Annotated in this window: 34 protein-coding genes, 2 tRNA genes, 1 other RNA gene and 1 pseudogene; 25 read left to right on the top strand and 13 right to left on the bottom strand. The window is 42.9% G+C overall.

What is annotated here, in order from left to right:
- Positions 1 to 473 precede the first annotated feature (473 nt).
- From L990_RS12950 to L990_RS12940, 4 genes are all read right to left on the bottom strand, one after another.
- The gene (locus L990_RS12950) at positions 474 to 746 is read right to left on the bottom strand and encodes an Arm DNA-binding domain-containing protein (protein WP_047450060.1); all 273 of its coding nucleotides are present in this window, start codon (positions 744 to 746) and stop codon (positions 474 to 476) included.
- Between the two features lie 275 nt (positions 747 to 1,021).
- Positions 1,022 to 1,427, bottom strand: a transfer-messenger RNA (tmRNA) gene (ssrA, locus tag L990_RS19725).
- Positions 1,428 to 1,473: 46 nt separating this feature from the next.
- On the bottom strand, positions 1,474 to 2,124 hold the full coding sequence (rpe, locus tag L990_RS12945; RefSeq protein ID WP_047450057.1) for a ribulose-phosphate 3-epimerase: 651 nt from the start codon (positions 2,122 to 2,124) through the stop codon (positions 1,474 to 1,476).
- A 52-nt stretch (positions 2,125 to 2,176) separates the two neighbouring features.
- Entirely contained in the window at positions 2,177 to 3,037 is an 861-nt protein-coding gene (locus L990_RS12940; protein WP_047450055.1) for an RNA polymerase sigma factor RpoD/SigA, read from the bottom strand.
- Positions 3,038 to 3,299: 262 nt separating this feature from the next.
- Here L990_RS12940 and rho point away from each other — a divergent pair, with 262 nt between their 5' ends.
- From rho to trkA, 8 genes and pseudogenes are all read left to right on the top strand, one after another.
- Entirely contained in the window at positions 3,300 to 5,159 is a 1,860-nt protein-coding gene (rho, locus tag L990_RS12935; protein WP_047450052.1) for a transcription termination factor Rho, read from the top strand.
- A gap of 239 nt (positions 5,160 to 5,398) precedes the next feature.
- The gene (gene nifJ, locus L990_RS12930) at positions 5,399 to 8,929 is read left to right on the top strand and encodes a pyruvate:ferredoxin (flavodoxin) oxidoreductase (protein WP_047450050.1); all 3,531 of its coding nucleotides are present in this window, start codon (positions 5,399 to 5,401) and stop codon (positions 8,927 to 8,929) included.
- Between the two features lie 83 nt (positions 8,930 to 9,012).
- Positions 9,013 to 9,177, top strand: a pseudogene (locus tag L990_RS20635) (hypothetical protein); the annotation flags it as partial.
- A gap of 111 nt (positions 9,178 to 9,288) precedes the next feature.
- Positions 9,289 to 11,994, top strand: coding sequence for a histidine kinase (locus L990_RS19340; protein WP_231562279.1), 2,706 nt, complete (start codon positions 9,289 to 9,291; stop codon positions 11,992 to 11,994).
- A gap of 1 nt (position 11,995) precedes the next feature.
- Positions 11,996 to 12,745, top strand: coding sequence for a LytR/AlgR family response regulator transcription factor (locus L990_RS12920; protein WP_047450047.1), 750 nt, complete (start codon positions 11,996 to 11,998; stop codon positions 12,743 to 12,745).
- Between the two features lie 41 nt (positions 12,746 to 12,786).
- Positions 12,787 to 13,212, top strand: a complete 426-nt coding sequence (gene ruvX / locus L990_RS12915) for a Holliday junction resolvase RuvX (protein ID WP_047450044.1) — start codon at positions 12,787 to 12,789, stop codon at positions 13,210 to 13,212.
- A 3-nt stretch (positions 13,213 to 13,215) separates the two neighbouring features.
- A complete protein-coding gene (gene def, locus L990_RS12910; protein WP_047450041.1) occupies positions 13,216 to 13,767 on the top strand; it encodes a peptide deformylase in 552 nt (183 codons plus the stop codon).
- Positions 13,768 to 13,781: 14 nt separating this feature from the next.
- Entirely contained in the window at positions 13,782 to 15,122 is a 1,341-nt protein-coding gene (trkA, locus tag L990_RS12905; protein WP_047450038.1) for a Trk system potassium transporter TrkA, read from the top strand.
- A 24-nt stretch (positions 15,123 to 15,146) separates the two neighbouring features.
- On the opposite strand, the gene L990_RS12900 is transcribed toward trkA, so the two are convergent.
- The gene (locus L990_RS12900; RefSeq protein WP_156121558.1) at positions 15,147 to 16,136 is read right to left on the bottom strand and encodes a hypothetical protein; all 990 of its coding nucleotides are present in this window, start codon (positions 16,134 to 16,136) and stop codon (positions 15,147 to 15,149) included.
- Between the two features lie 276 nt (positions 16,137 to 16,412).
- On the opposite strand from L990_RS12900, the gene L990_RS20040 reads away from it, so the two are divergent.
- The 3 genes from L990_RS20040 to L990_RS20035 all read left to right on the top strand — a co-directional run bounded on the left by L990_RS20040 (position 16,413) and on the right by L990_RS20035 (position 17,722).
- A complete protein-coding gene (locus L990_RS20040) occupies positions 16,413 to 16,679 on the top strand; it encodes a hypothetical protein (RefSeq protein ID WP_156121556.1) in 267 nt (88 codons plus the stop codon).
- A 69-nt stretch (positions 16,680 to 16,748) separates the two neighbouring features.
- Complete coding sequence (queC, locus tag L990_RS12890; RefSeq protein ID WP_047450030.1) at positions 16,749 to 17,444, top strand: 7-cyano-7-deazaguanine synthase QueC; 696 nt, start codon at positions 16,749 to 16,751, stop codon at positions 17,442 to 17,444.
- A gap of 119 nt (positions 17,445 to 17,563) precedes the next feature.
- Entirely contained in the window at positions 17,564 to 17,722 is a 159-nt protein-coding gene (locus tag L990_RS20035) for a hypothetical protein (protein ID WP_156121554.1), read from the top strand.
- 24 nt (positions 17,723 to 17,746) lie between these two features.
- On the opposite strand, the gene L990_RS12885 is transcribed toward L990_RS20035, so the two are convergent.
- Positions 17,747 to 18,616, bottom strand: coding sequence for a TraB/GumN family protein (locus L990_RS12885; RefSeq protein WP_197057288.1), 870 nt, complete (start codon positions 18,614 to 18,616; stop codon positions 17,747 to 17,749).
- 188 nt (positions 18,617 to 18,804) lie between these two features.
- On the opposite strand from L990_RS12885, the gene L990_RS12880 reads away from it, so the two are divergent.
- On the top strand, positions 18,805 to 19,446 hold the full coding sequence (locus L990_RS12880) for a hemopexin repeat-containing protein (RefSeq protein WP_047450025.1): 642 nt from the start codon (positions 18,805 to 18,807) through the stop codon (positions 19,444 to 19,446).
- A gap of 27 nt (positions 19,447 to 19,473) precedes the next feature.
- Here L990_RS12880 and L990_RS12875 read toward each other — a convergent pair whose 3' ends face one another.
- From L990_RS12875 to L990_RS12855, 5 genes are all read right to left on the bottom strand, one after another.
- A complete protein-coding gene (locus L990_RS12875) occupies positions 19,474 to 20,094 on the bottom strand; it encodes an HAD family hydrolase (protein WP_047450022.1) in 621 nt (206 codons plus the stop codon).
- 54 nt (positions 20,095 to 20,148) lie between these two features.
- The gene (locus L990_RS12870; RefSeq protein ID WP_047450019.1) at positions 20,149 to 21,459 is read right to left on the bottom strand and encodes a TolC family protein; all 1,311 of its coding nucleotides are present in this window, start codon (positions 21,457 to 21,459) and stop codon (positions 20,149 to 20,151) included.
- 47 nt (positions 21,460 to 21,506) lie between these two features.
- On the bottom strand, positions 21,507 to 24,575 hold the full coding sequence (locus L990_RS12865) for an efflux RND transporter permease subunit (RefSeq protein WP_047450015.1): 3,069 nt from the start codon (positions 24,573 to 24,575) through the stop codon (positions 21,507 to 21,509).
- A gap of 40 nt (positions 24,576 to 24,615) precedes the next feature.
- The gene (locus tag L990_RS12860; protein WP_052180996.1) at positions 24,616 to 25,668 is read right to left on the bottom strand and encodes an efflux RND transporter periplasmic adaptor subunit; all 1,053 of its coding nucleotides are present in this window, start codon (positions 25,666 to 25,668) and stop codon (positions 24,616 to 24,618) included.
- Positions 25,669 to 25,814: 146 nt separating this feature from the next.
- Positions 25,815 to 26,444 carry a pseudouridine synthase gene (locus tag L990_RS12855; RefSeq protein ID WP_197057287.1) on the bottom strand — a complete coding sequence of 210 codons (630 nt, stop codon included), beginning with the start codon at positions 26,442 to 26,444 and terminating at the stop codon, positions 25,815 to 25,817.
- 893 nt (positions 26,445 to 27,337) lie between these two features.
- Here L990_RS12855 and L990_RS12850 point away from each other — a divergent pair.
- From L990_RS12850 to L990_RS12835, 3 genes are all read left to right on the top strand, one after another.
- Positions 27,338 to 28,924 carry a kelch repeat-containing protein gene (locus L990_RS12850; RefSeq protein ID WP_047450012.1) on the top strand — a complete coding sequence of 529 codons (1,587 nt, stop codon included), beginning with the start codon at positions 27,338 to 27,340 and terminating at the stop codon, positions 28,922 to 28,924.
- 442 nt (positions 28,925 to 29,366) lie between these two features.
- On the top strand, positions 29,367 to 30,092 hold the full coding sequence (locus L990_RS12840) for a DUF6261 family protein (RefSeq protein ID WP_047450006.1): 726 nt from the start codon (positions 29,367 to 29,369) through the stop codon (positions 30,090 to 30,092).
- Between the two features lie 253 nt (positions 30,093 to 30,345).
- Complete coding sequence (locus L990_RS12835) at positions 30,346 to 31,356, top strand: potassium channel family protein (RefSeq protein ID WP_047450002.1); 1,011 nt, start codon at positions 30,346 to 30,348, stop codon at positions 31,354 to 31,356.
- A gap of 120 nt (positions 31,357 to 31,476) precedes the next feature.
- Here the strand turns inward: L990_RS12835 and L990_RS12830 are convergent, their stop codons facing one another.
- On the bottom strand, positions 31,477 to 32,238 hold the full coding sequence (locus tag L990_RS12830; protein ID WP_047449999.1) for an SDR family oxidoreductase: 762 nt from the start codon (positions 32,236 to 32,238) through the stop codon (positions 31,477 to 31,479).
- A gap of 207 nt (positions 32,239 to 32,445) precedes the next feature.
- Between L990_RS12830 and ubiE the strand changes: the two genes are divergently transcribed.
- Genes ubiE through L990_RS12815 form a run of 3 tightly spaced genes read left to right on the top strand, consistent with a single transcriptional unit; the run spans position 32,446 to position 37,377 of the window.
- Positions 32,446 to 35,025: a bifunctional demethylmenaquinone methyltransferase/2-methoxy-6-polyprenyl-1,4-benzoquinol methylase UbiE gene (ubiE, locus tag L990_RS20565; RefSeq protein WP_156121552.1), complete on the top strand. Its 2,580-nt coding sequence runs from the start codon at positions 32,446 to 32,448 to the stop codon at positions 35,023 to 35,025.
- Between the two features lie 12 nt (positions 35,026 to 35,037).
- Complete coding sequence (locus tag L990_RS12820) at positions 35,038 to 35,790, top strand: porin family protein (protein WP_052180995.1); 753 nt, start codon at positions 35,038 to 35,040, stop codon at positions 35,788 to 35,790.
- A 30-nt stretch (positions 35,791 to 35,820) separates the two neighbouring features.
- Positions 35,821 to 37,377 carry an NAD(P)/FAD-dependent oxidoreductase gene (locus tag L990_RS12815; protein WP_047449996.1) on the top strand — a complete coding sequence of 519 codons (1,557 nt, stop codon included), beginning with the start codon at positions 35,821 to 35,823 and terminating at the stop codon, positions 37,375 to 37,377.
- Here L990_RS12815 and L990_RS12810 read toward each other — a convergent pair.
- Positions 37,370 to 38,125, bottom strand: coding sequence for a TrmH family RNA methyltransferase (locus L990_RS12810; RefSeq protein WP_047449993.1), 756 nt, complete (start codon positions 38,123 to 38,125; stop codon positions 37,370 to 37,372). The genes L990_RS12815 and L990_RS12810 overlap by 8 nt on opposite strands.
- A 394-nt stretch (positions 38,126 to 38,519) precedes the next feature.
- On the opposite strand from L990_RS12810, the gene L990_RS12805 reads away from it, so the two are divergent.
- The 7 genes from L990_RS12805 to L990_RS12775 all read left to right on the top strand — a co-directional run bounded on the left by L990_RS12805 (position 38,520) and on the right by L990_RS12775 (position 43,738).
- Entirely contained in the window at positions 38,520 to 40,880 is a 2,361-nt protein-coding gene (locus tag L990_RS12805; protein ID WP_047449989.1) for a BamA/TamA family outer membrane protein, read from the top strand.
- Positions 40,881 to 40,890: 10 nt separating this feature from the next.
- Positions 40,891 to 41,790 carry a helix-hairpin-helix domain-containing protein gene (locus L990_RS19335; protein ID WP_052180994.1) on the top strand — a complete coding sequence of 300 codons (900 nt, stop codon included), beginning with the start codon at positions 40,891 to 40,893 and terminating at the stop codon, positions 41,788 to 41,790.
- Positions 41,791 to 41,864: 74 nt separating this feature from the next.
- Positions 41,865 to 42,056 (top strand): 30S ribosomal protein S21, encoded by a 192-nt coding sequence (gene rpsU / locus L990_RS12795; RefSeq protein WP_047449985.1) that lies wholly within the window; start codon positions 41,865 to 41,867, stop codon positions 42,054 to 42,056.
- A gap of 56 nt (positions 42,057 to 42,112) precedes the next feature.
- The gene (locus tag L990_RS12790; protein ID WP_047449982.1) at positions 42,113 to 43,000 is read left to right on the top strand and encodes a tyrosine-type recombinase/integrase; all 888 of its coding nucleotides are present in this window, start codon (positions 42,113 to 42,115) and stop codon (positions 42,998 to 43,000) included.
- A 14-nt stretch (positions 43,001 to 43,014) separates the two neighbouring features.
- Positions 43,015 to 43,314, top strand: a complete 300-nt coding sequence (gene hpf, locus L990_RS12785; RefSeq protein WP_047449979.1) for a ribosome hibernation-promoting factor, HPF/YfiA family — start codon at positions 43,015 to 43,017, stop codon at positions 43,312 to 43,314.
- Positions 43,315 to 43,573: 259 nt separating this feature from the next.
- Positions 43,574 to 43,659: transfer RNA gene (locus L990_RS12780), tRNA-Tyr, on the top strand.
- 6 nt (positions 43,660 to 43,665) lie between these two features.
- Positions 43,666 to 43,738 (top strand) — tRNA-Gly (locus tag L990_RS12775).
- The last annotated feature ends 2 nt before the right edge of the window (positions 43,739 to 43,740 follow it).

Here is a 43,740-nt window from a genome sequence, read left to right as displayed (position 1 = left end):
ACGCCCAGCCCTACTACGTGCTGATGGACGCCACCGAAAAGGTGCTGGTAACGCCCAAAGCCTACGACCTGAATCCGGACAACTTCGTAGAGTTTCTGAAAAAAGGCTTGGAAGCTTACGGAAAGAGCTAAAAATAGATGAATGAGGGGCTACCAAAGATTGCTGGTGGCTGTTTACTACTCTTTAGTAAAAGCGGCTACCTATCTCTTCGACTTTTCTCCAATACTACTAAATACAACGGTAGCCCCTCAATCTACCCATAACAAAATAGGTCAGCTCTGTTTTTTATGCCCATTTTGGTGCTTGTAATTTGTAAATGGGAGGCAGCAGTACCCGCTTGAAGCCGCATTGATACCATCAGCGCAGCAACAGGTAGGTCTGCTGCCTTTTTTGATAATGAAAAGAAGAAGTTACATAAAAGTTGAATATGCTAATTAGGTTAAGAGTACCGATTACTATTAAAAACGGATAGTTTACACACTGAAGGGATACTCCCGTTTTTGTGCTTCATAGACTTTATTGCGCCACATGTTGATATATTCGTTTGTGGCGCGCGCAAAAGCAGAGGTGCCAATAACCGTATTGGCTGCCGTATTCCATTTTGATATTTCAACTTCACATTTGATGGAAAATTCATATCGCTTGCCAACTACAGTAATTCGCATGTAGATGGTGCCAGTTTTTGAATCTTTATCACTAGATCTACGGATAAAGAAGTTGGTGGTTAAGGGCACATTTTGTTTCATTTTGTAAGAATTTGTATTGGTTTGTATTTTAAAAGTATAAACAGCACAACAAAATCCAATTTTTTGAAATAAAAATAATGCTGTAAGTGTTAATGCTGTAGTTTATTACAGCGGTATAGGTGTAGGATTGGTGTAAAGTGGTTTTAGAATGGCTCAACTCCCGTATTTTACACCAGTAGTAAGCGAAAGGATAGGAAATAATGGTAGCTGATATAAGCATAAAAGCCTGCAAATCTTAAGATTTGCAGGCTTTTACGCTTATTTGCCTTGTAGGCTAGTGGAGCTGGAGGGGGTCGAACCCTCGTCCAAACAAGGAACCCAAACGGTCGCTACATGCTTAGTCTTCACCTAGATTTTCGGGATTTTACCTGACAGTAGACCTTCTAGCAAAATCCTTATCTCCTAAATCTTATAGATGCTTAGGAGCGTCGCATCTACCAGCTCTATGTTTTTTGAAACCCCATATGCCGTTGTCCAAAGAGCAGGAACTCTGGCGGGATTCTCGTCTCTAGACCAACCTAGGGTCCGGAGATTAAGCCAATTCACTGAGTGATATTAAGCAGCGAGAGCGTAGCTATTTTCGCCATTTGTAATTTGTGACCTGATATTTACGAGCTAGAACCACAACGCTCGGCATGCTACCATTCCGACTCTGCTTGCTGTCAAAACCAGTACAGCCCCAGATAGAATGATTGTAAAACGAAAATAGGCCTCAAAGATACGAATCTTATGAGTTTTTCAAAGTTTCTATTGCTTTAAAAGGATCGTCCGATTTAAATACGTAGCTTCCTGCTACGAGGCAGTCTGCTCCAGCTTCGAAAAGGGCTTTGGCGTTAGTTTGGTCAACGCCTCCATCAACTTGAATAAGAGCACTTGAATTGGTTGCTTTTATCAGATCTTTCAGTTGCTTAACCTTTGTGGTTGTTTGAGGGATGAATTTTTGGCCGCCAAAACCGGGGTTGACTGACATTAGGAGTACCATGTCTAATTCAGTAATAATATTTTCAAGAAGGTTTATGGTGGTATGGGGGTTTAAAGATACTGCCGCCTTCATACCGTAACTTTTAATGTACTGGATGGTTCTATGCAGGTGGTTGCAAGCTTCGTAATGAACGGTAAGGATGTCAGCACCTGCCTTTTTAAACGCTTCTACATACCTGTCTGGATCTACAATCATAAGGTGAACATCAAGCGGCTTTTTTGCTTTTTTGCTGATGCTTTCAACGATGGGAAGGCCAAATGATATGTTGGGAACAAAAACTCCATCCATAATGTCGAGATGTAGCCAGTCGGCTTGGCTTTGGTTGAGCATTTCTACATCTCTTTCTAGGTTTAAGAAATCGGCAGATAGTAATGATGGGGAGACTAAACGTGGCATTGCATTTATTTTTTTGCAAAGATAAGAAAAGGCGGGGTTTCCGCCTTTTTATCTATAAATATCCACGTAAGATCTTTTCTTTGGCTAACCCTTTTAGCTTTTTTAGCGCTTTTTCTTTTATTTGGCGTACTCGTTCGCGGGTTAAATCTACTTTTAGACCAATTTCGTCTAACGTATGAGGGTGGTATCCGTTTAGGCCAAAGTATAGCTCAAGTATTATGGATTCCCGGTCTAAAAGGGATGACAGAATTCGTTGTACCTCTGTCTTTAAGGAATCGTATGCAAGTTCTCCATCAGGAGTTTGCTCGTCGGCATTTAACAGGATGTCGTGAAGCGCCATATCCTCATCTGTACCTATTGGGGCATCCATAGAAACTGGACGAGAGGAGCTTTTTAGAACTTCCCGGATTTCTTTAGGTCCAATATCGACGATGTCAGATATTTCTTCGATGGAAGGTTCCCTCTCGAACTGTTGCTCTAAGTCAGCGAATGCTTTGTTTATTTTATTGAGGGTTCCTATTTTATTTAGAGGAAGTCTAACTATTCGAGCTTGTTCTGCCAATGCCTGAAGAATGGATTGCCGAATCCACCATACGGCGTACGAAATAAACTTAAAACCTCTGGTATCGTCAAAGCGTTGAGTTGCCTTGATAAGTCCTAGGTTTCCTTCGTTTATAAGGTCTGATAGGGTTAAGCCTTGGTTCTGATACTGCTTGGCGACGGAAACGACAAAACGTAGATTTGCTCGAATTAGCTTTTCTATGGCTTTGGGATCACCTTGTTTTATGCGTCTTGCTAGTAAAATTTCCTCTTCCGCACTTATCAAATCTTCCTTTCCGATTTCGTGGAGATACTTGTCTAGCGATGGAGTCTCCCTGTTGGTTACCTGCTTTGTTATCTTAAGCTGCCTCATGCCCTAAGTTTAATTAATGCAATTCGGTTAAATATAGTACAAATAATCCCTATAAAGTTAAACTGTGTAATCTTATTTATCTATGTCTCTTTTTTTACTCTATTTCAACAAAAAAGTTCCAGAAAAGTTGCATTTTTTCTGGAGTTGTTCTAATATTGCACCGACTTATACTGCGTGACTACGCATTCCTTTCATTTTTAGTGATTTTCTCACAAGATTCTCCATGAGTAAGTTTTAGAACGAGTAATTCATAGAACATTATATGTATGATATTTTAGAGTTGAACAATAAGCTGTTGTCTGATCTAAAGGACATTGCTAAGCAGCTTAATATTAAGCGCATAGATGCACTTAAAAAGCAAGATTTAATTTACAAGATTTTGGATGAGCAGGCTTTACAGGCTGCAACTCAGAGTCCTCAGAAAAGTACAAGTCTACCAAAGAAGGTAGAAAGTAAGAAAAAGGAAGAGGCTCCGGCCCCTCCAAAAGAAGAAAAGGTGGAGGTTGACTTAACTCCCCAAGCAGCTACCGAAGAACCTCTATCGAAACCCGTCGAAGAGCTAAAGATTAAAAGGGAAAGGCTAAAAAAGGGGACTGTAAGATTCGAGAGAATTGTTTCCGCAAATAATGACTCTTCGAATTCCTCTTCGGAAGATGCTCCCGCAAAGCATGATGCCAATCAACCAAAGCCTGACCGTGGAGGAAATAGACCTGCCGATAGGCAAAAGCAAGATAGAAATCAGAGATTGCATCAGGAGGATTCTCGCAATTTCCGAAGAAATCAGCCCAACGTTGAAAAGGTGATGCTTGATGAAATAGTTGAAGATACTTACACCGAGGCTGCCGTTTCGTCGGATGACGATGCAGAGTCTTTTATCCCTTCAATAAATGAGCCGGTTGATGGAGCGATTGCAGCGTCTGTAATGAACGAAGAGCTATTTGATACCCGAAATCAAGCGTCTCAGCCGATTGTCTCAAATAAAAAGGGAGATAGATATGAGTTTGATGGTCGAATTACAGCAACAGGTGTGCTTGAAATCATGCCAGACGGCTATGGCTTTATGCGCTCTTCGGACTATAACTACCTAAACTCGCCAGATGATATTTATGTGTCGATGTCTCAAATTAAGCTTTTTGGCTTAAAGACAGGTGATACTATTACAGGAGACATTCGCCCTCCTAAAGAAGGTGAAAAGTATTTTCCTTTGATAAAGGTGCAGGCTATTAACGGAAGGGATCCCGACTATATAAGAGATCGTGTGCCTTTCGATTACCTAACACCGCTATTCCCTACTGAAAAATTCCATATAACAGGGAACGGTCATAATAATCTGTCTGCAAGAACGGTTGATCTTTTCTCTCCAATAGGAAAGGGGCAGCGTGGCTTGATTGTTGCTCAACCAAAGACAGGAAAAACCATGCTGTTAAAGGAGATTGCAAATGCAATTGCCGACAACCATCCAGAGGTGTACATGATTGTGCTTCTTATTGATGAGCGTCCAGAGGAAGTTACGGATATGGCTCGCAGCGTAAAAGCAGAGGTGGTTGCCTCCACTTTTGATGAGCCTGCAGAGCGACATGTAAAAGTAGCCAACATTGTACTCGAAAAAGCCAAAAGATTGGTGGAGTGCGGACACGATGTTGTCATTCTTCTTGATTCAATTACTCGCTTAGCACGCGCATTTAACACGGTTCAGCCTGCTTCAGGGAAGGTGCTCTCTGGGGGTGTCGATGCTAATGCGCTGCATAAACCAAAACGTTTCTTCGGAGCGGCCCGAAACATTGAAAATGGAGGTTCTCTTACCATTCTCGCTACTGCTCTTACGGAAACAGGTTCGAAAATGGACGAGGTTATTTTCGAAGAGTTTAAGGGTACCGGTAATATGGAGTTGCAGCTTGATCGTAAGCTTTCTAACCGACGAGTATTCCCTGCGGTGGATGTTACATCATCTAGCACTCGACGAGATGATCTGCTCCTTGATAAGGAAACCTTACAGCGTATATGGATATTACGCAACTACTTATCGGATATGAACCCAGTCGAAGCCATGACATTCCTTCGAGATCGATTGTCAAAGACAATGTCCAACGAGGAATTTTTGATTTCGATGAACAGCGATTAAAAGATACTAAAGACGACCTTAAGGTCGTCTTTTTCGTTAAAAATAGTTATTTGTATAATTTAATGGTCGTTTTTTTATTGTTCAAATAGCTGTTATTCGAGCATTTGGATTGTTATTTAGTTAGCAGGTCTTTTGATAATGAGACAAATGGAAGAATCAGAGTATATACCTCGGTGTATTTTACTTATTTTTGTGGCACGACTTAAGCAAATGCTTATTCCTTAATAAATTAAGTGACGATGACAAAAAGCAAAAAGTTTATTACCTGTGATGGTAATTACGCTGCTGCTCATATAGCCTATATGTTCAGTGAAGTTGCAGCTATTTATCCCATCACCCCTTCATCAACTATGGCAGAATATGTTGACGAGTGGGCTGCAGGTGGAAAGAAAAACATTTTCGGAGAAACTGTAAAGGTTGTTGAAATGCAGTCGGAGGCTGGTGCCGCTGGCGCACTTCATGGATCGCTTCAAGCGGGAGCCCTAAGTACAACATTTACGGCTTCGCAGGGTTTGATGCTGATGCTTCCAAACATGTACAAGATTGCGGGTGAACTTCTTCCTGGAGTTTTCCACGTGTCTGCACGTGCATTGGCAGCCCAAGCGCTTTCTATTTTTGGGGATCATCAGGATGTAATGGCCGCTCGTCCTACCGGTTTTGCAATGCTTGCAACTGGTTCTGTACAGGAAGTGATGGATCTTGCTGGTATTGCGCATCTTGCTTCAATTAAAACTAGAGTTCCTTTCCTTCACTTCTTTGATGGTTTCCGCACATCGCATGAAATTCAAAAGATCGAGGAAATGGATAGCAGCGATCTTACGGCGCTTATTGATGGTGAAGCGCTTCAAGCATTCCGCGATAGAGCCCTAAATCCAGAGCACCCAGTTACTAGAGGTACCGCTCAAAATCCTGATATCTACTTCCAAACACGTGAAGTAAGCAACAAATTCTACGATGCAATTCCTGATGTTGTTGCTGAATATATGAAGGAAATCAGCAAAATTACAGGAAGAGAATATAAGCCGTTTACCTACTATGGCGATGAAAATGCAGAGAACATTATCATTGCAATGGGTTCTGTTACAGATCCTATAAGGGAAACAATAGACTACCTACGCGCGAAGGGCGAAAAGGTGGGGCTTCTTGTAGTTCACCTATACCGTCCATTCTCTGCAAAGTACTTCTTCGATGTTCTTCCTAAATCGGTAAAGAAAATTGCTGTGCTTGATAGAACAAAGGAGCCAGGTGCAACTGGAGAACCTCTATATCTTGATATCAAGAAGCAATTCTATGGAAAAGAGAATGCTCCTGTAATTGTAGGTGGCCGTTACGGTCTATCTTCAAAGGATACAACTCCTGCTCAGCTGATGGCGGTTTATACCAACCTTAACATGGCTGAACCTAAGGACGATTTTACCATTGGTATTGTTGATGATGTTACCTTCAAGTCATTGCCAGTTCCTGCGGAAATTTCTATTGCTCACGCTGGAACTTTCGAAGGTAAATTTTATGGCTTAGGTTCTGATGGTACTGTGGGTGCGAATAAGAATACAATAAAGATTATTGGAGATGCTACTGACAAGTACTGCCAAGCCTACTTTGCATACGACTCAAAGAAGTCGGGTGGTATTACCATTTCTCACCTTCGTTTTGGTGATAGCCCTATTCGTGCTTCTTACCTAGTTTCAACTCCTGATTTTGTAGCATGCCATGTACCTTCGTACTTATGGAAGTATGATATGCTTCGCGGAATCAAGGAAAATGGAACGTTCCTTTTAAACTCAGTTTGGAGCGTAGAAGAGACGAAGGCGAAATTGCCGTCATCTGTTAAGAAAATTCTTGCAGAGAAAAAGGTAAATTTCTACATCATCAATGCAACTGAAATAGCTGAGCAAATTGGTTTAGGGAATCGTACCAACACCATTCTTCAATCAGCATTCTTTAAGATTGCCAACGTTGTTCCTTTTGAAAAGGCGGTTGAGCAAATGAAGAAGGCGATTATTAAGAGCTACGGTAAGAAGGGCGAAGAAATTGTAAATATGAATAACGCTGCGGTAGATCGTGGTGGGGATGTGACTAAAATTGAGGTGCCTGCAGAGTGGGCTTCAATAAAGGCAGAACCGCTTACATTTAACGTAAATGCGCCTGAGTTTATTCAAAAAATAGCCGATCCAATTAATGCTCAAATGGGGGATGATCTTCCTGTAAGCGCATTTCTTGGAATGGAAGATGGAACATTCCCTGCAGGTACTACTGCTTATGAGAAGCGTGGTATTGCCGTTAATATTCCAGAATGGAAGGGTAGCAACTGTATTCAATGTAATCAGTGTGCCTACGTTTGCCCTCATGCTGCAATTCGTCCGTTCCTTCTAACTCAAGATGAGGCTGCATCAGTTCCTGCTGGTACTCAGTTGGTAAAAGGTAATGGGGCTGTTAAGGAATTCCAATTCCGTATCCAAGTTAGTCCGCTGGATTGTACAGGATGTGGTAACTGTGCTGATGTTTGTCCTGCTCCAACAAAGGCGCTTGAAATGAAGCACCTTGATACGCAAATGGACGAAGTTGAGCGTTGGAATTACATGCACAACAAGGTTGGCTACAAGGATACCATTTTAGATAAGAGCAAAACGGTTAAAAATCTTCAATTTGCACAACCTTTATTCGAATTTTCAGGGGCCTGTGCTGGTTGTGGAGAAACACCTTATATAAAGACTATCACACAGCTATTTGGAGATAGAATGATTGTTGCAAATGCAACAGGATGTTCTTCTATTTACGGTGGTTCTGCTCCAGCAACGCCTTACTGTACAAATGCAAAAGGCCATGGACCTGCTTGGGCAAACTCTCTTTTTGAGGATAACGCGGAGTTTGGTCTAGGTATGCATGTTGGTGTTGAGAAAATGCGTGAAACAATCAAGAATAAGTTAACCGAAAATCTTGATAGCTTCAAGCCAGAAACTGCTGCAGTCGCGAAAGAGTGGATTGAAAATATGATGTTTGCGGAAAAGAGCCGTGCAGCATCAGCTTCTCTTGAAGTTGCGTTGTCTTCTGAGACAGCCGCAGTTGCAAAAGAGTTACTTGCCTTGAAGAGCTATTTCGTAAAGAAATCTCAATGGATATTTGGAGGCGATGGTTGGGCTTACGATATCGGATTCGGAGGTCTAGACCACGTTATTGCTTCAGGTGAAGACGTAAATATTCTTGTTATGGATACTGAGGTGTATTCAAATACAGGAGGTCAGTCGTCTAAGTCGACTCCAGTTGCTGCGGTTGCTAAGTTTGCTGCATCAGGAAAGCGTATTCGCAAGAAAGATTTAGGTATGATTGCCATGTCATATGGATACGTTTACGTTGCGCAAGTAGCAATGGGAGCCAATCAAAATCAATACTTCCAAGCAATCAAGGAAGCAGAAGCTTATCCAGGTCCTTCATTGATTATCGCATACTCTCCATGTATCAACCATGGACTACGTCATGGTATGGGTAAATCTCAGAAGGAAGCCAAGAAGGCTGTAGAATGTGGATACTGGCATCTTTACCGTTACAATCCGTTGATGGAAGCAGAAGGTAAAAATCCGTTTACCTATGATTCTAAGGAGCCAGATTGGACTAAGTTCCAAGATTTCTTGATGAATGAGGTTCGCTACACGTCTCTAAAGAAGGGCTTCCCAGAGGTTGCAGACGAGTTGTTTGCTGCATCTCAGGAGAATGCGAAGTGGAGGTATAATTCCTACCAACGTTTGGCCAAAATGGATTATTCGGCAGAATAGCAATATTCCATAAATTATATTTAAAGGCAGGGGGAAATCTCCTGCCTTTTTTTATATATTCGAATCAATTTACAAGTAATTTGATGGGTTGGAATTGTCGGCTATATATATTTATTTTTGTTTCTTGTTTTTTGCCTATCGTATCTCATTCACAGTCACCACAGGTTAAAAGGTATACGATTTCTGATGGCTTGCTCACCAACGAAATATATCAAGTTTATCAAGACTCTAAAGGCTATATATGGCTTGCAACTGCATTTGGCGTTAATCGGTTTAATGGAAGCCATTTTGAGATAGTTCAGGGGAATGGCTTTCGGAATATGTCTGTGAATGAAATTCTCGAGGACAAAAGGCACCAAATGTGGTTTTTAACTTTCTCTGGGAAAATGTTTTTTCAGAAAAAGAATGGATGTATTCATCCTTTCTTGTATAACAGAGAAATATCTGAGAAAATAAATACGAATAAGGGGCATATTAAATACTCTTTTATCCCATTCAGTGACTCTTCAGTCATGATTTCGTTAAAGGATAAGGGCACTTTTTTCGTTAATAAAAATGGAACTCTAAGCTCGTTGTATAACCAGAAAACGAATGTGGTATTTGACTTCAGAAAATCATCTCCTTTTATTTCCCATTGTCTGAATTTTTATGATAAAGATGGGATGGATATCTACCTCTCATCGGGAGGAAGGCTTCATGCTGAATTAAAGGTTGCTCCGACTCATCTGTATGCCTTGAAACTGTCAAATGGGAAGAAGATTATTTCGACGGATGAGTATTTGTACGTAATTAGTGGTCGTCAGTACAAAGTATTTGCAATGGACGATGGCGTTTTAGGGCTTTTCCAGGATAAAAGTGGCAAAATTTGGGTTCTTTTAAATGGAAAGGGGGCTTGGTGCTATCAGGATGAAGATTTTAGTAAGAAACCGTTACTCAAATTGCTTAATGGGGAAACCGTAACCTCTATGATTCAGGATTATGAAGGAGCATATTGGTTCTCAACTTTAACCTCTGGAGTGTGCTATATTCCATCTTTATCAATAGAGAACTATACGGTTGCAGATGGGCTTCCTTCTAGTAAAATTTCGAAGGTATTCGTAAAGGATAGTGTTGTTTGGGTAGGGTTTTTAGATGCATTTGTTTCTTCTATTTCGCCTAAAGGTGCTGTTAAAACGTATAAATCATACTCAAAATATAAGACTTACGTAAAATGGCTTGGTTATTCAAAGGACGATAGAGCCATGCTCGTAAGTTCTGATCAGCTGTATGAAATTAAGGATGGGAAGTCGATTCCGATGGAAGATAAGCACCTCCTTTTTAAAGGGAAAGATGAGAAAACCAGCTTGCTTCCTCGTGCTGTAATTCCTTCTAAAAAAGGAGGATACTGGCTAGCATCTAATCGAGGAATAAAATATATAAAAGAGAAGAAGGTTTTCTACGATTCGTATTTAACTAATGAATTTACAGGTGTTTCATATTCTTGTGCCGAAGATAAGAAGGGAGGGCTTTGGATTGCCTCAAACTCGTTGTGGTACTATCAATCCGGAAAATTCATAAATTATGGTTTAATAAACCCGGTGTTTAATGTTGATATCTCGAAGGTTTTTTATGATGAAAAAGCAGCCGTGCTATGGATTGCAACAAAGGGGAATGGATTACTTCTCTACGATGGGCTTCGGATTATAGAATTAGGTGAGAGCAAAGGATTACTGTCGAATGTTATTGCAGATTTTGAGGTAGAGGGCAATGAAGTCTGGATTGGGACAAATAAAGGGGTGAATAGAGTCATACTTGGTCGCGGTAAGCATGTCCTTTCAGTGTTGCGCTATAACACTACGCATGGATTGGTCGGGAATGATATAAGAGATTTATGCCTTACTAGTAAGTTCTTGTACGTAGCAACAACTTCAGGATTGTCTCGGATAGATCGTTTAAAGGAACCCTATTTAAGCCCTTCTCCAAAGGTTGTAGTTTCGGCCTTTAAGGTGAATGATAAGGATACCTTAACTACGACTCATCTGCATTTAAAACACAATCAGAATTTTATAGATATAAGATTTAACGCCCTAACCTACAAGCGCGAAAATGGGCGAGTTACGTATAGATATAAGTTGTTAGGATTGAGCGACAAGTGGTTTTATACGGAGGAGGAGAGTGCTCGCTTTTATAAGTTGGAGCCGGGGAGCTATCAATTTGTAGTAGAAGCAAAAAATAACGATGGATTTTGGAGTAAATCATCAGCAGGCATAAATTTTTGCATTGAAAAACCGTTTTGGACGACATGGTGGTTTCAAGGTTTGCTACTATTGCTCCTGTGCTTGATTTTGTATGGAATTATGCGAGCTCGAATTATGGTATTAAGAAAATTGAGCTTATACGAAAGAAAGGGAAATCTTTGGAAGAATCAGAGCTTAAGCTTGCAGATGAATCCTCATTTTATATTTAATACGCTAAACTCCATTCAACTTTTTATTTTAAAATGCGATGTAGAATCTTCTCTTTACTATTTGTCTAAGTTTTCGATACTAATGCGTAAGACGTTAGAAAATTCGAACAAGATAAAGATTTCGTTGAAAGAAGAGTTGGAGGGGCTTGCCCTGTACTTGGAGCTTGAAAAGTTGAGATCTGAAGGTAAATTTACTTTTGATATCAGCTGTGATGAGGATATAAACCAAACGGAAACGTATATTCCTACGTTGCTGATTCAGCCTTTTGTAGAGAATTCTATTTGGCATGGAATTATGCCTAAAGTCGGTGCTGGGCATATTGACGTTAAAATAGTCCATTCGGGAACTTACATAAAATGCTGTATTACTGATGATGGGATTGGTCGGGCGAAGTCGCTAGAGTTAAAGCAGAATCGGAATACCAAGGGGCATACTTCCTTTGCAACAAGAATAGTAAGCCGTAGAATGCAGCTGCTAAAGGCATTGTATAAAAAAGAGTTTGGATTAAAATACGCTGATCTGTATGATTCTACAGGTGCACCTTGTGGAACGGAGGTCGTTATAATAGTTCCGAGAGATTTTCGGATGATGAAGGAGGTAAACCTTATAGCAGAATAGTATGGAAAAGATTAAAACCATAATTGTTGACGACGAGCCTGCTGCGGTAGAGTCGTTAAAAATAATGCTCGAGAGGTATTGTGGCGATTTGGAGGTAGTTGCTGCGACAACAAGCGTCAAAAAGGCTGTGAAGTTGATTAAGGAAATCGAACCGGAGCTCGTTTTTCTAGATATTATGATGTCTGACGGAACCGGATTCGATGTGTTGGAGAAAATTCCAGATCGCCATTTTGAGGTCGTTTTTGTAACGGCATACAGCCACCTCGAAATTAAGGCATTAAAGTATAGCGCAATAAGGTTTATTCAAAAGCCTTTAAGCAGGGACGATTTGGTTGATGTTGTAGAGGCTATTAAAGCGCGAAAAGGGATTGTATTTAACCCTACGAAGCGCTATGGAGTCCTTTTCGATAATTTAAAGGAGGTTCTTCCTCATCGGTTGAGCTTATCAACCAACGACTCTTACGAGTATTTGGATGTTGACACCATCGTTGGTTTTCAATTTGCAGATGGAGGTGTTACCGTTTTTCTTACGGATGGCAGCAGTATGCAGGTTTTAGAGAGCTTAAACCACCTAGAGGACGTGCTGGATGACCGTAGGTTTTATCGCTTTTCGAAGGATCTGCTGTTGAACTTGCGCAGTATCGAAATTGTATCGGATTGCCAAATTTACATGAAAGGACGCCAAGTTTTTACCGTTTCTAGCACTCGTGTCGAAGAGTTTAAGAGAAGCTATGGCAATCCTCCATACTAATAGCCAGAGTTTTTATACCTTTGCACAATAAATTTTTGAAATTGGGACGAATTTTAGCAATAGATTACGGTAGGAAAAGAGTGGGCATTGCCGTTACTGATCCGTTGCAGCTAATTGCGACTGGATTATGCACGGTGAGCGCTTCTGAAATTGAGAAATTTCTGAAGGATTATTTTGCCAAAGAGTCGGTTGAGCGGATTGTGGTTGGCTTACCCAAGCAGATGGATAATACAAGCTCTGAATCGATGGTCTACATCAAACCTTTTCTTGCAAGGCTTGCCAAACTTTTCCCTCAAATGCCTGTTGAAGCCTACGATGAGCGATTTACCTCGAAGTTGGCTCAGCGTGCGATAATTGATGCAGGTGTGAAGAAGATGGATAGGCGCGACAAATCGCTAGTAGATATGGTGAGCGCAACAATTATTCTTCAATCATACATGCAAAGTAAGGAACTTAGAAGTTTTTAGATAATGATTTTGCCGATTTATGTTTACGGATCTCCCGTATTGAAAAAAGTAGCAGAGGATATAACTCCCGATTACGAAGGATTGACCGACTTTTTGAAGGATTTGTGGGAAACCATGTACCATGCCGATGGTGTTGGACTGGCTGCACCTCAGGTTGGCAAGTCTGTTCGCGTATTTGTTATCGATGCAAAGGGATTTGCCGATGAAGATGAGCGGCTTGCCGATTTTAAAAAGACCTTTATCAATGCTCGGATTCTAGAGCGCAGCGGTGAGCCTTACCCCTTTAATGAGGGATGCCTTAGCCTTCCTGGCCTTAGAGAGGATGTGTACCGTGAGCCAAAGATTAAGATAAAATATCAGGACGAGAATTTTGTTGAGCATGTAGAGGAGTTTGACGGTGTTGCCGCTCGCATTATTCAGCACGAGTACGATCATTTGGATGGTAATCTGTTTGTTGATCGCCTGTCTTCGCTCAAAAAGCGGTTGGTGAGAGGTAAGCTGGCTGCCATGGCAAAGGGGAAGTTTAGTGCCGACTACCGCTGTAAAATAGGATAGCAAACTCCATAAACATGAAGATAATTATTGCAGGTGCAGGCGAGGTGGGTACCCACTTGGCAAAGATGCTTAGCAACGAGTACCACGATTTAATGGTGGTAGAACCCGATGCTGACCGGATTAAAAACCTCTCAACCATAACAGATGCTCCCTGTATTGAGGGGAGCCCCTCTTCTTTTCAGGTGCTATCGGAGGCTGGAATCCAGAAGGCCGACCTTTTTATTGCGGTGACACCCTCTGAGGAAACCAACATCCTTTCTGCCTCGCTGGCAAAGAGGCTTGGTGCCAAAAAGGTGATCGCCCGGATAGACAAGAACGAGTATCTGCTTCCTGCCAATAAGGAAATTTTCATGGACATGGGCATCGACTACCTTTACTACCCCGAAAAGATTGCCGGGCGTGAGGTGGTTGACCTGCTAAGCCAATCTTTTTCGACCGAATTCGTCGATTTTGCCAATAAGAAGCTGCTTCTTATCGTATTTAAGCTCGAGGAATCGTCGCCAATTATCAATAAAACCCTGCTACAGGCTGCGGGACAGCGAATGGAGCTCAACTATCGGGCTGTGGCCATATCCCGCAACGGGGAGACCATCATTCCAACTCCAACCGACCGCTTTAAGGTTGGCGATATCGTTTACGTTATTGCCAACGAGGCAGGCGCACCCGATTTGGTTAAGTTTACAGGTAAAACGCCCATCGAGGTTCGCAATGTGATGATCCTTGGGGGAAGTCGCATTGGCACTTGGATTGCGCGCGATTTGGAAAATAAGCTGGGCGTTAAGATGATTGAGATAAGCAAGGAGCGCTGCCTAAAGCTGGTAGACGACTTGCCCAACACGCTCGTGCTCCGTGGCGATGGCCGTAACTCCGATTTCCTGATAGAGGAAGGGTTGGAGCATATGGATGCCTTTATTGCCGTTACGGGAAACTCTGAGACCAACATCTTGGCCTGTATGCTGGCTAAGAGGCTCGGTGTGAAGAAAACGATCGCCGAGATTGAGAATATTGACTACATTAAGCTGGCCGAGAGCGTTGGCGTGGATACGGTAATCAACAAAAAGCTGATAACGGCTGGCCGTATTTTTAGATTTACCATGAGTACCGACGTGCAGTCGATTAAGGTGCTGGCTGGCTCCGACGCTGAGGTGCTCGAGTTTATCGTTAAGCCAAGTAGTCCTGCCGTTCGTGGAGCGGTAAGGTCTATTAACTTCCCGAAGGATGCCACCATTGGAGGGTTGGTTCGTGGCGATTTAAGCATTATCGTTACTGGCGATACGCAGATTCAGCCTTACGACCGAATTGTTGTCTTTGCGCTGCCGTCGGCAATCAATAAGATAGGAAAGTATTTTAACTAGAAAAGAGGGCTAAGGCCCTCTTTTTTATGATAGGCGATGTGCTTGACTGGGGGCGTCGGCTATCTCCATTTGGGCGATGAGCTGGAAGGTTTCCTTTGCATTTATGTATATGCGCAGGATTTGTGGCTTAAACCCGTTTTTCCTAATTAGGGCGGTGTAGACGCCTGGTGCCATCTGCTTGATGTTAAACTGTCCAAGGGTGGTGGTTACCTTAATAAGATCGGCCTGTGGCAGGTTTATGTTGTTGCTAAGCGACTGGCTGAGCAGCTGAAACTTGCTCTCGTCCTCATCTTTGTAGAATTCGACTCTGACATTCGCTAGCGGATTGGCGGTTGCCGCATTGGTAATTAAGGCATGTAGGCTACGCTGCTGGCGTGCTGCCTTTTTGACATTCCTTTCTATTTTGTACTTAATAACAAGGTCGGGGAATTCGCGCTTGTAGCCAAGCATAAGGACGTCTAAGTCCTTGAAAATGGCTTTTATTTCGCCAATAATGCCTTTTACCACGATGCTGTTTCCTTTTAGAACTTTATCGCACGCCTTTTTATCTTCAATAATCTTGATATACTGGGCAAGGTTGCTGTTTAGCTCGGCGCTATCGGCATTGTTGTAGTGGAGGGTTAGGAGTGGTTCCTTATGTTGGGTGATTAGTACGATAACAGCCTTCCCTCGGTTTATTAAATCGATCTCTGACAGCTGACGAAGCTGGGTTAGGCTAATTTTTACTAGCGCTCTTAGCGGCGCATTATGTACCGACACCGCAAAGGCGTCGATTTTTTCGTAGGCAAACTTGATATTTCCAATCAGCTTCTCCCTAATCTCCACGGCTTGGTTGGTTAGCACGTGCCTTTGGTCGATCCCGTTGTTGTTTTGGTCATTAATTCGTGTAAGGCAGCTGTTAAGAGCATTCACGGCTGGTTCTACTCCTGGAAGAGCCATTACTTCGTTATTCTTTTGCAATGTTTGACAAACGTTGGTCGTCATTTCAATCGTACGGAACTCTGAACTTTCCATGGGATAAAAATTTGAGGGTTAAGACTCGTTATTTTGGCTATTTAACTTCATTGCTGTTGCTAATTTATAAATATCAAAACACAAAAGCATAATAAAAGGTTAATTTTAACATCAATATTTTTTTTATTGCCTTTTTTTTACTAGATGGGTGCTGTGTTTTGCCTGTGGTGGGCGTTGATAATTGTGGCACAGATAGTGGAAACGATGGAAGAGAAGCCATTTATTTGGGAATAAGTGGCATTAACTCCTGTACGAATGCCATTAATTGCGAATTAAGTGTCATTAATTGCCGTACGGACGCCATTAATTGCGAATCAAGCGGCATTAATTGCCGTACGGACGCCATTAATTGCGAATCAAACGGCATTAATTGTTGTACGGACGCCATTAATTGCAAATCAAATGGCATTAATTGCCGTACGGACGGCATTAATTGCGAATCAAACGCCATTAATTGTTGTACGGATACCATTAATTGCGAATCAAGCGGCATTAATTGCTGTACGGATGGCGTTAATTTTGGATCAAATGCCTTTTAATTAGGCGAAGGCGTTGTGTAGAAGCCGAAGGATAGTGCTATTTTTGTATCGAATAATACTTAAAACGAATAGGATGAAAGCAGTTGAGGTTTTATCGGCACCAGTAAAGGGAAGTAAGGCGTTGGTAATCTTTTCGGGAGGGCAAGATAGCACAACGTGCCTGCTTTGGGCGTTGAAGAAGTTTAAGGAGGTGCAGGCAATTAGCTTTAACTATGGACAGCGCCATCTTATTGAGCTTGATAGGGCCGCTGAAATCTGTGCTGACCTTAATGTGAAGCAAACGGTTGTTGATTTGAGCGAGCAGTTTGGCCGGTTGAACGAGTCGGCTTTGCTTAGCGCCTCGGAGGATGTTGATGCGACCACGCATCGGGGCCTTCCTGCGTCGTTTGTTCCCAACCGTAACCTCATATTCCTAGTTTACGCCCACACGTTTGCCCAAAAGATTGGTTTTGACACTTTGGTTACGGGAGTGTGCGAGACAGACTACTCGGGCTATCCCGATTGTCGTTTCGACTTTATCCAATCTGCGCAAAAGACTATGAACATGGCCAGCGAGGTGGACATTCTGATTGAAACGCCCATCATGTGGCTTGACAAGGCGGAGACTTTTAAGCTGGCTGAGCTGAGTGGCGGGCTTGAAGTGGTGATCAAAAAGACGCTAACCTGCTATAATGGCGATTTGACGATGAATGATTACGGTGCTGGCTGCGGCCATTGCAATGCCTGCCTCCTTAGGGAAAAGGGCTATCGCGAGTTTTTGCTGCTCTAGTCCTGCTGCTATTCGAAAGATCCACCCCGACAACTTTAAAAAATAAGCTAAACAACGACGTTTGTCAAATATTTTGTTTAAATTGGGTTAACAATGAATAGAACAATATTTATAGGGGTATGAAGCAGAATAAGAGCAAAAAGTCGTCGGCAGAGCTAGAAATTACATTCTACACTTGTAATGCGGTAAAGAATGGGATTTCGTATTTGCATAAATTTCCGGTACTTTGGTTGAATTACAAGCATAACAATTCGAGCTACTTGTTGAGCTTAAATTAAAATGGCGACCCTTTGGCCGCCATTCTATATTGCTACGGGTTCAACCTTGTAGCCTTTGCTTTTTAGAAGGTTTAGCACTCCATTTTCGCCAGGAAGATGGGCTGCTCCAACCGCAATAAATCCGCCACCTTTTCCCGCGTACTCTTCCAACTTAGGAATCCACCTTTTATTTCGTTCGTAAATCAGCACCTGATTAAAGTTGGTGTACTTTTCCGACTCTTTGACCGATATTGCTTCTATTTTTTCTAAATCCTGCTTGAGGTATGCCGCCAGCATGCTCTGGTAGTCGGCTCTTGCTTGCGGCATATTGGAAATAAGATCGACAAGCTGTGCAATCTGATCGTCTAAGGATAGCTGATCGAATGCATGAACCTGCTCGGCTACCGTTTCGAGACCTTCAATTGGAATACCCTTCTTCTGTGCAATTGCCATGATGTTTTGTTCGTAGCTGGTGGCGCTACTTCCGACAACCTTTGGAAGTAGCAGGCTGATGAAGAACATGGGTTTAAACTGCACCATTTGCTGGTAGGGCATGCCAACCGAGTCGGTGATGTAAGCTAGTACCGTTTGCTTTTGGGCTTGGGTTAAAAGATCATCAATGGTTTTGTCTTTAAGCATTAGCATGCTAGGTAGGGTTGAGAGTTCGGCCATGTTGTCCATGTCTATCTCCAACGCGATAAATTCGGAGGCCGCTACAGTCTGTTGAAGCTTATCAGGAAAGAATAGCAGAGATGTAGGAATGGCATGGATTGTTCCAAATATGTAGGTGGGCTTGCTGTTTCCCTCTTTGGTTATCTTCCACAGAAGGGAGCTGCTTTGCGAGTGCGCTGCATTAAAGGCAAGAAGCAGAAGGCTGGTGAATAGCAACCTTCGTCGGATGGAGTTTTTTTTCATACGGGGCATTTTTGGATTGAAACCGATAGCATCTTTACCCATTACCTATAAATGTTGTTTAAAGATTTCAAATATAGCAATTGACGGCGAGTTTGGTGTTTACTTTTCGAAAGAGGGAACGTATAAGAGGATACTACTTGGCAAGAGAGTAGCATAAGTATTAATCTCAAAGTAAAGGAGGGTAGGGTATGAGCTTAAAAGTAGATGCTGCATTCCAACGGAATGATAACCAACGGGTGTATTTTATTGTAGGCGATAACGTTTTTCGGTACGATCTAGAGGTTGGTAAGAAGTTAGACGATGGCTTCCCTAAGAAGGTGAAGGACTACTGGAAGGGGCTTCCTTTTGATAAAATAGATGCCGTTTATAAGGCGAAGCATGCGGCAAAACTCTACTTCTTCTCGGGAGATATGTATGCCAGGTACGATATTGATGGCGAGCGAATGGATGAGGGCTACCCTCGGCGAATAAAGGAGAGCTGGAATGGACTTCCATTTGATACGATAGATGCTATTTGCTCTCGCAATAAGGTGTTTGTGGATGTTGATAAGGAGGTATTCGAAAAGGTTTTACTTTTTAAAGGGAACGAGTTTGCCGTATATAACTTGGATGCCGATAAGGTAGAGGAGGGCTATCCAAAAAGGATTAGTGAGCGGCTGAGCATTCCGTTTGATTCGGTTGATGCAATATTTCAGCACCTAGGCCATCCCGAGTTCTATGTTTTTAAAGGCGACCAATATTTAGTTTACAATATTGAAACAAAAACGGTGAAGGAGGGCTATCCGAAGGCTGTGGACGCAGGTTGGGTTGGTGTTTTTGAGCACGCATAAAAGAAAAGGAGCGATTTCGCTCCTTTTTTATATTTCCACATTATACTTTTTAAGTTCTTCGGCTAAATCTGTTGGTGATTTGAAGTTTATGCAATTTAGTCCTAGCTCATTTCCAGCCTCTATATTTTTAGTGTTATCATCGATGAAAATGGCTTCGGAAGGAGTTACGTTGTAGCGTTCGAAAAGTATTTGGTAGATATCATGAAAAGGTTTGCGCGTATTTTCTTCGCCAGATACCACAATTCCATCGAACCAATGGAGAAACTCGAAATGTTGAAGCGCTTTGGGAAAAGTGTCTGCACTCCAGTTGGTAAGAGCAAGTATCTGATATTTTTTAGAGTCGATCAGCTTTTTAAGTATTTCTACGGTACCTTGTAGTGATCCACCGAGCATCTCCTCCCAGCGGTAGTAGTAGGGCTCTATCCATTCGCGGTATTGGGGATGTTCGGCTACCTTTTCCTCAATGGCAAGCGGCCAACTTTTTCCGGCATCCTGATTTTCATTCCAGCTGTAGGGGCAAATCTCTGTGAGAAACCACTCCATCTTTGATTCGTCGTTGTCGAATATTTTGCGGTAAAGGTATTCGGGATTCCAGTCGATAAGAACACCACCTAAGTCGAAAATGATTGTTTTAATATTGTTGCTCATTGTAATAAGTTGAGGTGCAAAAATAGAAAAGCCATCGCGAAGATGGCCTTTCTTTTAGTTTTTTACGGTTAATGTTCCTGATATTCGGCGAAGTTCTACCTCTGTGTTTTTGAGGTTTATTTGCGCATTTATTAGCCTATACGAGACATCAACAAAGTTTTTCTGTGTTTCGCGCATTTCCAAATCGCTAATGGAACCTTGTGCGTATGCCTTTATCGCTATGTCAAGGTTGCGCTGTGCGAGGGCAAGCGATTTTTGTTCGATATCTACGAGTGCCGTATTGGTGGTAAAGGCGTTATACCCTTTTATGATATCAGTACGGAGTGCTTGCTCCATTTGTTCTGTTCTAACTTGGGCATTCTCGAGTTGTATTTGCGCATTTCGGATATTGCGGCGAACTTTAAATCCGTTAAAGAGGGTTACGCCTGCTGTGACTCCAACAAATGGACCGTGGCTATTCATCTTGTCGTATGAGCCGTTTTTATAATCGTACTGATTGAAGGTGTAGCTCGAGTTCAGATTGATGCTAGGAAGCCGAGACGACTTAGCGCTTTTTACGTCTAACTCGCTAACTGTTTGTTGCTGGCGGGTTGCTATTAAGCTGGGGTTTTGCTCCAATCCCTTTGTCATTATATCGGAAAGGTTTATTGATTCTGGCGCAAGGCTTATATCGCTGACATCAAAATCTTGCTGAGGATTACGGCCTAGCAGCTCATTGAGATCTGCCTTTAGGTTGCTTAGCGCAAGCTTTTGCTGTATTAGGTTGGCGCTATCCGTTTTATAGTCCACCTCAGATTTAAGCATGGCCACTTCTGACCCTGCACCAATACTTTTAGCCTTTCGGGCAATGGATGCTCGCTGCAAAGAGATATTTAGCGCTTCTGTAAACACTTTTATCAGCTTTTTCTGCTGAACGATGGAGTTGTAGCTCATGATAATCTGAGCAGTGGTATTCTCCATATTTATGCGCAGCGCTGTCTCTCCAACCTGCTGCAGCATATCCAACTTTTCCTTAGAGATAAACATGTTCATTCCATCAAAAAGAGTCCACGAGAGGGAAAGTCCCGCCGAGGCATTCACTGTTTGAGGAGAATTAGACGTTTTAGTCCCATTTAGTGCGGTTGTTTCGTCGCTGCTGCTTTTAAGGTTGCCCCCAATCGTTGCGTCTACTTTAGGGAAAAAGCCGGCATTACCGTAGGTATTGTTGTTGGTTGCCGTTTTTAAGTCGTTTCCTGCAAGACGAACGTTGTAGTTGCTTTCTAGCCCCTTTTTAACGGCATCTTGAAGCGTCAAAACTTCCTGTGCGGAAGCGTTGATACTTGTGGTTAGAGCCACCAAAAGCGTAAGAAAAGTAATATTCTTCATATTTCGTTCAGTTTACTAGCCGCCAAGATATCTTGGTGGCAAAACTTTTAATCTATATCGATGCTATGCTTAATGTTGGCGCTTTTTCGGGTTAGGAAGGTGTAAAGAGCCGGGATAACAAAAAGCGTAAGAATTAGGGCAAATATTAATCCGCCAATAATTGCAATACCCAATGGGATGCGGCTAGTTGATGCAGCCCCGAGTGCTAATGCAATAGGTAGCGTACCGAATATGGTGGCAAGGCTTGTCATTAGGATAGGTCGTAAACGGGCCGATGCCGCTTCGATTACCGCTGTTTTTATATTTAGCCCTGCTTGCTTCTTTTGGTTGGCAAACTCTACAATCAGGATGCCGTTTTTAGTTACGATACCCACCAAAACGATGATTCCGATCTGGCTGAAAATGTTCATTGTTTGCCCAAATATCCAAAGCGAAAGCATTGCACCTGCCAGCGCCAACGGAACTGTAAGCATGATGATAAGCGGATCTCGGAAACTTTCGAACTGAGCAGCAAGAATTAAGTATATAAGCACGATTGCTAGCATGAATGCAAAGTAGAGGCTGTTTGAGCTCTCCTCAAATTGCTTCGATATTCCAGATAGCGTAGTTGAAAAGGAGTCGTCGAGCGTTTCTTTGGCAATCTTTCGCATTTCTTCGATGCCTTGTCCCATTGTCTTTCCTGGAACAGGGTTGGCCGAAACCGTTGCAGAGATATACCTATTGTAGCGGAAGCGTTGAGGTGGCGTACTCTCCTCTACAGTCGACACCAGCTCGCCTAGCTGAATGAGCTCATTGTTGCTGCTGCGGATATAGATGCTACGAATATCGTTGGGGTCATCGCGTAAGCTGCGGGTTGCTTGTCCAATAACCTGGTACTGCTTTCCATTCATAATAAAGTAGCCGTAGCGCTGACCGCTAAAGTATAGCTGAAGCGCCTCCGAAATATCGCTTACCGTAACACCCAACGAGCGGGCCTTGTCTCGGTCAATCTTAATTTGGAGTTCGGGCTTATTAAATTTTAGGTCGACATCCACCACCTGAAATATTGGGCTAGCTTGTGCTTTCTCCAAAAATTTAGGTAAAATCTCCTTTAACTTTTCGAAGCTGGGCGCTTGGATTACAAAGCTAACCGGCATACCTCCACCTCGGCCAATATTTATGGTTTGCTCTTGGGTGACGAACGCCTTGGCGAAATTATTCTTTTTAGTAATGGCCGATAGCTGATCTGCTATTTCCTGCTGGCTCCTGTTTCGTTCGGTTTTAGGCGATAACGAAACCCTAACAAAGCCGTTGTTGATACCGCCACCGCCGCCGCCGAAAGACGTTAAGGCAATTACGCTTTCCACTTCGGGGATGGTGTCAACAGTTTTGGCGATATTGAGAATGTAGCTATCCATTTTCTCAAAGCCGGTTCCTTCTGGCGCTGTTGCCATAACGGATAGGCGACTTTTATCTTCCAATGGAGCTAATTCCGATGGTAAGTTTTTCCCAATAAGGAATATAATTATCAACGAGAATAGCATTATGGCAATAGATATCCATCTGTATTTGATGAACTTTGTTAGCTGACGATGGTAGCCATCGCTTAGCCAGTTGAAGAAGTTTTCCGATATGGTATAAAATCTACTCTCCTTTTTATCTGCCTTCAAAAGGCGAGCGCACATCATAGGCGTAAGCGTAAGCGATACGAAGGTGGATATCAGAATAGCTGCAGCCACCACAATCCCAAATTCGCGGAATAGTCGGCCGGTTGCTCCTTCGAGGAAGATAATGGGGAAGAATACCGCGATAAGAGTAATGGTTGTTGATATTACGGCAAAGAAAATCTCCTTTGTCCCCTCGACGCTTGCCTTGTACGGATTTTCGCCATGCTCAATTTTCTTAAAGATATTTTCAAGAACCACAATTGCATCGTCTACCACCAATCCGGTTGTAAGTACGATACCAAGCATGGTAAGCACGTTGATGGAGAACCCTGCCAGATACATCACAAAAAAGCTTCCAATAAGGGATATCGGAATTGCGATAATGGGGATAAGCGTAGTTCTCCAGCTGCGTAGGAAGAAGAAGATTACGATTACCACAAGTATAAAGGCTAGGAGGATGGTTTCCTGCACCTCGGTAATTGCTTTTCTAATGTTTTGGGTAACATCCCAAACGGTATTGATCATGATATCCTTTGGAAGCTCTTTCTTTAGCTGCTCTATGCGTTTGTAGGCGTCATCGGCAATCTGAACTTGGTTAGAGCCAGGCTGGGGAATAAGCGCAATGGCTACCTGGGGGATTAACCCCTTCCCTCTATTGATTGATCTTTCGTTTTCGGGCTTAAGGCTTGCGGTTCCAACATCCTTTAGCTTGATGATTGTACCACCAACATCCTTAATGTTTAGGTTGTTAAATTCATCAACGGTTGAAAGCCTACCAAGGGTACGAATGCTAAGTTCAACGTTGTAGCCTTCAACTCTACCGGCTGGCAGCTCCACGTTTTCGCGCGAAAGGGCTGTACGGATATCGCTGGGGGTAATTTTGTAGGCGGCCATCTTGATTGGATCTAGATCGATCTTCATCGCATACTTCTTTTCACCCCAAATGGCAACCTGGCTTACTCCGTTTATGGTTTGAAGCCTTTCCTTCACAACATTGTTGGCCATGTCCGAAATGTACAGCAGGTCGCGCTTGCTGCTTTGGATGCTAAAAGCAAGAACAGGGTCGGAGTCGGCATCTGCCTTAGATACAACGGGCGGATCGACATCCTTTGGCAGGAGGCGAATGGCCTGCGAAACTCGGTCGCGCACATCGTTGGTGGCGCTTTCCATATCCTTGCCAAGCTCAAACTCTACGGTGATACGGCTTCTTCCGTCCGAAGAGGAGGAGGTGAGCGATTTAATACCTTGGATACCGTTGATGGATGCTTCGAGAGGTTCTGTAATTTGGGCTTCTATAACATCGGCATTTGCCCCCGTGTAGCTCGTACTTACGGTAACCACCGGAGGGTCGATGCTAGGATACTCTCTTACTCCTAAGTAGGAAAAGCCCACGAACCCGAACAGTACGATGATAATGGAGTACACCATCGTAAGCACAGGTCGTTTTATACTGGTTGCGTAAAGGCTCATTGTTCAATCTTTTTCTGTAGTTGATTCTAAGTTGGATGTGCTATTCTACGGTTGTTACCTTAATAGGCATCTCGTTCTTTAGCATCATAAGACCTGTGGTGATAACGGTATCTCCAACCGAAATTCCATTTATGATTTCTACCTGGGTGCCGGTTCTAAAGCCGGTCTTGATTGTTGTCAGCACCGCCTTTCCGCCTTTAGCCAGATAGACATTTTGCGAGCCTAGCAGCGGAACAATGGTTTCGGCAGGTAGGAGCTTGGTGGCGCCGCCATGCAGCGGTACGTTCACCTTGATGTACGAGCCGGGTATCAGGTTATTTTTGGCATTCGAAGCGTAGCCCCTAATTTTTACGGTGCGCGATAGCGGATCTATATCTGGCTCTATCGCATAAATCTTAGCGCTATAATCCACGTTATCTCCCTCTACAGTAAATGCGATGGTTGCCCCTTTTTTGACAACCATGGCGTAGCGTTCGGGTAGGTTAAATTCGATTTTAAGCGGATTGGTCTGAATTAGCTTTGCGATAACGCTTGTTTGGTTTACAAATGCGCCAAGGCTTACCGAGCGCAAGCCTACGGTTCCGTTAAACGGAGCCCTGATTTCGGTTTTTGCAATTTGGGCGTTGGTCATTTGGATATCGGCTCTGATAGATTCGAGCGATGTTTTAGCCTGCTCGTAATCTTGCTGGCTAATCCCATTAATTGCCAAAAGCTCTCTTTTGCGCCTCTCGTCCAAGTTGGCTTGGGTCTCCTGCACCTTTAGCCTTTTTAGGGTTGCCTGAAGGTCGGAGTCGTTAAGCTTGGCAAGTAGGGCGCCCTTACTTACAGCCGCACCTTCCTGTAGGTTTAGCGAGATGATTTTACCTTGCGCTTCGGCCTTTAGGTCAACCTGCTCGTTGGGCATCAGGGAGCCATTTACCGTTACATCATTCTCTAATGACGATTCCTTTACAATGATGGCGTTAACCTCTAAAGGGTCCTTTTTTCGGTCTTTACCTTTGGCGTTTTTACTGTTACCAGAGCATCCTGTAAGTAGGATGCCAGATGCTAGTAGGAGCATGGATGCCTTTCCAAGTATTGCTATCGCTCTCATATTTAAAGCTGTATTTTGAGTTGTATTTTGCGTCTTTATAGTTAGTCAGACACAGAATTTGCGGAAAACTTTTGCGCCCGAACTCTTTTGTTAGCCTTTATTCGATGATATTAACAGTTATCCCAACGGTTGGCATCCGCTTTTACCTACCCTTTTTTTAGGTTTTGCACCTCCTTGTCCGTCAGCTCCCGAACATCGCCAGGGGCAAGCGCACCGATCTTCAGGCTCCCTATGGCGCATCTAACTAGCCGAAGGGTGGGGAAGCCAACGGCTGCCGTCATCTTCCGAACCTGCCTGTTTTTTCCTTCGGTAAGCACTATCTCAATCCAGCTGGTGGGTACGTTAAGCCTAAAGCGAACGGGTGGGACTCTTTCGGGCAGGCTGTTGGGCATTTCAATCTTCCGGACAGTGCAAGGTTGCGTAAGGTATGCCTTGTCCAGCTTAATAACGACCCCTTTTGCCAGCTCCCCCACGGCGCTGTCCGTAATTTCTCTATCCACCTGCACCCAGTAGGTCTTTTGGTAGTGATTTTTAGGGTTTAGGAGGTGATGGTTTAGGGTTTTATCGTTGGTAAGCAGCAGCAGCCCCTCGCTATCGTGGTCCAGGCGTCCTACGGGGTAAACATCCTTCGGAAATGCAAAGCCGAGGTCTGCCAGCGTCGGCTTGTCTCCCTCCTTGCTAAACTGCGACATCATGCCGTAGGGCTTGTATATTAGGTAGTACTTCAGGTTTTGTGGCTTGGGCTTGCTTGCGGCCATGCGCGATTTTACAACCATCTTTTTCGTTTAATATTATTGGGGTGGATGCGCTTTTCACGAAATCTCCCCGTAGGGGGAGGTCGAGGCGCCTACCAAAACCTTAGCGGTTTTCTCAATCCGATAGAGTTTATTCGAAATTAGTAATTTATGGCGAAAGTACCATTAAGCGCCACCGCCTATAATTTAAGGAAGCGGGCAGCGCCCTGCGGCGTTTTCACAAAAATAGAGGGATGGGTGCGCTGCTAGTGCAATGGTTTGCATGGCGTATATGCGCTCTGTACAGGGTTTTATGCGTGTAGGCTTTATATTGCCTGCTGATTTTGGATGCGGTGGTGCCGTTGTTTAAAAAAGGAACCAAAATTGGGCTATATTTGTAGTGCAAATTTAAGAGAGCACGAATTCAAAAGTTGAAGCGCACTGCGCTTCGGTTTTTGGAATTCAACTTCAAAACACCATCACTTGTAATAAGTTTTAGAAAGACCTTAGGTCGTCTTTTGTTAGATTAACCACTTAGACTAAAAGCAGCCTGCACCATGGGCTGCTTTTGCTTTTATAGCCCAGCATCGCTTCTATTCTAGTTGGGCGTACCCCAGAGTCTGTACGGATAGTGGGAGGGGGGCAGCCAAAAGCAAGGGAGTCTGTGCAGGTAGAATCTGAATGAGGGCGGTGGCAGGGAGTTGGGATGATGAATAGCTCTTGATGTTCTTCATTTGGCGGCAGGTTGTTAACGCCAAGTTTGTGTAGGGTGCTAAGCTTTTTTGGGATGAAAGAGTAAGGCGATATCTCTGCGTTTTTTATTGTTAATGATTTATAACCCAAAGATGCGTGTTGAACTTAGAAACAGGACGGTTAAGCCTACTTCTAGGTGAATAATTTTTACAAATTTTGCAGCATCATTTAAATAGTAATCTATGAAAAAATATTTTTGTGGTTTGTTCCTTTTTTTGGCGATCCTTGCTTCATGCGAGAAAGAGGAGGATTTGGGAACTTTTGATTCCATTAAAGTCTCAGACATAAGCAATTCATCTGCCTACATTTTTGGAGCGGCTAAGGTTGAGGGTAAGGTTAAGGGTGTGGTCGTAGGTGAGCAGCCTAATGTGACAGAGGCAAATGGTACTGTTTATTCCGACGAGAAAACAGAGGGCAAAAATTTTAGTTTTTTTGTATCCCAGTTATACGCCAATACCAAGTACTACTTCAAAGTGTTCTATACTGATCAAAAAGGAAATAGGATATATAGCCCCGAAAAGCAGTTTACCACTACAAATTTTAATGTGACTCCGGTGTTTGGTAGTCTCACGGCAGTTGATACTATAGTTAATCAGAAGAACAGTTTTATGGTTCGCATTTCTCTTAATGAATCTGGAGGGATTAGAGGCGCAGAGTATGGAATATGCTACGATAAGACACCCAATCCAACTATTGATGCAAAGCGAATTGTTGGCATTCTAGATAGCAAAGGTGTAATAACCTGCGATATGTCTAGCCTCAATTGTTATGATACGGTTATGGTGAGGCCGTATTGCAAAAGTGAAAAAGGGATTCACTATGGGAAAAGTTCGAAGTATGCAAAATCTTCTTGGATTTTTGCTGGGCGATTTCCTGGTAAAACAACTAATCGTCCTGCTTCGATAATGTACAATGGACGGTGCTACATAATGCTAGGGTACAATCCTAATGCTTCTTTAAGAAAAGACGTTAATGATGCTAACTCTGATATGTGGAGTTTTTCCTCTCAAAATAATGAATGGACAAAAGAGTTGGTATTAGATGGCATAATTAAAGATCGGACACACCAAGTTGAGAATATGAAGACAGTGCCGCTCTCCAATGGATTTATGTTTTTTAAAGGCACCTATTTTGGGTTTGATGCATACACTTCTTTTTACACCTACAATGCCACAACAAAGCAGTATGCAGAATTTTCACCTAGCGGGATTGATGATTATATCAATTCCCATTCATTGGGATGCTATGGCTTTTTGATGAATAAGTGCCCTTACGTAGCAATGTATGCTGGGAATTGTTATGATAAAGGGGTGCATATTTACAAGTTCGATGAAGGATCGAAAACCTTTAGCCTAGAAACGTCTAATCCTAAACGGTTCGGAGCTGGAAATGTTGTTAACTTTACAATAGGGAGTCAGGCATACATAGGTGGTGGTTATTACATCCCTTTGTTTAGTAATTTTAAAACAGAGTATACAAAAGATTTTTGGAAGTATGATTTTGTAACAAAGGAGTGGAGGCAGCTTAAAGATCTGCCTGAATCTGAATTTGTAGCTTCTTTTTCGTTCAAAAATCGTATTTACGCCATTGCTCGAGGTTCGGACAACTTGTACGAATATAATGTTAGCAGCGATACTTGGAACCTGATTGAGAAGCTACCGTTTAAGACTGTAGTCGCAATGCCATTTAGCGATGCTTTATACTTATTTACCTCACACGAAGAAGCTGAATGGTATGTAAATAAAGTATGGAAGGCAGTAGGTCTTTAGCTCCTAGCCAAATCGTAGAATTATAAAAGAATTGTCGTATTCAATAGTACCCCCTCCCTAGTAGCGACGTGCTGCTGGGGAGGGTTTTTTATAACCCGTCCCTCTTTCCATCCCCTCGCAGCCACGGCTGCAACCCCTCCCAATCCGTTTTTAGCCCTTGCAGGGGTAGCTGCAAGCACCAAAAAAAGTTTTTTAGTCCTTGAAGGTGCCCATGCAAGCACCAAAAATGGGCGTTTAGCCCTTGAATGGCCCCATGCAGGAGCTAAAAATGTTTTTTTACCTCTTGCATGGAGGGCTGCAAGCCTCCCGGACATCGGGTAGGGTGACGCCAAGGGTGTGTTTGTGAAAAAATGTATAAAAAGTTAAAAAAAATCACGCTTTCGGGTATCGCGAATTGAAAAATTATTTAGCTTTATAGTGCTAACATTAACAATTCTAACGTATGATTGAGCCATCCCTATTTCAGGAAATGCGCATTAACGAAAAGGGCGCATTTGCCGACAAAGTACTAGCTAAAGCTAATCCTTATGGCGAGAAGGACGCCGATATGAAATCCCTTATCGACGATGCCAACACCAAAAATCAAATATTCGGCAAGGCCTTAGAAAAGCTGAGCTTGGTGGCTATCACCAAGCTGATGCACGAGGGCGACGACCTGCGCGACGGCGGCATCTCGAACCTCGAAGGCTACGCGCTGAGCTGCTCTAAGCGCAAGGACCCCGTGTGGGCCGCCGCCGGACAGGAGGTGGTAAACGCCCTTAGGGCCATTGGTTGGAATATGAACTACCGGGGCAACAAGGAGGAGACCAAGCTGGTAGACCTCTTCTTGGCGCAGATCGAGGCACAGCCAACCCTAAAGCAGGCTCTTACCACCATCAGCGCGCAGGGGTGGATAGACGAGATCCGCGAGGGGCAGGCCAGCTACAAGCTGCACGATGCCCAGCGCGAGGCGGCCGATAAGCCCGGCGGCAGCATCACCTCGAGGGAGGCTGCGCGCGAGCTAGGCGTTGCCATCGACAAGCTGTTCCGCTACGTTAACTTCCAAATCGAGTTTAAGGATAGCGCCGACTGCACCGCCCTGGCTAACGAGATCAACAAAACAATTGCGGAGTATCGGGTAACCATGAGGCAGCGCGCCACCACCTCCCAGAAAAAGGGGAAAAAGTAAGGCCATAGAGACACAAATATATGGAGCATTGCCTTGGGGCAACCCGAGCGGTGCCGGCCTCCATCTACCCGTGGAGCGCCACTTAATTTAATGTGAGTATCAAACCACCAGCGATGTTCGACGTGCATCGGGGGTGGGTTGAGGTCGGGAGTAAAATGGCGGGAGGCTATTTTATTTTCCGACCTTATCCGTTTACGGGGATTCGGGATACAACTATTTTGCTAACTTTAGGTAGTCAATTGATAGGTATCGTATGCTAAACTTTTTTAGGGTTACAAAAATACATCACCCAATACTACTTATTGCTAGCATCATAGCCATAGGTACTGCGGGGTATGTTTACTTAGAGAATTATCGGTTACTGGATGCGCTTTACATGACCATTATTACCATTGGTACGGTTGGGTTTGGCGAGGTGCATCCGCTTTCGGAGGTTGGGCGCCTATTTACAGCCGTCCTGATCCTCACAACACTCGGTATATTCGCCTACTCGATTACGCTCATCAGCCACTCGTTTGTGGAGGGGGAGGCTCGCCGCTACTTTGCGGAAAAGTATATTCGTCGAAAAATTAAGAAAATGAAGGAGCATGTGATTATTTGTGGATTGGGAAGGACAGGTAAAGCGGCCTGCCACGAGCTGCTAGCTGCCGATTCTAAAATTGTAATTGTAGATAGGAAGGGGGGCGACAAGGCTCCTCGGTCCGAGAATCTGGTTGTGGTGTCTGGCGATGCTACCGACGAGAAAACCTTGCTCGATGCCGGTATAGAGCATGCAAGGGCAATTATTTGCACGCTACCTTCCGATGCCGACAACGTATTTGTCATCTTAACGGCAAAAGGGCTAAATCCCCAAATTCATGTGGTGTGCCGAGCCTCGCAGGAGAACTCCTACGGTAAGATGCTTCGGGCAGGAGCCGATTCGGTAATCCGCCCCGAGGAGATTGGGGGGAATATGATGGCGCATATGGTGCTAAAGCCCGATGTAACGGAGTTTTGGCGGATGCTCTCGTTTAAGGACGGCGCTCCCGAAAACTACAAGGAGGTGCTCTGCTCCATCTTCCCCGACGAAACTATCGGCAAGCCAATACATGACTTGCATGTGCGGCGCATTACCGGGGTTAGCATTATTGGCTACAAGACTGCCGAAGGCGAGATTTTGATAAATCCGCTGCTCGACCGCGAGCTCGAGCGCGATGGGAAGCTGTTTATGCTGGGAACCAACAGCCAGTTCGAGAAGTTTTATGAGGTTTTTACCAAAAAGTAGGCGCACGGCATCTCGGTAGGGCAGGTAGCTTGCCGCTTATCGTAGCCAAAAGCAGAAGGAGCATATAAAAAGAGGCTGTCCAATACTTTTTGGACAGCCTCTTTCTTATATTATACTCGACTAAAGGTTTCGGGTAACGTAGTAGGCGTTGGCCTGCTGTGTGGGCGTTACAACGATGTCGTTAATGTTTACGTGAGCTGGGCGCGTTAGTACGAAGAGAATGGTTTGGGCAATATCTTCGGCAAAGAGCGGCGTAACGCCATCGTAAACCTTTTTGGCCTTCTCCTCGTCGCCGTGGTAGCGAACTAGCGAGAATTCGGTTTCGACCATTCCTGGGCGTACCTGCGAAACCTTCACGTTTTCCTTTAGAAGATCTACGCGCATCGCTTTCGAAAGGGCGTCAACGGCATGCTTGGTGGCGCAGTACACATTCCCATTTTCGTAAACTTCGGTGCCGGCTATCGATCCGATGTTGATGATGTGTCCCGATTTTCTCTCGGCCATCATTGGTGCAACTCGTCTGGTAATGTAAAGAAGCCCCTTGATGTTGGTGTCGATCATCCTTTCCCAATCGTCTTCCAACCCATCCTGTACGTGGCTTAAGCCTGCAGCAAGACCTGCGTTGTTGATGAGCACATCAATCTTTCTCCATCGTTCGTGTAGGTTGTTGATGGCAGAGTCAACCTGAGCCTTATCTTGGATATCAAAAGCAAGCGGTAGTACGTCTGCCTTGTACTTTACCTCTATCTCCTTTTTTAGGTTGTCAAGAAGTTCGATGCGGCGTCCGGTGAGTATTAGGCTGTATCCGTTTTCAGCGAGAAGAAGGGCGGTAGCCCGACCAATTCCAGATGTAGCACCTGTTATAAGTGCAATTTTTTTCATTTGGTAGAAATTTTAGCTGTGGCTGTTTGGCGATAAAAGTACGAAAAAGGTTTTCTTATTATTTTAATATGGGCTAAAAAAGAAAAGTATTTAATAAAACGTCTAGGTTGAGAGGTTTTGGGGGTAACGTTAAAACTGAAATATTATTTAAGGTAGCGCGCGGTTTACTTTAACTAAAATATTATATTTGAGTTTTAACACTCTATTATGCAGATGGATGGTCGATTGGAGGTTCGAGAGACGATAATGCAGCAGAACCTATACCTCGAAAAGCAAGTGGACTCCTTCGCTTTGCTAACAAGCCACCAGAGGAAAGTTCTTTTGAATTTATTCTCCTGTTGTATCTCAAAGTCATTTTCGGAAGCAGTTGGCGAAATAAATGTGGATGTAAGTAGCGCTATCGGAGAAAACTTCAGCTCTCTTTTGGTTAGAAATGCAACTCCAGCGGCATCGCTGCTCTTAAATGTCATTCCTCGAACCTCGGAACAGGCTCCTTTCCTCGATACCTCCATGAGGCGCTGCAGCCAGCTTTATGCTACCAGTGGAGTTCCGGTGCTTTCGTCCTGCGTTCGGTTTGTGAAAGACGCCTCGAGCTCCGTGCTTTTTTCGATGGATATTTCTGCTGATAGGCAATCTCGGATTTATTTGGATCAGCCGCACTATTCTGCATTTGCTGTGAATGTGGAGGGCGGGATTCTCGAAGAGTACGAGCTGCATGCTAGAATTCAGGAGCTAAGGAGTAGGGGAGAGCAGGTTTACGTGGAGGCCGCTCGGCGCTCGTCCGACTACGGGGTTGTGCTTTCGTTGGCCAACCAGTTTGGCTACAGGGCTAGCGTTAATGCGGATGTGTTCGAAGTTAACCTATCCGCCCGCTCGTTTATTTTTATTGTATCTACCCCAAATGTAGCGTCCGATAGTAATCTTTTTAAGGGTTTTAAGGCCGTTCAGTTTGCAGACTTGGTTGGAGAATCGGGCCATTCTATAGTCAAGATAGATGGATCTTCTGTTTCTATTTCATCGTTACTTATTGGTGAGGTGATCTTGAAGGCAAAGCAGTACAAGGAATTTGAAAGTATTCCCTCCGATATCTCTTCTTTTATGGAGAAAAAGAATGGGGATGCCGAATACCAAAGCATTCAAGATATTTTTGCTGATGCGGGCCTGTTTTCGCACTCGCTGCTGAAGCACTTTTTTGATGGCAGCACCGGCCTTCACAATACGAACACCGAAAGCATTCATGGAATAACCTACATCTCGATAGAGGGGAAGGGGCGCTATTTGGCCTCTTTGGAGTCGTATGTTCCGGGAGAGCACGAGTATCCGGCATCGGAATGCATGTTACGAATGGTGCTAAACCATGAAATTTATGGTGCAAAACCATCTTTGGCCGTGCTGAAGGTGGTGGAGGGCGAAGGAGCATCCCCTCAGTCGATGGTGCTGCTGCAGGATATAAGGCGCACCTTAGAGATGCTTTCGATAGCGTGTAAGGTGGAATTTGAAACGGCTGAAAACCTGTCGCTGAATGTAGCGGTAGGTGTTGGGCTGGTGTCCAAAATAGAGGCTAACGTTAGCCCGGTGATGGGAGGCTTTAAATCGAAGGGAGATCTTATATACAAAGTTAATTTGCTTGCTGCTAACCGTAGCGCCCAGCCGGACCTTGATACGGATGGTAGCCTGATTCGGTTAAAATCGCTCATAAAGGATTTTGTGAAATCAGGCTTTGTGAATGCCATAACTCCGATTCATCGAGGGGGCTTGTTCTTGGCCCTGTATTCCATGTCCGAATGTCATAACCTGGGCTTCGACATAACTGGAGATGACGAGCTTTCTTTTGCCAGCTTCTTGCTGAAGGAAGAGATGGGGCAGGCTGTAATGGCCGTCTCCCCCGAGCTGGAAAGCGATTTTGTGGATTACATAAAGGATGCCGGCATTCCGGTTACTTTACTTGGTCATGTAACTAAAGGCGAGCTAAGAATTGACGATCATTCTTATGGATTCATTGTCGATTTAAAAAAGAAGGTTTCCTTTGCATTCCAGAATAATCTTAAGGAGATGGCATCTAAAAAAATTGTAAAGCCTTATGGCGAAACCCATGGTTCCAAAAAGGAACAAGTGGCAAACATGTTCGATAATATTGCACCTAAGTACGATTTTCTCAACCACTTCTTGTCGTTAGGTATTGATAAGATTTGGCGCAGGAAGCTGGTTAAAGAGGTTGGTAAGTATAGCCCTTTACGAATTCTTGACATTGCCACAGGAACTGGAGATTTGGCGATTGCTTTGGCAAAGCTGCGTCCTCAAAATATTGTAGGACTAGATATTTCCGTTAAGATGGTGGAGGTTGGAGTTGAAAAGGTGAAGGCAAAAAGCTTGGACAACGTCATTTTTCTTAAAGAAGGGGACTCGGAAAATATTCAGTTTGACAGCAACACGTTTGACTTTGCAACTGTTGCTTTTGGGGTGCGAAACTTTGAAAATCCGCTCTTAGGCTTAACCGAGATGCATCGTGTTTTGAAAGCGGGAGGCGGAATTGCCGTTCTGGAATTTGCAATGCCCACTAAGTTCCCAATTAAGCAGCTGTATAAGTTCTACTTCTTTAAAATACTACCAGGAATTGGTCGTCTTTTTTCGAAAGATAGATCTGCATATACCTACTTGCCAGAATCGGTGGAAGCCTTCCCAAGCGGTGAAAAATTTACCGATTTACTAAAAGAGGCAGGCTTTACGAATACCCGAATAATTCCTTTAACTTTAGGCGTTGCCAATATCTACATTGGCGAAAAATAACGAAGGAATAGGATGAAAGGGATAGGATTATTCGTTCTTGCTACGCTTTTTCTTGCTTTGCTTGCTGTCCCATCGTGGGGGCAGCTAAGGAAGGATAGGCCTCTTATAAACCCCGGCTATGATTTGGGACGTCCGCTTCACTTCGGATTCTCTATGGGGATAAATTTTATGGATGCCGAGGTTAAGAACAACCAAATCGTAGTTCAAGACGAAAACGGGAAGAACGTTCTGCTTTGGTCCGATGTTTCGAGCATTACACCCGGATTTAATGTAAACATTATTGCCGAATTGAGAATAAAGGAAAACCTATCCCTCCGTTTTCTTCCTGGAATGGCTTTTGGGCAGCGTACATTGTCGTTTTACGAAATTAGAGTTGAGAAAAAGAACTTAGATTCGCTTTATCATCAAATGAAGATAGAGTCATCGATGATTGAGTTTCCGTTGCTGGTTAAGTATAGTGCTAAGCGGCATAGCAACTCCAAGCCTTACCTGGTAGGTGGCATTAACCCTCGGTACGATTTGGCCGCAAAGAAAAAGTTTAGCGAAGGCGTTTACGTTGCCTTTAATCCGCTGGATGTTTATATGGAATTAGGCGTTGGGGTTGATTTCTATCTTCCGTACTTCAAATTTTCCACCGAGTTAAAATACTCAAGAGGTTTCTTCAACGTCCTTTCGAGCAGAAAATCGGAAGGCTACGAATATTTCCCCAGAACAATAAATGGCGTTGTTTCTGACATGATTATACTTTCCTTCCATTTCGAATAGTTTTCTACCTTTGTTGCAAAATCTATAGCAATGCCACAAGAATTGAATCTTATCCTTACACCTAAACAGGCGTCTGATAAGCAGTACTACCTGCCAATAATTGCGAAAACCCTTAATGTCGATCCTCATAATATAGCCTTTGTACGAGTGGTTAGGCGCTCTATAGATGCTCGAGGAAAAGCGGTAAAGGTTAACATGGGAGTACAGGTGTATGTCGATGAGGTAATTCCTGAAACGTTTTCATATAAGTTTGATTATCCTGATGTCTCGCATAAGGATGAGGTTGTTATTGTAGGATCAGGACCTGCTGGACTATTTGCAGCATTGCGTCTGATTGAGCTAGGCTTTAAGCCAATTGTGCTAGAGCGGGGTAATGATGTCTCGAACAGAAAAAGAGATGTAGCCCAGTTAAATAGGAATCAGCCTATAAATGTAGACTCTAACTACTCCTTTGGAGAAGGCGGAGCAGGTACATTCTCTGATGGGAAGCTGTATACCCGTTCTAAAAAAAGAGGTGATTATAGAAAGGCGCTAGAAACTTTGTGTTTTCATGGCGCTGACGAAAATATATTGGAGGATGCCCATCCTCACATTGGAACCAATGTTCTACCACGAATAATTGCAAACATCCGAAATACAATTCTTAATGCAGGCGGTCAGGTTCATTTTGGGGTGCGTGTAAACGATGTAATTGTTAAAGATGGTACCATTAAAGGGGTAAAAACAGCAGGAGGAGAGACCGTCTTAGGGAAAGCGGTTATTCTTGCTACGGGGCACTCTGCTAGAGATATTTATGAGCTACTTCATCGCAAAGGTATTCTGCTTGAGCCTAAATCTTTTGCTATGGGGGTTCGAGTGGAGCACCAGCAGGAGCTGATTGATTCAATTCAGTATCACATGCCAGCGAGGGGAGAGTACTTACCTGCCGCTGCATATAGCATAGTGCAGCAGGTTGCTGGCCGAGGTGTTTACTCTTTTTGTATGTGCCCAGGCGGATTTATAGTTCCAGCTGCCACAAATCGTAATGAGGTTGTTGTTAATGGAATGTCTCCCTCTTTACGTAATTCTAAATTTGCTAACTCAGGTATTGTTGTCGAAATTCGGGTAGAAGATTTTGCCGAATATGCCCAGTATGGCCCATTAGCAGGATTGCAAATGCAGATGGATTTGGAAAAAATGGCATTTGAAAAAGGCGGGAATGGGGTTGTATCTCCAGCTCAGCGGTTGTCCGATTTTGTTCAAGGGAAAACATCATCAGAATTAGTAAAAACATCCTACCATCCTGGTGTAACCTCGTCGGACATGCATAAGTGGTTGCCTTGGGGGATTGGGCAAAGGCTACAGGAAGGATTTAAGGCTTTTGATAATAAAATGAAAGGCTTTGTAACAAGTGAGGCTCTTATTCTTGGGGTTGAATCTCGAACATCCTCGCCAGTAAGAATTCCTCGTGATCCATCGACATTGCAGCACCCTCAGATCAGCGGTCTGTTTCCATGTGCCGAAGGTGCTGGTTATGCAGGTGGTATAGTATCTGCCGCAATAGACGGAGAACGTGTCGCAGAAGCGTTTGTAACTTGGGCTAAATAGAAAGTCCCCTGCGCCGAAACTCCGAGCAGCATATTGATGTGGCAATCGCAACATTTAGCGATTCCACATTTTCTTTTTTGAACGATGGAATGGTTACTTTATGGGATACTAATGCCTCTATTTCAGGGGATATTCCAGATCCTTCGTTTCCCATAACTAGGGCGCCAGAGGGCGATAGGGCTGAACTATATATGTTTTCTCCTTCCATAAAGGTGCCGTAAATTGGAATAGAGCGTTGCTGAGCATCCCTCAAAAGGCTTACTAAATCTCTATAAATGATATTAATTCTGGCGATAGCCCCCATTGTGGCTTGTACTACCTTGGGGTTATAGCAGTCTGCGCTTGCCTCGCTGCAAATAATGGTGTTGATGCCAAACCAATCAGCTAATCTTATAATGGTTCCTAGGTTGCCTGGATCTTGAATGCCATCTAGTATTAGAGTGAGTTCTTTCTCAGGAAGTTTAGCCAGAGTGGGCATCTGAGGTATATTAAATAGGGCAAGGCTGCTAGATGGTGTTTGAAGGAATGAGATTTTTTTCATCTCTTCCTCAGAAATAACCTCTTTAAATGCGATTCTCGGAAATTCTTTAGCTAGGCTTTGCGAGGTGATGAACATTTTTTTTGCAGAAAGGCCTGCTAGCATGATTTCTTTAATGGCCTTAGTTCCTTCCGCAACAAAAACACCCTGCTCAACTCGCTGTTTTTTCTGAGACAATCGTCTAATATCGGCAATTTCCTTCTTTGTCATTCCTGATTTTTGAGGTAAAGTTATAATAATCTTGATTATTTGCAGAGTTTGGAATGCTTTCGAAAGGTTACACGATAGCAAATGTTTGATTCTTAGTAGTCTCTGCTGAGTGCAAATCTTTTCTTCTGATTGGACTTTTTTTTTGAAAAAAGCAAAGAATTCAAATAAAATTGTATTTTTGTCGCAGGTTTAATTAAGCGTAATGCCCAGTTAAACTTTGTAGATGTTGTTTCTCAACTCTACAGGCTAATAGATAAGTGGTTAACTTCGCTACTAAATGTAGCAATGGTGTTTAGAGGTTGAAAGTGCTCGATGTGAATCGAGCATTTTTCTTTTCTTATGGTTGGTTTTTAATTCTATCCCATTATTTTTGTTATAAAGAAATTGTGTGCTTGTGAAAAACTATCTTTATACTATTTTGCTCATAGCCTTACTAGCCAGCTGCTCTTCGACTAAGTTTGTGCCAAAGGGGGAGTACCTGCTTTCGAGGGTGAAGGTGAATATCGATAACAAAAAAGTGAGCAAAAGTGCAGTTGAGGGAGTTTTGCAGCAAAAGCCAATCAAAAAGTTTGTGGGAATCCCTTTCTCTACTTGGATTTATAGCATGTCGGATAGCACCGGCAATACGCGGCTAAAGCGTTGGTTCAACAAAACTTTTCAAAAGTTGGGCGAAGCTCCTGTTATTTTTGATTCTACTCTTTATGAAACATCTGTGAACAGCGTACGCCTATATTTAAAATCAAAAGGGTATTATAATGCTGTTGTAAAAGACACTGTTGTGTTTGAAGGAGCAAAGGCCAGTGTTTTTGTGGATGTAAAAACAAACCGTCCATATCGAATTAAGAAGATGCAGGTAGTTGGCGATTCTTCGTTATCCCAAATCATAAAAAAGGACTCCCTATCATCATTTTTGCATGCGAAGATGATCTTTGATACGGACATGCTGGAGAAGGAACGCGAGCGGGTTGCCTTGTTGCTAAGAAATAAAGGATACTTCTTCTTCAATAAAACCTACGTAGTTTACGAAGCCGATTCTACCGTTGGAAATAGGGAAGTGAGTATTACTCAAATCGTGAAAAATCCAATGGTGTACAGCACAATTGCAGATTCAACTCGCGAGCAGGTGCACGAAAAGTATACCATCAAGGAAGTTAATGTATTTACGAACTATGATAGAGTTGAGGCTTTGACAAATAAAAGCTATCTGAATAGTTTTGTAGAGAATAGAGTTGACGGGGTTAGCATTTGGAGCAATGGGCCAAGAAATGTGACCCCAAATTTAGTTCTACGTGCTCTTAAAATCAGACCTGGTGATTTTTACAGCCAAAAAGCACGAAGCGAAACAGATGACAACTTTTCGGATCTTAAAATATTTAGAACCACAGACATCCAGTTTAGTTCCGTTGAAAATAGTCGAAAAGCAGAAATGGATACTGCTCTAGTAACATTTGTACAACCGAAGGAGTTGGCTTGTAATATTTACCTCTCTCCAATGCCTAGCCAAGGCTATAAGCTCGAAGGTGAAATGTATCTATCTTCAGACTATTGGGGGCTTGAAGGGAATCTAGGGTACATGCATCGCAATTTGTTTAAAGGGGCCGAACTTTTTAATATTAACCTTAATGGCTCCATCCCTTTTTCGCGGCGCATAGATGGAAGTACTGCTACAGAACTGAGTCAATCTACGGAGTTGGGGGTGAGTGCATCGATAAATATTCCTCGATTTTTGATGCCCTTTAATATTAGCAAGCTGTTTAAAACGAATGCACCAAGAACCCAATTTTCGGTTGGATATAACTACCAGAGTCGAACGATTTATACTCGAAATTTGCTAAACTTTGGTTTCGGATATAACTGGATGATGAACCAAAATGTTTCCGTTTCGTATAGTCCTATCAATCTTAATATCATTAAGATGTATAACGATGATAAGTTGTACGATTATTTAAAAGATCAGCTGCTTTTACGAACTGCTTTTTCTGACCATTTTATTTCCTCTGGAAAATTTTCTATTACATATAATAATCAAAAAATAAGCGGATTAGGTAGCTATTATTATGCTACATTAAATGCTGAACTTGCAGGAAATGTTGTGAGTCTTTTTAACTCTGGGCTAAAGAAGGGAAAGTTGACGGATGGTTCTGAATCTTACCTAATTTGGGGAATGCCTTATTCTCAGTTTTTTTCTGTTGATTTTACGACAGTATATAATGCTCGGTTAGATTCAAAGAATCGGTTGGTTTATAGGATTCAAATAGGGGCGGCATTCCCTTATGGTAATGCAACAGCACTTCCTTACGAACGTTATTTTTACGTAGGTGGTGCCAATAGCATGAGAGGTTGGCAGGTACGAACACTTGGTCCAGGAGCATTGCCCGAAAATGATGATAAAAATAGGTTATTCCAAATCGGTGATTTTAAGATAGAAGGTAATGTAGAATACCGCTATAAGCTTTTTTGGTCCTTCGAAGGCGCTCTTTTTGCCGACGTGGGAAATATTTGGTTTTTGCCTCGAAATAAGTTGGGTGAAGATGCTTCTAAATACGTTGTTTTTCATATAGACTCCTTCTATAAGCAGCTAGCAGCCGACGCGGGGGTTGGGCTTCGTCTGAATTTGGGATATCTAATCGTTCGTTTAGATTCTGGTTTTCGGATGTTTGATCCGTCAAAAGAGGAAGGGAAGCGATTTTTGCCTGCAAATGGGTTTTCTAGGCGAGATATTTCGTATCATATTGGTATTGGTTATCCTTTTTAATTAAAACGTTATGTTGAGGCGATTTCTGAAAGAGTTTTTGGCCTTTTCAAAATGGGAGCAGAAAGGAATTATAATTCTTTTAGCTCTGATTGTGATTGTAGCCCTCTTTCAGGTGCTGTATAGGCCAAAGCCCACCTTGCATTTAACTGCTCCAGTGCAACATAAAATTGATGAGTTTGAGTCGAAAGTCATCGAAATGGAGTGGCAGAAAAGCAGGACTGCAGATAGAAGCAAGTATCCCAACAGTCGTTCTGGAGGCAATAAATTCATTTTATTTGATTTTGACCCGAATACTGCAACTGTTGCTGATTTTCAACAAATGGGTTTTACTCGTAAGCAGGCAGATGTAATTGAGCGGTATAGGCTTAAAGGCGGTGTTTTTAGGTGCAAATCTGATTTTCAAAAGATTTTTGTGGTAAGTGAAGATATGTTTTTGCGATTGGAACCATTCATCCGTATTAATTTCCCTGCTAAAGATACATCTATCCGCTTTTCAAAAGCCTACAAGCCTGTTTGTTTGGATATAAATAAGGCTGATACGGCTGAACTTGTGATGCTAAAGGGAGTTGGTGCTGTTATTGCTAAACGTATTGTTGCGTATCGGGATAGGTTAGGAGGTTTTGTAAGTAATGAGCAGCTTTTAGAGGTTTTTGGCGTGGATTCCTCTCGGTACGAGGGGTTAAGATTGCAGCTCAAGGCCCCGTCGCCTATCGTAAAAATAAAAATTAATAGCATTAGTTACGAGGAGTTGAGAAAGCATCCTTACTTGACTGCTTACCAAGCTAGGAATATAATATACTACCGAACAAAGAAGGGGATGATCATTAATATCCAGGAACTTGTAACAAATAAAATCATCACACCGGAGTGTTCAAATAAGCTAAAAGACTATCTAGATTGTTCAAATTGATTAAAGATGAGAAAACTCTTGTTTTTGAATTGGATTTTTAATAGCTTTGCAGCTCGAAAACAAAAACTGTAACCATGATAATCGTTCCAATTAAAGAAGGAGAAAACATTGAGAAGGCTCTTAAAAAGTTTAAGAGAAAATTTGAGAAGACTGGCATCTTGAAGGAGTTGAGAAATCGTCAATACTTTACAAAGCCATCAGTAGAGCGCCGCGAGCAAGTAAAAAAGGCTATCTATATTCAGCAACTTCAACGTGTTGAGGAATAATATTCGAAATTGCTAATAGTTTGCCTTGTTTCCATTTTTTTTGGTAACTTAGGCATATGATAGCACGATTCGAACAATACCTTCTTGCGGAAAAAAGATATTCTCCACATACTGTAAATGCCTATAAAACGGACATTTTACAGTTTGTGGATTTTTTAGGTTATACTCCTTCTAATTTTGATCCGTCGGAAGTAACCTCTCTGCTTGTTCGAGGTTGGGTTGCTTCTTTAGCAGAAGCAGGTGTGATGGCGACCTCTATTAATCGAAAAATTGCATCTATACGCAGTTTTTACACCTATCTAAGGCGGATTGGTGCTGTCAAAAAAAATCCGACAGCGAAGGTTATCCATCTCAAGCAGCCTAAACGCCTACCTTCTTTCATTGACGAAAATACAGCAATTCATTTTTTAGATGAAGTTGATGAGGACTGTGATTTTTTGAAATTGCGGAATGTTCTCATTGTGGAGTTGCTATATGCTAGTGGTATTCGAAGGGCCGAATTGGTAGCCTTACAGCTTGGCGATATTAGCATGGAAGAAAAAACGTTAAAAGTCCTTGGAAAAGGGCGAAAAGAGCGAAAAATTCCGTTACTACCAGGCACATTATCCCTAATTAAATGCTATATTAGCGAAAGGACAGAGTTCTTTTCAGATGCGCAACCTTACCTGTTTTTAACGGCAAAGGGAGAACAAATATACCCTAAGCTCGTTGAACGAATAGTGAAGGAGCAGCTTAAAATTGCAGGAGTAAAAGGGAAAAAAAGCCCTCATGTGCTTCGACATACGTTTGCTACGCATTTGTTGGATTATGGCGCAGATTTGGTTAGCATAAAAGAGATGCTGGGACATGCATCAATTGGCACTACCCAGATTTACACGCACAATACGCTAGAAAAGATCCAGAATGCCTATAGAAAGGCTCATCCAAGAGCTGATTCAAAATAGTTAGGAGGTTTTATATGAACATCAAAATTCAATCAATTAAGTTCGACGCCGACAAGAAGCTTGTTGACTATGTCGAAGGGAAACTTGTAAAATTAGACAAGTACTATGATGAAATAACCACCATTGAGGCATATTTAAAATTGGAGGCAAATACAGAAACCGGAAATAAGAAGGTTGAGGTTCGGATACTAATACCAGGAAACGAACTTTTTGTAGAAAAGCAAGCGTCTAAATTTGAAGAAGCGCTGGATCTTTGTATTGACAAGTTGAAAGTTTTACTGCCTAAAACAAAGGATAAGGCAAAAAAAATGTAGATCATAATGTAATGAGGAGAGGAGGGTGATAAGCACCCTCCTTTTTTTTAAATTAGCTGAATATTAAGAGCAATCTTTAGTTTTTATTTTGTACTTTTGGGGCGCTCACCGAATGGGCCTAACTGCTTTAAAAGAAAAAAATAAATAAAGCAGAATAGACCTTTGCGGTGTAATAAATTATTTATACATTTGCCCACCGAAATTGGCAATAGTACGTGTTAGGCATACTAATTGCAAATTAGGAGGTTCATTGTAGGTTGGGGAGATACCAAAGCGGCCAACTGGGGCAGACTGTAAATCTGCTGACTTATGTCTTCGTAGGTTCGAATCCTGCTCTCCCCACCAAAAATTGCGGAAGTAGCTCAGTTGGTAGAGCATCAGCCTTCCAAGCTGAGGGTCGCGAGTTCGAATCTCGTCTTCCGCTCT

The organism is Alistipes sp. ZOR0009 (genome assembly GCF_000798815.1).
Lineage (GTDB): Bacteria > Bacteroidota > Bacteroidia > Bacteroidales > ZOR0009 > Acetobacteroides.
Note: the sequence above shows the minus strand (reverse complement) of the source record. Positions and strands in the feature narration are given on the sequence as shown.

Bases quoted from the DNA above. Each gene is read 5' to 3' on its own strand.
- L990_RS12950 (WP_047450060.1), bottom strand. From the start codon at position 746: ATGAAACAAAATGTGCCCTTAACCACCAACTTCTTTATCCGTAGATCT.
- rpe (WP_047450057.1), bottom strand. From the start codon at position 2,124: ATGCCACGTTTAGTCTCCCCATCATTACTATCTGCCGATTTCTTAAAC.
- L990_RS12940 (WP_047450055.1), bottom strand. From the start codon at position 3,037: ATGAGGCAGCTTAAGATAACAAAGCAGGTAACCAACAGGGAGACTCCA.
- rho (WP_047450052.1), top strand. From the start codon at position 3,300: ATGTATGATATTTTAGAGTTGAACAATAAGCTGTTGTCTGATCTAAAG.
- nifJ (WP_047450050.1), top strand. From the start codon at position 5,399: ATGACAAAAAGCAAAAAGTTTATTACCTGTGATGGTAATTACGCTGCT.
- L990_RS19340 (WP_231562279.1), top strand. From the start codon at position 9,289: ATGTGGTTTTTAACTTTCTCTGGGAAAATGTTTTTTCAGAAAAAGAAT.
- L990_RS12920 (WP_047450047.1), top strand. From the start codon at position 11,996: ATGGAAAAGATTAAAACCATAATTGTTGACGACGAGCCTGCTGCGGTA.
- def (WP_047450041.1), top strand. From the start codon at position 13,216: ATGATTTTGCCGATTTATGTTTACGGATCTCCCGTATTGAAAAAAGTA.
- trkA (WP_047450038.1), top strand. From the start codon at position 13,782: ATGAAGATAATTATTGCAGGTGCAGGCGAGGTGGGTACCCACTTGGCA.
- L990_RS12900 (WP_156121558.1), bottom strand. From the start codon at position 16,136: ATGGAAAGTTCAGAGTTCCGTACGATTGAAATGACGACCAACGTTTGT.
- queC (WP_047450030.1), top strand. From the start codon at position 16,749: ATGAAAGCAGTTGAGGTTTTATCGGCACCAGTAAAGGGAAGTAAGGCG.
- L990_RS20035 (WP_156121554.1), top strand. From the start codon at position 17,564: ATGAAGCAGAATAAGAGCAAAAAGTCGTCGGCAGAGCTAGAAATTACA.
- L990_RS12885 (WP_197057288.1), bottom strand. From the start codon at position 18,616: ATGAAAAAAAACTCCATCCGACGAAGGTTGCTATTCACCAGCCTTCTG.
- L990_RS12880 (WP_047450025.1), top strand. From the start codon at position 18,805: ATGAGCTTAAAAGTAGATGCTGCATTCCAACGGAATGATAACCAACGG.
- L990_RS12875 (WP_047450022.1), bottom strand. From the start codon at position 20,094: ATGAGCAACAATATTAAAACAATCATTTTCGACTTAGGTGGTGTTCTT.
- L990_RS12870 (WP_047450019.1), bottom strand. From the start codon at position 21,459: ATGAAGAATATTACTTTTCTTACGCTTTTGGTGGCTCTAACCACAAGT.
- L990_RS12865 (WP_047450015.1), bottom strand. From the start codon at position 24,575: ATGAGCCTTTACGCAACCAGTATAAAACGACCTGTGCTTACGATGGTG.
- L990_RS12860 (WP_052180996.1), bottom strand. From the start codon at position 25,668: ATGAGAGCGATAGCAATACTTGGAAAGGCATCCATGCTCCTACTAGCA.
- L990_RS12855 (WP_197057287.1), bottom strand. From the start codon at position 26,444: ATGGTTGTAAAATCGCGCATGGCCGCAAGCAAGCCCAAGCCACAAAAC.
- L990_RS12850 (WP_047450012.1), top strand. From the start codon at position 27,338: ATGAAAAAATATTTTTGTGGTTTGTTCCTTTTTTTGGCGATCCTTGCT.
- L990_RS12840 (WP_047450006.1), top strand. From the start codon at position 29,367: ATGATTGAGCCATCCCTATTTCAGGAAATGCGCATTAACGAAAAGGGC.
- L990_RS12835 (WP_047450002.1), top strand. From the start codon at position 30,346: ATGCTAAACTTTTTTAGGGTTACAAAAATACATCACCCAATACTACTT.
- L990_RS12830 (WP_047449999.1), bottom strand. From the start codon at position 32,238: ATGAAAAAAATTGCACTTATAACAGGTGCTACATCTGGAATTGGTCGG.
- ubiE (WP_156121552.1), top strand. From the start codon at position 32,446: ATGCAGATGGATGGTCGATTGGAGGTTCGAGAGACGATAATGCAGCAG.
- L990_RS12820 (WP_052180995.1), top strand. From the start codon at position 35,038: ATGAAAGGGATAGGATTATTCGTTCTTGCTACGCTTTTTCTTGCTTTG.
- L990_RS12815 (WP_047449996.1), top strand. From the start codon at position 35,821: ATGCCACAAGAATTGAATCTTATCCTTACACCTAAACAGGCGTCTGAT.
- L990_RS12810 (WP_047449993.1), bottom strand. From the start codon at position 38,125: ATGACAAAGAAGGAAATTGCCGATATTAGACGATTGTCTCAGAAAAAA.
- L990_RS19335 (WP_052180994.1), top strand. From the start codon at position 40,891: ATGTTGAGGCGATTTCTGAAAGAGTTTTTGGCCTTTTCAAAATGGGAG.
- rpsU (WP_047449985.1), top strand. From the start codon at position 41,865: ATGATAATCGTTCCAATTAAAGAAGGAGAAAACATTGAGAAGGCTCTT.
- L990_RS12790 (WP_047449982.1), top strand. From the start codon at position 42,113: ATGATAGCACGATTCGAACAATACCTTCTTGCGGAAAAAAGATATTCT.
- hpf (WP_047449979.1), top strand. From the start codon at position 43,015: ATGAACATCAAAATTCAATCAATTAAGTTCGACGCCGACAAGAAGCTT.